Raw genomic sequence first — 56,913 nt, 5'->3', positions numbered from 1 at the left:
AAAGAAACATTGGTAAATACAGAGCAAGAGCTAAACCCATAATATCTAAAAATCAAAAAGATAGCTTGTGATATTTTACTAACTTAATGACATTGGGGCAGAGCCCCGAAGTATTTAGATGTCAAAAAGTGTAAGTTGAGCCTCATGCACTTTTTGATATTTTTTCTCTTTTCCTTGATTTTCTATATACTTTTTAATGACATCCTTATTTCCATATTGACCCACTGTATTTGCATAATAACCACTTGTCCAAAAATTTCCTCCCCAAAGTTTAGCTTTGACATCAGGAAAACGTTTAAAAATTTCTTTAGCCGTGATACTTTTTACTTTCATACAAATTTCACTAATGGATAAATTGGGGACACTTTGTATCAAAAAATGAACATGGTTCTCTTCATAACCAATTTCTAGAAAGTGAATTTCATATCGATGAGACAATTCAATACATATTTCTTTAAATCCAACGCCAACCTCTTCGCTAATAACCGAATTCCTATATTTCACAGGGAAAACAATGTGGTAAAGAAGTAAAGTTTTATTATGCCTTTTCAGAATATGATCGTCCATGAATCAAAGCTACAGCTTTTTTAGTCTTTTGAAAAACCATCCGTTTTTCAAACTTTTCCTCTTTAACCCCGAGGCAGAGCCTCGAGGAATTCTTTAGATTAAAATCAATGGCATTACATAAAAACAAAACTCGCAGAAAAATCTGCGAGTTTTTTGGTCAGTCATTTTAAGTGTCCAATTTTTACTTTACTTACTGTTTAATGAATTTATAACTTTGTGAAACTTCCCCTTTCACAAAAATTTGTAATATATAATTTCCTCGAGATAAGGATGCTACGTCAACCTGATCTTTTACGGAATTTAATGATATTACTTTTTGACCGACCATATTGTATATTTCTGCTTTCTCAATTTTATCAATCCCTTTGATGTAAAGAATATCTTTTACAGGATTAGGATAAATTGATCCATTCGTTTTATTTTTTGTTATATCATGAGTCGCAAGAATCTCCTCCGGCAATTGAAGATAGAACGCAACCACCTCATTATTGGCATTCATTCCTATTCCTGCTATCTTTCTTCCATCCTGAGATATGGCTAGCGGAAGAGACATCGTAACACCTAGTGTATTGACACCTACCGACGTAGCATAATCATTTAAATTAATACGTCCTCCTGCCTGAGTCCAGATAAATCCTTCTCCAGCCATTGGCGGTCCGGAGAAAGGTCTAAAAAAACCAATAACTGTTTGTCCGTTAGCCGATATACCGGTCGCGCTTCCACTGAAGAAGAAAGAGGAATTAGGATGTGTTATGTAAGTAAGTCCCGAAGTACTGTTCCAAACGTAAGGGTTCGGTACTTCTTCTCCAATAATTGTATTTCCATCTGCTGAAACAGCACCTGCTTCGCCTACATTATTGCCATTATTATCTGTGATATAACTTTCTATTCCATTTACCCATTTTGCTCCACTTCTGGTTCCGTCATCCTCGTCTTGCCAACCTACGACTACAGTTCCATCTGAATTCACCGCATTTGCTCTTGAGCTACTTCCTGAAACCATACTTCCAAGATCTACAACACCATTCTGAGCGTCCCATTTTACCGCATGTGCAGTGGCTCCATTCACCCAGCCCAGTCCGACAATTGTATTGGCATTAGGCGTCATTCCCCAAGTTGAGCTTACACTTCCGTCCCAACCTGTAGGAACAAGACCACCCTGATTTACCCAAGTTGAAGTTGCTACATCATAAGTTGAAATTTCGTTAAAACTTGTTGCCACATTTGTCGCTGAAGAACCAATCTTTGTTCCGTTATTGGAAATAACCGTTCTTCCTGACGAAGGATAACCATTTGTTAAGCTTCCGATCTGAACCAAACCATTCTGAGCATCCCATTTAAAAATATCTCCGTTACTGGTGTCCATACTTACGACCCCATTATCAGAAACACCACCTACGCTATAAAAACCTACTCCCATAACGGAAAGCTGAGCATTAGCTACCGAGAATCCCAACAAACAACAGGCACATAATGCCCTCACTGAAATTGTGTAAAACTTTTTCATATTCTTTGTATTAATATTTTGAATTGGTGGAAGCAATATTAATATTATATTTACTCATTGAAAAGAAATTGACTTACAGAATTCGTGAATTTCAAAAGAACTAAATATTTAATTCTCTAAAAAACAAACATATACAAAAAATCTATTTTGAGCACAGATTGTAAGGATACTGAGAAAATGTCCACAAAAAACAAATTATTTCTCAAAACGATATTAAAAAGGAACCTCCTATTATTAGCCCTACTCCTCTTTTCAATTTTTATACATGGCCAATCTAGTCCCGACTTTACTATTCTAGCAGATAAAGCTTTTCAAAAATTATATCAAAATCCGGATGATTGTATAAGTTACTCTCAAAGCCTTCTTATAAGCGATCAAAATATTGAACATAAGATTGTTTTACAAAACATTATTTCCCAAGCGTATGCAATGAAAGGAGATTACGTACAGTCTGTGAATATTTCAACTCAAAAAGAAAACGGCGAAAAGGAAGAGCTTTCTTATTTTATGCAGATGTTTGGAGATTATAATCTTGCTGATCAATATCAAAATCTGGATTTATACAATCAATCTCAAAGAATTATCACCACCCTGCTGTCTGACAATAAATTATTCAAAAAAAGCGAAAATCCTAAGGTAAAAATAACAATTGCCAAGCTCTATCAGCTTCAGGCACTTAATTTGGGAATCAACAAAAATTATGTTTCGGCATTAGAAAACTTCAACAAAAGTGATCAGTTTATTACTCATCAAAATGAAGAAAATAAAATTATAGGGATTGAAAATAAGATCTTCAGATCTTCTTATTTAATGAGGCAAAACAAACTTGAAGAAGCAAAAAAACTACTCGAAAACACTATTTATACTATTGATAAACAACATAACAGTTCTTTTCTTTATGCACTGGCTTATGAAAATATGTCACGCTATTTCTTCCTCAAACAAGATTACACTACATCAATCCAAAACTTAGAAAAAGGACTTTTACAGATTGATGATCTTCCTTACAACGGATTAAAAGTTAAAATCTATGAGTCTTTAGCCAAAAGCTATTTGGCCCTTCATAATGATGAAAAACATCATTATTACAATAAACTTTATATGGATCTGAGAACAAAATTAGATTCCAGTACAAAAGAAGGCATACGATATATTGTAAAGTTGGTTGAAACTCATCAAGCTCAAAACATTGAATTTCAGAAACAAAATGAATCAAAAAAATTATGGGTCTTACTTGTAAGTATCTCCTTAATCATTATGGGTTTACTCCTATATTTCTTCATTGAAACGAGACGGAATATAGACTTAAAAAAACAACTGGACTTCTTTGAAAAGCAAAAAAAATGGGAACAGCCCATTCACATAACAATTTCAGAATCAGAAAAACAAATCAATACTATTGATAAAGCCTTTGAAAAAGAAGCTAATAAAATCTCCAAAGAAAAAGAAGATGAAATTCTCAAGAAGCTGGAAGAATGGGAACATACAGATCGTTATTTAAATAAAAACATGTCGCTTTCTATGCTTTCTGCACAAATGGGTGTCAATACCAAGTATCTTTCAGAGGTGATTAATAATAACAAAGGAAAAAACTTCAACGGATATATTAATGAATTAAGAATCAATCATATTGCTCATTTATTAAAAACAGATTTTACATATCTGAACTATAAGGTAAGCTATCTCGCAGAATTTTCAGGATTCTCTTCTCACAGTGCATTTACCACCGTTTTCAAATCGGTTACAGGAATGTCTCCCAATATTTACATTCAGGAAATCAGTAAAAACAGACTGTCATGAAATTAGTATTAAAAATATTTACGCTCATTTTTTTAGTGTGTTTGATTTCAATCAATGGACAAAAAATTCCTGATGATTCTTTAATGAAAACAGCACGTCTTCAGCTTTATGACAATCCGGAAAAAGCAATAAGTATCGGAAGAAATTTGTTGAAAAAGGAAAAAGATATTAATAAATCTATTGCCATTTATCTTCTTCTTTCTACAGCTAATATTGCAAAAAGAAACTTCGACGAATCTTTGCAATATATTTTAAAAGCAAAAGAATTGGCCCAGAAAACAAATGATCTTAAAACCCAAACTAATGTTTTAATCTCTGCTGCCATACAATATCAACAAATGGAACTTTTCAGCAAAAGCCTTGAAGTATTAAATGAGGCAGATATTCTTCTTGGAAAACTTCCTGATAACGCTTCCGGAAAGATTTTTGAAACGGCAAGAAGTTATGCTATTCGCGGGATGATTTATAAAAGCCAATCAAATTCTGAAATTGCGCTTGAAAAATTTCTTATTTCTATTAAAAACTTTAATAAAATAGAGACTCAGAAAAATACGGCTGCCAATATGAGCATCGTTTATTACAATATCGGATATTGCTACATGAACCTTAACCAACTGGAAAAAGCACAACCCACTTTTTTAGAATCCATTCGTTATGCTCAAAAAGACAATGCTAAAAGTTTAGAAGCATTTGCCCTGAAAGGTCTTGCAGAAATGCAGAAGCAGAAACACGAAAATAAAGCAGCCTTAAGTCTTTTGATACAAGCCGAAAATCTTTCTAAAAACACAGGTGACCTTGTTCTTAATGAAGGAATCTACAAAGAAATGTCTGAAAATTATCTCGTGATGGGAAAGCCACAGCTTTATCAAACCTACAATAAAAAATATTTTGAGATGCGGTTTAAAAGAGAGCAAAACGAGCTAATCTCAATCAATCATTCTATTAATAATCATAATGAGGAAACATCAATAAAAATCGGAAAAATTAAAGATCACTATCATTATCTTATGATTTCATCTTGGTTACTTTTTTTTATTATTTCGGGCGGAATTTTATATTTAATTATCAAAGTAAAGAAGGAAAACAGAAGAATTCATAAAAAAAATAAAAACCTATTCTATTCTTAATTCAATAATTATTTTAGTATTTCATTAACTAAAACACACCCCTATCGCTTATTTCTTCTAAATACTTTTGGTTCATAAGGAAAATATTATTTACTTTTGCTGTCTAATTTCTGTTTAGAAATTAATAAAAACACTAAAATGAAAAAAAAATTTATTCCCAGCAAATGGCTGTTAATACTCATTTGTCTATGCATCCTACCTGCAAAATTCCATGCTCAGTACACCAGTAATTACAATAATATTACGTACACTTCTACACGGCCCTATAACTTAAATTTAATTTATTTTGTTCCGAATGATGTTCCTTTAGATCCTACTTATGCCACCAGGATAAGCGAATTAATGCTTTGGGGACAAGATTTCTACAAGCAAAATATGATAGCAAACGGGTATGGTCCTAAAACATTTGGCCTTTTTACGGAAGCTACCAATACCAATAAGGTAAAAATTATTTTGATTCACGGAGCTCTTCCTGCCTCTTCTTATCCTTATAATGATTCTAGTAAAATTCAACAGGAGGTTGACACTTATTTTAATAATAACCCAAGCCAGAAAACCGGCGCTCGTACATTAGTTATTACCGCATGTGCCAATGCCAATCTCGACGCTCCTTTTTACGGATTAGATAAAATTGCTTTTGCTGTAGATTTTATAGGGTTTAAGCTTGAATATTTAAACATTCCAGGTGCAATTGGTGATAAATTTAGAAGTTATTTTGGAGGAATGTTACATGAGTTGGGACATGGTTTAGGCCTCCCTCACTCCCATCAAACCAAAACAGAGAACAATGATCCCAATAAAGGGATGAACCTGATGTTTGCAGGAAATAGCACCATAGGTACCAGTACTCATACCTTTATGAATCGCGCAAGCTGTGCTTTATTAAATAATAATCAGTTATTTGCCGATACTCCAGGCGGAGTATATCGCAATGGGCATAACGCAAGTATTACCAATCTTAAAACATCCTTTGCTAATGGAAACTTTATCGTTTCCGGTACCTTTTCATCCAATAGACCTGTTATTGATATTAATATTTATCAGGATCCTTATGCAACTCCAAGTCCGGGCTACTATAAAGTGGCATGGTCTGTTAAACCTGTGGGTAATACATTTTCTGCAACGATGCCTGTAAGCGATTTGGAAACCATTACAGGGCCTTATAATCTGCAGGTAGAACTTGTTTTAAATAATGAGGAAAAAGAATTCCAATCTTTTCCATTTACGTATAATAATGGAGCTCCCGATATAGAAAATAATACTTTTGTAGGTGGTTCTCTTACATTAAATTCAAACACTTCAGGCGTAAGCTATCAATGGCAATATCAAACCTCAACAGGAGCCTGGAATAATTATACTGAAGGAAACGTTTCTGGATATGGAAATTTTGCTGGTACAAAAACAAACACTCTCTATATATCAAACGTCTCTAGTAATTATATTAACAGTCCTCTTGTTTCAAGAACAGCTGTTACCCTTCCCAATCATACTGTAGTTTATACAACTCCACAAACCTCCCATGTTTATGGTGGTATAACAGGACAACCAGCTGATACTTCAACAGCTTGTGTTGGTGGCACCTTACAATTATCTGCACAAGCTTCGGGAGCATCTTTCCAATGGCAATACCAAGGATCTGATAACAGTTGGAATGATTTCACTGAAGGAAATGTTCCGGGATATGCTACATTCTCAGGTACAAAAACGCCTACTTTAACCATTTCGAATATTTCAGGGATCTATGCAACACAAATTGAAAAGGCAAGGCTAATGGTATCAAGTGGAAAACTAAGTGAGTTCAGAGTTTCAAACACGGCCACTTGGAAAGCAGAAAATGTATCTTTCACTCAGCAGCCCCCTTCATCAATGACCGTTTGTGTAAATCAAAATTTAGTTATTTCCGCTGGTGCATCCGGTGCCTCAACCTACCAATGGCAATATCAGGATTCTAATGGAAACTGGAATAATTATGCAGAAGGAACTGTATCCGGATATGGTACATTTTCGGGAACAAAAACCCCTACTTTAACCATTTCAAATGTTGGTGGAAGTTATATCAATAACACTGAAAAAGCAAGACTATTAGCCACTGGAGCAGGAGGATGTACAGTAACATCTAATATTGTTTCATGGAAAGCAGAAAACGTATTCATCACTCAGCAACCCCCTTCATCAATGACTGTTTGTGTAAATCAAAATTTAGTTATTTCCGCTGGTGCATCCGGTGCCTCAACCTACCAATGGCAATATCAGGATTCTAATGGAAACTGGAATAATTACGCAGAAGGAACCATATCCGGATATGGTACATTTTCAGGAACAAAAACCCCTACTCTAACCATTTCAAATGTTGGTGGAAGTTATATCAATAACACTGAAAAAGCAAGACTACTGGCCATTGGAGCAGGAGGATGTACAGTAGCATCTAATATTGTTTCATGGAAAGCAGAAAACGTATTCATCACTCAGCAACCACCCACTTCTCTCACAGGTTGTGTTGACGGCAGCTTAAGTATGACCGTGGGAGCCTATGGTGCCACAAAGTATCAATGGCAATATCAGGATAGCAATGGAAACTGGAATAATTACAATGAGGGAACTGTATCTGGATATGGTACATTCACCGGTACACAATCTCCTACAATGACTATTTCAGGTCTTGGAAGTATTTACACAACCTATACTGAAAAAGCAAGAGTACTTATTACAGGAGCTGGAGGATGCCCAACAGTATCAAATACAGTGAATTGGACAGCCCAGAACTGTAGTTCAAAAATGATGAAAGCTTCACCGACAATGGAACCTAAAAAAGCCGGTGAAAAATTGACTGATGGTATTAACAATACTAAACAAAGCGTTTACCCCAACCCTGTACAAGATGAACTAACCGTAAATCTTGGATCTTCAGGAAAAAACTATCAAGTACAGGTTTTAAGTATTGACGGTAAAGTTATTTACCAAACTACCACATCCGACAACATTTTAAAAATACCTTTCGCTGATAAACCTTCTACACACTACCTTGTAGTTGTAAAAAATATCACAGACAATTCAGTACAATCATTTAAAGTAATTAAGGAATAGACCGTAAATTCAAAATCACAAAAAAACTCGCAGTAATTGCGAGTTTTTTTATTTTTATATTCAGAGCCTGTTTAAATTTCTAAATTTAATTTTTTGCATCACATTCAAATCTTTATCTAAATCATATTCTTTAAGGATTTTTTTTGATTTAAAAGACAATGTACTGATGACCTATTTTTCTAACGCAAAGCTTTAGCTTCATTATGTATGTTTTCAGGGAGCAAAGGATAGAATCAACTTCGTTGATTCGTCGAAGCGTATGGATAAGCATACAGCTTCATCAGCGACGAAGTCGCATGACTTTGCTCACTTAAAATAAAGCAAAATTATTCATCAACTTTGCGTTAATTTTTTTTAGTCAAAAATAATTTCAAACATCATCTATTGAGTATTGTTGATGGAAATAAACAACTGATAACTAGATGTGTAAAAATTATTGAGTAAAATCTAAACAGGCTCTCAGCTAAAATTATTTTCCAATAACTTCAGTAATAGGATTTCCAACGTTTCCACTTGGAAACTGAATTTTCAATAACGAAGAAACAGTAGGCGCAATATCCGTCATAAAATAAGGCTTATTGCTTTCTCCATGCTGAATGCCCCAACCCATAAAAATTAATGGAATGTGTGCATCATAAGAGTTCCAAACACTGTGTGTTGTTCCTGTTTTTGCATACGGAGGAAGCATAGAATCATGTGAAATCAATTGAATATCTCCACTTCTCTGTCTGTTAATTCCGTTGATAATTCTTTGTTTGATAGGCTCAGGAATAGTAGACTCCTGAACTTTTGTCACAGAAACAGCAAATAAAACGGTAGGATCTTTTTCTAATTCTTTCACCGTGAAATTTACTACATCATCTAATTCAAGTTTATTGTCTTTCAACAATTTTCTATCGAAATATACTTGATAATTATCTACTGCATTAATTAGTTTATCAACCCCAAATTTTGCTTTTAATTTATCATTGATATCTTTCTCCATTCCTTCTCCGAAGAAACCTGTTGGAAGTTTATGCTCTTTCAAGAATCCTACAGAATGTGCCCCACCATGGTCCGCAGAAAGGAAAACGGTATACTGCCCTTTTCCAACTTTTGAATCTAAATAGTTGAAAAACTGAGCCAGATCTTGGTCTAATCTTAAATAAACATCTTCAACCTCAATAGAGTTAGGTCCAAATTTATGACCAGCATAATCTGTTGATGCTAAATTGATTGCTAAAAAGTCGGTGATATCATCACTTCCTAATTTCTCTCCTTCTACAGAAGCTTCAGCCAATTTCAACGTCAATGTATTTCCGAAAGGTGTATAACGGATGTTATCTTTTTTATCCTGATAATCTTTGGCTAAATTACTATATGGAAAAGTGGGTGTTTTTGCACTTCCCAACAATCCTTCCCAAGAAGAATTATCTGGTGAACTTTCTGTATACTGATTGATCGGAAGTAAAGTATTCCAACCGTTCGCCACTAATTTTCCCGGCAAATCCTGAGAATTGAAAGATTTTACCCATTGTGGCAAATCATTCATATACCAAGTACTGGTGATGAAATTCCCTGTAGAATCATCAAACCAAAACGCTCCGTTCGGCGTATGTCCGGCAGGAAGAATAGAAGCACGATCCTTCAAAGAAACACCAATTACCTTTCCTTGGAAATTGGTTGCCAATCTTAATTCGTCTGTTACTGTTGTAGACCAAAGATTTTTCGGAGAATGACTTCCCACTTTTGCATTGGTTGTTCCCACAGGCTGCACGCTTTCATCTGTAGTACAGTATACATTTTTACCGGTTTCTTTATCATTCCAGTCATTTCCCGCAATCCCGTGAATCGCCGGAACCGATCCTGTATAAATACTTGTATGTCCTAAAGCTGTAACCGTAGGAACATAAGGAATATGTACGTTATTCAGAGAATATCCTGAATTCAATAATCTTTTGAAACCATCGTTTCCAAATTTATTGTAAAATCGGTACAAATAATCCCAACGCATTTGATCCACCACAAGCCCAACCATTAATTTGGGTCTTTCTAATTGAGAATTTTTATTCTTCTGAGCATTGATTGTAACCACGGACAGAAAAGTTGCTGCCGCAATTGAAATTTTCCTAAGCATCTAGTAAATTTTTATTGAGAACAAATTTACGTGTTTTGAAAGTTTTGGTGTGTGAAATTTTGATTAATTTTGAAAATTTGTATTTTCTAAATTACCACAATTGATGAAACAATTTTTATTCTCTATAATACTTTTATTTACATCTTTAAAATTATCCGCACAAATCAGTAAAGATTTTAGTTGTGATGATTTTACTTTTAATATTGAATCAAATACTAGAAATTCTGTAGAGTTTTTGAATAAGGAAAGATATTTTCAATTCATTAAAGATAGTATTCCAAAAAGTAAAAAACCTGTTATTGCAGAAAATAAAAAACTGAATGAAGAATTCCAGAAAAAATTTCCAAATACAATTACAGAGCATTGTATTCATGCTAAAAGTTTTAGTCAAGGAAAAATTGAAGATACCTCATTTTGCAACAATAAATATAATATCTCCCTCATTTCTAAAGAATACAATTTTTATATATTTAAAATCTTAGCATTTGAAATAGATAATTATTTAATTTTCAACACAAACAATAAGACAATTTATTCTTCAAATCATTATCCAATTATTTTAAATAATGGAAAATTTATTTTTGATATTGGATATTCATATGATGGATTAAACTCTTTTAATTATTTTAAGTTTAAAGATAATAATGTTGGCTATTTCGAACTTTCAATTCCCTTACATTATCAAATAAAAAATTATAATATCATTAACGCATTTAATGGTCTCAAACTAACTGCAGAACTTACAAAATACAATGTAAAGGAAACATCACCCAACAAATCTGAAGATGACAAGAGTGATTTTTGCACTAAATTCATAAATATTCCGGTCTCCAATGATAGAAATTAAAAAACTAGAAAAACTCACCTGTAACCCAACGTTAAATTGGGGATTAAATGGTTATAAAACAGATAAAATATACGCCGTTTCAAGTATCGAAATGGCGAATACTTTTGAATTTATTGTAAGAGAAAAAAATCAACCTTATACAAAAATATGGGAAACCAATTCTGAAGATATCGCTGAACTCAATACAATTATTGAACAAGGACATTCTTTCGGAGCTTTTCATGATGATGAATTATTAGGTTGGGTTATCTGTGAATTTAGAGAATGGAATAACAGTCTTTTTATCGAAAACCTATTGATCAGTGAAAAATTCCGAGGTCAAAGTATCGGCCGATTATTACTTAAAAATGTCAACAAAACAGCCAGAGAACTCAAGTGTAGAATTGTTGAACTTGAAACTCAAAACACTAATTATCTCGCTGTAAGATTCTATCAAAAAGCAGGTTTTACGATTACAGGAATCAATACTAAATTATACAATGATTCTTCAGAGACGGCTTTGTTTATGAGTTATGAACCTCTCCTCTAGCTTTATCGACAAAAACTATAAAAGATATTCAAAATTTTATTTTGTACTAATTAGTACAATTATATACCTTTGCTTCAGAAAATAATCCAAAATGGCAGGAAGACCAAAAATATTCAATGAAAAAGAAGCTGTAGACAGAGCCACTGAAGTCTTTAAAGACAAAGGCTACGACACGGCTTCTGCAGATGAACTTTTGGGTGCAATGGGAATTGGAAAAGGAAGTTTTTATTTGGCTTTCAAAGGAGGAAAACAGGAATTATATGCACGATCAATTAAGCAGTTTTCAGAGAATTTTCATCAGAAATTAGTTGATCAAATTGCAAAAACCGATAATCAAATAGACTTCATCAAACAACTTTTTTTAGGATTAGCCAATGGATCTGGATGCGATAAGGAAAGAGGATGTTACTTAGGAAATGCTTTGGTTCAATTGTCTGATAAAGATGAAGACATAAAAAAGATATCAGCTGAATTGCTAAGAAAATTGCAACAAGTTTTTGCAAAAGCGATACAAAAAGCACAGGAAATCGGACAGATAAAAAGCACGGAAGACTCAGAAATTTTAGCATGGCATCTTACGAATCTATGGAATGGAATTCATGTCACAAAGCGTATGGAAAGTTCACCTAAAATACTTACATCAATCATTGAGCTTAATCTTAAAGTCCTGGATTAAAAAAATTTAAACAATTTTGTACCAAATAGTACAATATAGAAATATAATACAAATTCAAAAAAACAAAACATTATGAACATTACAAACAACACCATCCTTATCACTGGCGGAGGTTCAGGAATCGGTTTAGAAATTGCAAAAGCATTAAGCCCTTCCAACAAAATTATTATTGTAGGAAGAAACAAAGAAAAACTAGATGCAGCCGCTAAAGATTTAGAAAATGTATTTACCATTCAGGCAGATATTACCAATGAAAGTGATGTCAACAGATTATTCGAAGAAGTAAAAACAACTTTCGGAGGTTTAAATATCTTGATCAATAATGCGGGAAATGCTTACGTGTACAATATTGCAAATGATGGAAATGCACATAATAAAGCATTGGCAGAATTTACAACCAATTACTTCGCACCCATCAGACTATCAGAAAAATTTCTTCCTCTATTGAAAGAACAAAATGAAGCAGCAATTGTTAATGTTTCATCCATCGTAGGTTTTGTTCCAGGATCTCATCTTCCAACGTATTCAGATTCAAAAGCAGCGCTACACTCTCACACTCAATTGTTGAGATACGAATTGGCTAAAGATACCAACGTAAAAGTTTTTGAATTGATGCCGCCTTTGGTTGCTACAGATTTCTCCGCAGAAATTGGAGGTAAAGAAAACGGAATTCCAGCTTCTGATGTTGCTAATGATCTGGTAAAGGGACTTCAGGAGAATATTTATGAGATCCGTGTTGGAAATACAGAGGTTGTCTACAATAACTTCTTTGCCGGTACGCAAGGAGCTTTTGCTACTTTTAATAATTAAAAATTTCATCGTTCCTGATTAGGAATTGATTCCATATATTTTTTCTCTCGCAAGATAAATCTATTACAATTTTAGAAACAGTCTCACGAGAGGAAAAATAGTATAAATACTTATAATGAAAAGTAACACACTTTTTTTAATTATCACCCTTTAGTTTAACTATCAATTTTTCGAAATCCTTAATAAATTTTTCGAAATATAAACAATTATCATGAACAGTTTCAAAAGATAAGTCTTTAAATATTCCAACATTCATAGATTCATCATATTGTCTACTAAAATTTTTTAAATATTCTTTAGGTTCTGAAATACTCATAACATTTTCACTGATAACAAGTTGAGAATTAAATGTAAGATTGAAAATTTCATGATTGGCTAAAATTAATGCTTCAATTTCATAAACATTCAAAAAAAATATACCTTTTTTATCTACTACGCTATTAAATTCATTAAAATAGGTCTTCCTTCGGGATAGCATAGATTTATTAGGAAGAATGGCATCTAAATCTCTTATGAAAATTACAATGTCAGGCTTTTCACTTTCATATTCAACCCTTAGAATACGTTTAACTTTTTGATTTTCTAAATTTGAACCATTGATTCTATTAAGCATAAAAAAAAAATTAAATTCTGTATATTTTTTTTCTAATAGAACCTGAATGCATTCAGTATCATTAGGTGCTTCACCAACTAATCCTATTTTCATATTACTTTTCTAAATCAGAGTATAACCAATAATCACTCAAAAAATTTTCTTTTACATATTCCTTTGCTTTCTTTAACTCTTTTTCATCTAAATGCCTAAGTTTCGTTAAAGAAGAATCAATATCAACATATGCCAAAATTATCCTATTAAACTCATTTGACTCCAAAAAATCTAATGCCTGAGGAGAATGGGTAGTAATAATAATTTGTTTAGTTTCAGATTGCAATTTCAAAAACTCCATCAATTTATGAAACTGATGAGGATGAACCCCTAATTCTGGTTCTTCTAATAATATTAATCTATTAACTTTATTCCTATCAAAAACTAAATATGTAGAATGAGTTATTCCAAATTTACTTAAATCCTCATTATCAACATCATAAATTTCTGATATAATATAGAATAGTCTTTTTGTCCCATCAGAAAGACTTGAAAAAGGTAACCATTGTTTACCTATTTTAAATTCCAAAAAAACATTACTAATTGTAATCTCTTTTGAATCATCTGCAATAAAGACATTAAAATTATCACTAATTCTAATCTCAGAAATAGGAGAATATTTACGTAGAATTTCATTAAATAAAGATAGTTTTTCAAATTTTTCTTTTAAAGAATTTTCTACAGCTAATTCAGTAATATCTCCAAAGTTAATATCAGCAAACAAGATTTGTAAAATTATATTCTTAACAAAATAAGTAGTAGAATCACTACGATAAATATTTGTCAAGTCATCACTGATCTTATCTTTAATAAATTTAAATGTAAGAGGGTTATTAATAATTGGTAAATCTTTAGGCACACCATGACAAATAAATGTTGAATTATAAAAAATTTCATACTCAGAAAGATCACTATATGGATTCTCTACTTTAACAACTTTTCTCCCTATTCTTAATTTTGACTCTGTAGATGCATTAAAATCATTTGCCTTAAAAAAATCTTTTATATCTGTACTTCTTTTAGAATCAATTGTTATTTTTTTATCACCTTCAAAAACTATCTGAGATTCAAAATTATTCAGACCTTTAAAATCAAATTTCAAACTTTTATTTAGAAAATTTAAAAAATTAGTTTTTCCTGCAGCATTTTTTCCAATAATTATATTCAATCCTTTTTTAAATTCTATAGATACATTTTCTATCGATTTATAACCAGAAAATCTTACCATCTTCAAACTTAATGTTTGTCCCATTTTGAAAAAAATTTTATACAAATATAGCAAAACGCTATTTAAGAATAGAATATATAATGATTATAACATTAACAATCTGTTTCACAATAAACAAAGTCTTAATCAAAAAATTAATACTAAAAATTTAAAATACATTTTGAATCAAACTAAAGTATATAATCATAACAAACTATTAAACAACAAACTAAAAATTAAATAAATATCATAAAAAGCAGTTCTTAATTCAACTACAACAATTCCACATACTTCTCATACCCGCTCCTATCCAATACATCTTTAGGAGCCAGTTTATAAATATCTTTCCAGGAATTGACCCCGTGTTTCTCTACATATTTTTCAACGATTCTAAACCCTAACCAATAATTTAAAGACTTTGGCGCATCAGGAAATAGCTTGAGTTTATCATTTCTTAAAAGAGGATTATCTCCGGATTCATCTGTGAAATACGTTTTAAGAGTTATGAAAATTTTCTTCTCATTTTTTACATACCATTCCCAATCTTGTCTTGACATGTTTTCAACAGCATTATGCTTTTCCATTTTACCATCAAAGAAAACCCAAGTGAAATAACAGGCAAATCCTTCATCAATTGTTTGGCTCAATGCTGAGTTTTTATTCGCATCTTTATTTCTGAATTTCTCATACACCAAATGATTAAGTTCATGAGGTAAACCTTTTTCTAAAGTAAATTCCGGATCCGTATTTTCGTTATTGAGTTCCAATGCAAATTGATCATCCTTACAGCCACCAAAACCAATACCCGTCAATGGCGTAAAAAGAATACTTATGGTAGCTTTAGGTTGGTAAGGAACCAGTTGATTGAACTTTTTTAAATTCGTAGCCAGAACATGATTAAGATTTATTTTTAAAAGACGCTTTACTTTTTCATCAAATGCAGCCTTATTTTTAGGATATAAGGTTTTATTCCATTCTATCATTCCTTCAGGATTATTGTATAAAGCAGCATTTTTTTCACCAAAGATCATGGCATAGCAACTGTCCCAAAGTTTTTTGTGGGGTTGATATACTTTTTCAGTAATCAATTCTGGATCAAAAGAACCATTGCAATGAGCCAGAATTTGATATTTAAAAAGATTTTTCACTACAATATCATTCACTTTAACGCTGTCTGCCACCTTTTCAAGATCTTTCTCAAAAGACGTTTCCGGACTTAGTTTTTGATTTGTCGAACAAAAACATACCGTTGCAATACTGAATATATATAAAATGGTTCTTTTCATGAACTGTTTGATTGTAATTATTTAATTGTAGACTATAGTATCATTATATCTTTCATCTGAATTTTAGATCATATAGACTTTTATCAAGAAATAGCAATGGGTTGTTCATTTCAATCATTTCTTTGACAGCAGACTTTTTATCAATAGCATTTTCATAATAAGATTCTGCCAGATTATATCCTATTCTATAGCCCAAATCTCCGGGACGGTCTTTACTGGAAGCCGCATTAAAAAGCCATTTACTAAAATCCTTTGAACATAGCTCACTTTTTAATTCAACCCAAAGTTTTTTCTCGTTTTCCTTTACATACAAAAAAGTTCTGCTGTTGTTTTCTTTTTGTTGCATCATTAGTTTTTCGGAAATATAAGAAGCAACTCCCTCTCTAATTATATTATCCAAAAGAGAGCATTCACAGGCATTTTTATTATTTTTCGACTGTTGGGTATGAATATATTCATGTGCTGCAGTCTCTTTAATAAAATCTTTAACAGATTCTAATGTTGGGCGCGACAAAATACTCGCTTTTAAATTTTCGTTGGTTATTTCAGATACATCGCAGTCTTTATTGCCTGCTAACATCTCAACCCCGATCAACAGATAATTATTAGAAATTGTTCCTCCTGTAGACATCGGTCCAATTGCAAAACAGATTTTTGCAGGACGAGCATCAGGATATATATTCTTGAAGCTCCCAATTAATGAAGGTAAATCTTTGATCTGTAATGGAAGCATGGTATTGTTTCTGACACTTTGATAGAATTTTTTATACTTCTTAATTCTTTCAACAAAAAACTCGGCACCAAAATATCTTACTTTTTGGAACTCTTTCAATCCATCTGTGCCTCTATCCAGATAAAGCTTTTGTATGGTATTGATACTATCTTGAGTGGTTTTAGAAAATTGTAACTGATCATAAGCTTCCCAAAAATGAGTGATATCTAAAGTGAAAATATCTTTAGTATTTTCTTCTTTCATATCATCAGCAATCTTTTTACGGATCTTAATTTCTTCTTTGCTAAACTTTTTAACACTTACCTCAACTGTTCCATTCGTTTTTTTTGACTTTTCAACAGAACGTATGACCAGTTTATAATGATCGTGTTTTTCAGGCGAAAATTCAATTTTATCATATCCATTATTTCCATCAGCCAAATCGGTGTAAGCAACCTGTTTTCCATTAGAATCAAATATAATAGCCTCAACATCAATCATATTCTGATAAATTGTAAATAGATAAATTTCATCTTTTTTAAGATCAATCGTAAAGTTTAATTCCGAAGAACCATCAAAAGATATTATTGAAGTACTTTTTCCAATTTCTAATTGTTGTCCGAATGAAAAGACATGGAAGAGTAAAAAGAAAAATAGCAGTTTTTGTTTCATGGTTTTGCTTATCTCTTTATAAGACAATTCAAAACTCTATTTTGTTACACCTCATACAGTTGAAAATACAATCAAGCAGTAAGCCTAAAATCCGGCTACGTAAAAAGTAGATTTGGATACATCATCTTTAATAGCATATCGGAACTTTGTTTCAATAAAAAACAAGTTAAAATGAAAATTATCGTAACAGGTTCTTTAGGAAATATCAGCAAGCCACTGACCAAAGAACTTATCAACAAAGGACATTCGGTTACTGTTATAAGCAGCAATACAGAAAGAAAATCAGAAATTGAAGCATTGGGTGCTAAAGCAGCCATTGGATCTATGGAAAATATAGATTTTCTAACCGAAACATTCAAAGGAGCAGATATCGTTTATGCTATGGAAGCGTTAAATGCAGGTGTTTTTTTTGATCATAACGTAGATTTTATGGAAGCAAATACTCAGATTGGAAGAAATTACAAAGAAGCTTTTGAAAGATCAGGCGTGAAAAACATTGTTCACCTCAGCAGTATTGGCGCTCACCTTCCAAGCGGAAACGGAATTCTTGCTTTTCATTACAATGTAGAAAAGATTTTAAATGAACTTCCGGAAGATGTTTCCATTAAATTTATGCGTCCGGTGGGGTTTTATTACAATATGTATTCTTTTATTCCCACCATCAAATCACAAGGTGCCATCATTCAGAATTATGGAGGAGATGAAAAAGAAGCTTGGGTTTCGCCGTTGGATATTGCCAATGTCATTGCGGAAGAGATTGAAAAACCATTTAACGGAAGAGAAATTCGCTACATTGCAAGTGAGGAAATTTCACCTAATGATATTGCAAAAACGTTGGGTGAAGCTATTGGAAATCAAGCACTGAAATGGCTGACTGTTTCAGATGAAGATTTACTTAATGGTATGATCAGCGCTGGAACGAATCCTAAAACCGCTAAAGGTTTTGTTGAAATGAATGCAGCCAGAGGAAATGGAGTTTTATATGAAGATTATTACCAAAACAGACCAGCTCTAGGAAATGTGAAAGTAAAGGATTTTGCTGAAGATTTTGCTAAAGCATATTTTAAGTAAAACGGTCTTTTGCCTTGAAATCATAGAGATCCTTCGACTTCGCTCAGGATGACACCGCTAATACGAACTTTTATCTTTACAATTTCATGCGTGTCAGTCTGAGCGGAGCCGAAGACTTTATAAAACAGCAAATATGTTTTACTAAAAAATCATAGAAAACGATTAACTTAGAGCCTGTGATAGATTTTAATAATTTCATGTTTCATTAACAATTTATTATATTCATCCTTGATTTTCAATAGTAAGATTACTTAAGGTTTTTAGAATATTAAGTTTGAGCTTTGCTTTAAGACGGCACGCTTAAGGAAATCTCTAGATTTTTTCTTCATCTCCTTAACAACTAAAATTATCCTTAATGGTTTAAAAAATTTCAAACATCAATTATTAACTAAAATTTAAACAACCACTTAGTCATAATGAAACAGCCCATCAGACTTAAAACCATCAGTGAATTTCATCAGTTTCGCGGACTGCCAAAACCTGAGCATCCGTTGATCAGTGTGATAGATTACAGTACGATTAGTCATGATCCTGATATAAAAGAACTGAGCTGGATTTTAGATTTTTATTCGATTTCCATTAAGAGAACTTCCAATGCGAAAATAAAATACGGTCAGCAAGAATATGATTTTGATGAAGGGGTAATGTTTTTTATGGCTCCGGGACAGGTTTTTGGCGTTACGCTAGATCCGGATACCAGTTTACAAACAAAACATACGGGATGGATTTTACTCATTCATCCCGATTTTTTCTGGAATACTTCTTTAGCCAAAAATATCAAACATTATGAGTATTTTGATTATTCTGTGAAAGAAGCTTTATTTCTCTCCGAAAAGGAAGAAGACGTTGTTAAAAATGTTGTTCAGAATATTCAAAATGAATATCATTCAAATATTGACCAATTCAGCCAAAATATTATTATTTCACAAATTGAAACATTGTTGAATTACGCCGAACGCTTTTATCAAAGGCAATTTATTACAAGAAAAATTTCCAATCATAAAATCCTAGATTCATTAGAAAAGTTATTAAATGATTATTTTAATCATGAAGATCTGATCACAAAAGGTCTTCCTTCTGTACAATTTGTGGCCGATCAATTAAATGTTTCGGCGAGTTATTTAACCGGATTATTGAAGGTCTTAACCGGACAAAGCACTCAGCAGCACATTCATGAAAAACTGATTGAAAAAGCAAAGGAAAAATTATCAACCACTCAATTGTCTGTGAGTGAAATTGCATATGAATTGGGTTTTGAACATCCTCAGTCTTTCAGCAAATTATTTAAAAACAAAACGAAGGTTTCACCGTTGGAGTTTAGACAGTCGTTTAATTAAAATCATATTTTTACGTTAATTTTTAATTCAGCTCATAAATTTTTTCTATTTTTGTATCAATCATTACATAAATAAAATGAGAGGCAGACCCAATATTTATGACAACTCGGAACTTATTCAGAAAGCACAAGAAATTTTCTGGAAAAAAGGCTATACTGCAACTTCTTTAAATGATTTATTAACCATCACCGGAGCAGGAAGTGGTAGTTTTTACAATACATTTAAAGGAGGAAAAAAGCAGATTTTCAAAGAAGCGATGAACCAAAGAAGGCAAGCATTTATAGACTTTAAAAGCGAATTGGAAAAAAGTGAATCCCCAATTCATTTAATTAAAGACTTTTTCAGAAGTATTGCTGAGGAAAATGAAGCATCACATTTAAAGGGCTGTATTATCGCAAACACAGTCGTAGAAATGACCTACGTGGATAAAGATTTGGAACATGAAGCTGTTAACATCTTAAAAGAAGTTGAAGAAATGTATACTGAAGCCATCCGAAAGGCACAGGAAAATGACAGTATGAAAAATAAAACCGATGCATCCATCTTAGGAAAATACCTCATCACATTTTGGTGTGGGCTGAATACCTTAAGACGAATGTATCCCGATAAAACGACTCTGTCTCAACAAATAGAAATACAATTGGCTGTTCTCAGCTAATTTTTTTATTCATTTTTGTATTGATCATTACAAAATAAAATTTACATAATATGAATTTAGAATTAACATCAAAAAAAGCATTCATCAGTGGTTCAACACAAGGAATTGGCTTTGCCATCGCTCAACAATTATTGGTGGAAGGCGCTGAAGTAATCATCAACGGAAGACAAAAACTGAAAACAGAAAAAGCTGTTTTTCAATTACAGCAGCAATTTCCAGATGCTACTATTTCAGGAATTGTAGCTGATTTTTCTAACCACGAAGAAGTTCATCATTTACTTGAACAATTGAATGATATTGATATTCTTATCAACAACATTGGAATTTTTGAACTGAAAGATTTTACAACCATTTCTGATGAAGACTGGTATCATATTTTTGAAATCAATGTTATGAGCTCTGTAAAATTATCCAGACATCTTATGCCAAAAATGTTGGAGAAAAACTGGGGAAGAATCATTTTCATCAGCAGTGAATCCGGCGTAAATATTCCTGGAAATATGATTCATTATGGCATGACAAAAGCTGCAATGATGGCAGTAAGTAATGGACTTTCAAAATTAACAAAAGGAACTGAAGTTACCGTTAATACCATTCTTGGTGGCCCAACGTATTCCGAAGGCGTTGCTGAAACCGTTGATTACTTTGCAAAAATTCAAAATATGAGTGCTGAACAAATGAAAGCTGCCATTATTCAGCAAACCAATCCTGATTCTTTATTACAAAGATTTATCGAGCCTAAAGAAATTGCCAATCTCGCGACCTTTCTTTCCAGTCCGTTATCAATTGCCACCAATGGAGCAAGCCTAAGAGCAGACGGCGGAGTTTTGAAAACAATGTAAGTATTAGTGGAAAGCTTTTATTACATTTGCCTTATTAAAAAGCAAAAACTAGTAATAAACTATGGAACACAATTTATTTATATCCAAATTTTGGGTAAGAATCTGGGCATTTTTAATTGATTCTCTAATTCTTGGAGTCTTCGGATATATATTAGGATTAATTTTCAGCAACTTCTTTATTTCACTCGGAGAAAGTGCAAAACTAATTGGATGGATTATTTCTCTGGCTTATTTTTCAATCTTAAATTCTAATATTCATCAGGGGCAGACTTTTGGAAAGAAATGGATGAACATTCAGGTGGTGGATATCACTGGAAATCCTGTCAGTTTAAAAACCTCTTTTATCAGAGCATTGGTCTATACTACCCCATTTTTTCTGAACGGATTTAAAATTCCGGGGCTCCATACATTTTCTATTGTTACCATCATCCAAGGAGTTATCATATTCACTGGTGGTATCGGAATTATTGTATTTTATATTTTCAATAAAGAAACAAGGCAGTCTCTACATGACATTATTGCAAAAACTTATGTGGTGCAAGAATATAGAAATAATGAATTTTCTTTTATGCCCGCTGTAAAAAAGCTACCCTATTACATTACAGGTGGAATATTTGCAATCGTTATAATGACTTCAATTTATGGCTTAAACAGCAATTCAGAAATCAAAAAATTAGTTCCTGTATACGAAGAAATCTTAGCCCAAGATCACATTTCAAATGCAAGTGTCAGTATGAATTATAGTTCGCTAGGCAATTCGGAAAATAACCGTTTGAGTTATACGGTATTTATTAAAGTAAATAAAAATTTAAAATCTGAAGATAATAACAATAGCCCTGAACTTAAAAAAGCTGTGGGAACATTCATCAACAGCAAAGTTTACGAGACAGATAATGATATTTTAAATGCAGTCGTAAGCTCTGGATTCAATATAGGTATTGCAAGTCAAAATTATTCGTATTCTTTTTCGAGACCGATTCATGAATGGAAAAGAATATATCAACAATAGAATCTAAATAAAACGCATCTTCTCTGATGCGTTTTTGCATTAAAAAAGAAAATAATATCTTAGTAACTATTCACTTATTCACTGAATAGTATACAGTATAAACACATCTTAAAATCACATTCTAGCTAGTTTTTTAATTTTTAAAAATGAGAGTTCTTATATTCATTTCTATTATATCTTATTGCCTTATTCTACTTATGGGAATGATGGTCCCTGTACCATTCATCCTTTGGCTTATTGGTAATATAATCCAATTTGGAAATATAGAGCAGTTATTTGCTATTATTGGAATAATTGGTATTGCTTTGAATTTCATGAGTTGGAAAAAGGATATTCTAAAATCAATCATTAGCTTTATAATGATGATCTTGCCCATTGCAAATCGACTATTACAACTTCCTTTAGAAAATTTTAATTATGGAGGATTTATAATCCCATTTATTATTTTCCTAACTTCATATTCATTACTTATCATATTAAAATTTATAAAATTAAAACCTATATGATTACTAAAGCCTATATTCATGAATATGGTAACAACAAAATAGAAACAGAACATCAAGATGTAAAAGATATTCTGGAATCTAGAGGTATAGAATGTCATTTATTCACAACAAAACGTTTGCATAGAAATCAATTGATTCTTGATAACAACACTTTAGTTGTTGGAGATCATCCAACAATGTTACAGGTCTTCAAAAAACTGGACATCAATTCATTAACACCATCTTATCCCGAAAGTTTAAAGAAATATTTAATGAGAAATATTTGGGAGACTACTGTCCGAAAATTACTGATGGAAAACAATGGAGATTCAATGAATATTTTTGTTAAGCCAAAGTCAAAAGCTAAGCTTTTTACAGGGTTTGTCATTTATTCTACTTATGACTTATTTAAGCTTGAAACATTACCAAAAGATACTATACTATATTGTTCATCTCTGGTTGAATGGGTTTCTGAATTTCGTGTATTTATTAACAAATCTAACATTGTTGGAATCAAAAACTATTCGGGAGATGAAAGTTTAAAGTTAAACATGAATTTTGTTGAAATTGCCATACAGTCTTTTGAAAACTCAGAAGAAAGTACGGATGGATATGGAATCGATTTTGGGATTTTAAAAAATGGAGAAACAAGCCTTGTAGAATGGAATGATGGTTTTGCATTAGGTTCATATGGATTAGACAAGAATATATATACTGATCTCCTTCTATCCCGATGGAAGCAAATTGTAGATAAATTATAATAAATAAAAAACGCATCTCATTGATGCATTTTTGCGTTAAAAAAGAAAATAATATATTAGACCCATGAAATATCTAGAAAAAATTCAAGGATTGCTACCTTTAGGCTATTTATATCTTATCATTCTTGGACTTTTAAAGGAAAGCATTCTTTTTTATCAATTAGGAATTAATATTTTAAAATACTCCTCCATAACAGATATTCTAATCAGTCCTATTGCGGATATGGCCTCAAGCCCAATTCTCATCATTGTTATCATTACTGTTGTTATTTTATTCTTTCTATTTCAAATTATTCTTTTCAAAAACAGTCATAAAAACTGGAGTAAAAAGTTATTAGGAAGCTATAAAATAGATACTGAAACTGATAAACAAGAACTCAAAAAGAAAATGGTTCCTGTGTTTGCTATAATGGTTGCCTTCGAGCTTCTCGCATTGTTTATTGGATTAGGAATAGGTGAAGGCATGAATATTAACAGAAGAATTGATACTCAAAATCTAAAATACAATTATAAAATTGTTTCCAGCTCTTGTGAACCTACAGAAATATACATGATCGACATCAATAGTAGTTATTATTTTTATGTAACCAAAGGAGATAAACATATCAAAATTGCCCCTGTTGGAACAATAAATACGCTGGAAGTCATCAACAAAAAATAAAACCATGAAAGAAACTAAACCAATAACCGAATACACTAACGAAGAACTCATCAGCAACGAAAAGAAAGCAAAGATTTTGACTATTATGCTCATGGTTGCTATTCTTCTTCTATTTTTTTCATCATTTTTCTTAACCATAAAAAAAGGCTTTAGTGCTTTGTCTGTAATTCCCATTGCTTTACTTCCTATTTTGATCATGAATATTAATAACTGGAATAAATTAAAGAAAGAAAAAGCGGATAGGAATTTATGATTCGAAAATAAAAATATCACATTAAAAAATTAAAACCATGAAAAAATTTATCCTGTGCTTATCAGTACTTACCATCATTTCCTGTTCAAATCCTATGAACAGAAAATACAGCGATGCAACAATGGAACAAGACCTAAAAGCCATCGGAAAAGAACAAAAATTAAGTGATGATGAAGCCAAACTAATGGCGGCTTATCTTATTTTAGGAAAAATTCAACACAAACCTTTGGAAGGAAAAACGTATGCTCAAATTTTAGAAGACGCTAAAAAATATAGAGAAGAGCAGAAAGCTAAGAATTAATTTTCTTAAAACATAAAAGAATCAATTCTGGTGAAAAAATAACAAAGTAGAACAGAATTTAACACATATCCTTATAAATTCATATTTTTAAAACCTAAAAAAATAAACATGGGATTCTTTGATCTATTCAAGAAAAAAAAGACAACAGACAATAAATCAGTTCAAAAAAATATTTCAGCGCAAGATAATATTGCTGTTCAAGAAACAAATCCAACTACTGAAAATATTCTAAAAACTCAACAACAAGCACCTGATAATAATATTTTTCTTCTTGAAGTTTTAAAAGATGCTCTTGAAACAAATGGCTACAAAGTAGATAAGCATACACAATACCAAGCTTTAGTAGTAAACTCTGAACTTGAAATTGCAACTGCAATTGTCGAAAATCCCAGCTATCATCCATTATTAATACATTTAATGGTTCTTACCATTCACCCAACTTATTTTCCCGAAGGAATAGAAGAGAATCTTGTAGGAATGGGAAATACGATAGAAGAAAAAGTTCAAGCTGTTCTGCACAATTATCTTACAACGACTTTTGAACCTATCATCGACAGTTTTACAGATTCTCACAATCCTGAGATTGATTTTGAAGTTAACAATACGGTTTGGCATCCAAAATTAGGAAATATGGCATTGCAGGGAGATTGGAATGGGATAACCATTCCTGAAAACGAATTTATATTTAATCTTTTAAAAGATAAAATCACGCAAAAATTGACTAATAACAAACTAAATTGGTTAAAAATTTATATTTCAAAATCTCATGATAGAATTGAAGGAGAATGTTTATTTAATAATGAATATTGGGAGGAAGGATTGCAGATTTTAGTTAATTACATTCAAAGTGTTGAAACAAAAAGTGAATTTATTGGATTAAAACAATTTAGCATGTTTAGAAAATGTGATGCAAGTGAGTAAAAAGAACTTAATTTCACTATAAAAACTTACAGAATCGATTGTTTCTTTTATAATTTATATGTATATCCGTAATTAGCAATATCGCAAATAGTTAATTGATAATCAACAAGTTGAGTTATTTGTTTTTTGAAAATATTACCCTGAAATTGACCGGAAATATCTTCAATTCTATCTAAATGAGTTCATTATACATACTAAATCAAAATATTTTGGTAATAAAACCATCAAAAGCCCTTTAATAACAGTTACTAAAGGAATATGAGCGAAAACGGATATACATAATAATTTATCATTGTAAATAATCTAAAAATAAAAAACCGCATCTCACGATGCGGTTTCAATATATAAAGTCTAATCAATTAAAACTTCAAATCACCATTCACTTCTCTTACTGCATTAGCAGCTTCAGCGAATTTCAATTGCTCTTCAGCAGTTAATGTGATGTTTACGATTTTTTCTACACCGTTTTTCCCTATGATAGCAGGAACCCCTAGGCAGATATCGTTTTGTCCGTATTCACCTTCAAGCATTAATGAACAAGGGATCATTTTCTTTTGGTCACATGCAATTGCCTGAACCATTACAGAAACAGCTGCACCTGGCGCATACCAAGCAGAAGTTCCTAATAATTTAGTAAGCGTTGCACCTCCTACTTTAGTTTCTTCAATTACATATTTTTGTTGCTCTTCGTCAAGGAATTCAGTTACTGGAACACCATTTCTTGTCGCTTTGCTCAATAATGGAAGCATACCAGTATCACTGTGAGCAGCGATTACCATTCCGTTTACGTCAGAAATTGGAGCTTCTAAAGCTTCTGCCAATCTGTACTGGAATCTTGCAGAATCTAAAGCACCACCCATTCCGATGATCTTGTGCTTAGGAAGACCTGAAGTTTTGTGTACCAAATAAGCCATAGTATCCATTGGGTTAGAAACCACAATGATGATTACTTCTGGAGAATGTTTTACCAAGTTAGCAGTAACGTCTTTTACGATTCCTGCGTTGATACCGATCAATTCTTCTCTTGTCATTCCAGGTTTTCTAGGAATCCCTGAAGTAATAACCGCTACATGAGAACCTGCAGTTTTGCTGTAATCTCCTGTTGTTCCGGTAATTTTGGTATCAAATCCGTTTAGAGATGCCGTTTGCATCAAATCCATTGCTTTACCTTCAGCAAATCCTTCTTTAATGTCTACTAAAACTACTTCTGCACAGAAGTCTTTCATTGCGATGTATTCTGCACAACTCGCGCCTACAGCGCCTGCACCTACTACAGTTACTTTCATAATGTATACTTATTTAAATTTATTTGTTGTTTAGTTTCAATTTTTTTGACTCCCAAATTTAACAATTCCTGAAAAATTGAGCAATCTTTCAGGAGTTTATATTGAACTTGGTTAAACTTTTTATTTTAACCACAAATCGAAGATTCGACGGAGTCAAAAGAAGCAAAAGCTATTATTAAACTGTTTCAAGTTTATCCATTCTGAAAATAGAAGTATACAAAAGAATAAAAAATCAAAGATTTTTAGAACTTATGTGTTCTTATCTACCTTTCATGATGAACTTAAATAACTTATGTGTTAATCTTTTGTGACTTTTGTGGTTAAATTTTCATTAGCTTAAACAAGCTTATTATCTACTACGTAAATATTTATATTTTTTGGAAGATCTTAGTTTACGTTCAATAAAAACGTATATAGTTTTTTAGCGCCTGATAACACTTCATTATAGTTGTCTTCAGTAACTTCGGTGTCTAAAACTTCTTTGAAATTCTTCCACATTGGTCCTGTATTCTCCTGATAACATCCGAAGAAATTAAACGTTACGTTATCAAAACCTTCTGTTTTAGAAAGCTGTTTTGCGATCACATTTCCACCCAACGTTGAACCTTCAATCACGTACATTGCTCCTAAAGCCTCATGCTCGTTGCTGAATTCAAGATCATGAGAAGTATTTTGATTATCTAATGACAAGCTTTGAAGATCTTTTTCGATAAGAGGAAGTTTTACTCTTTGATCCAACTGAAGTTTTTCAGAAAATTTATCAGAAAGGCTGGTGAAAATTTTATCTTCAGAATGAAGCAACATCAAATAATTGGTATTGATGATTTTTTTATAATCTTCTAAAGTGAAAGTCTTGTTAAAAATTTTTTCAGAATTAAAAAGTTTCTCAGCAGCATCGTGATATTCTGCTGTATTTTGTTTAAGATATTCAGATACCATAATAAGGTTTTAAAAGTTCCCCAAATTTAAGGTTTTTTGAACGTTAAAATGAAAGAAGTTCCATCTTTATTGCTTTTATAATCCACATTTCCTCCAATTCTATTCATAATTCTATGAACAATGGAAAGCCCTACTCCATTTCCTTTAAATTTTTTGGCATTATCCATCCTGTTGAAAATTTTAAACATTTTATGTTTATCTTCTTCAGGAATTCCGATTCCATTATCCGAAATTCTGTAAATAATAGTTTGTCCGTCCTCAGTTCCTTCAATTTCAACTCTTGGCTGATCTTGTTGAGAAGAATATTTCACCGCATTATTGATGATATTTAAAAACACCTGATGCAGCATTGTTTTATCTGCCAACACCTCAGGACATTCTTTAATAATAATCTCACTTGTTGGGCTGTCAAAAGTAATTTTGGCATTTTCAGAAATTTTATGAATCGTATGTTGGGTTGGTAAACTTTCAAGCTCAATATCACTGTGTTTTGCACGGCTTAATTGCAAAACGTCATGCATCATTTCAGCCATATTGTCGATTTCCTCAACAATGGAAGTCAGTTTATTTCTATTTTTCTCTGTTTTTTCAAAATTAGCAAGAAGCATTTGTGCATTCAGCTTCATCACCGTTAGCGGAGTACCCAAGTCATGAGAAATAGTATAAGAAAAACTGTCTAGTTCTTCATTCACTTTTCTCAGTTGATTATTCAGTTCTTTAATTGCATTGTATTGTTTATGGGAAGTTTCAAGAATTACATCGCGCACAGCCTGCACTGCACTGATATTTCGGGAACTCCATTTTTTTGAATTTCCTTTGATATTTTCTGTAAATATCTCAAAAGAAGTTCTTGGCGATACGATCTGTTTTTGTTCGCCATTTTGAGAGAACATTCCAATTTGCTTTTCCGGATTTCCGGCCCAGTTGATGTGTTCATCAAACTCCTTCCGGAACCAGATGAGCATTTCATTTTTACTTCTTTCGATAAAATAGATGATGATTCCTGCTGCATTTTCATCTAACCCCAATTCATCACCATATTCTTTAAGAAAACTTCGATTTACATATAGACTTTCCTCGGTATTTTTGTGTGCCCACTTCACGATCTTTTCAATTACAGAATGTTCAGGCGTTACGCCATCCATAACAAGATCTTCATCCGAAACAATCACTAAACCATCTGCTTCAGGCAATTCTCTTATTTCTCCTTTATTTTCAACTAAAGAATCAAACAGCGTATTATGTCTTAGAAAATCAGATTTTAGATAAGAAGATTTACCATTTAAACTAATCCTGTATTCCAATTCTCTTTTAGATTTAAATGAAGAATACGCATTAGAAGCTAAGGCCGTGAAAATTCCCGCCTGTACCCTATCTTCAAGATCAATATGTTTAGGTTCTGAATTTTGGCAGGTTACCAACCCCCAAAGCCTATCGTCTATGATTATAGACACACTGAAACTTGAAGCTGCTCCTGAGTTTTTTACATACTGCCCATGAATAGGCGACATACCGCGTGCCCCCGTAAAAGTAAGATCAATATTCTTATATGTTTTACTCAAAATAGGAACCGTCTCAGTATAAACATTACTGAAGATTCTTTTTCTCTTCTTCAGATATAGCTCTTTTGCCTGTCTGGGAATATCAGATTCGGGATAATGAAGTCCCAAATAGCTTTCCATATTTTTGTTGCTTCTTTCTGAAATTACTTTACCGGAACCATCTGCCATAAACTTGTAGACCATCATTCGGTCATAATTCACCACTTTTGAAAGTGTACTCAAAAGCTGATCCCAAATTTCCTGTGCATTGTCTATGATATAAAAATTATCGTACTTGTTGGAAATACGTTTATTTGGATTCTTTAGAACTTCTTCAAATTCTAAAAAAATATGATTTTTACTTTTGAAAACACAGAAGTGATATTCTTTTTCACCAATATAAATTTTATCGAAATACGTTTCGTTTTCTCTTCTGGTAAACTTTCTTAAAGAAGAGTAAATATCTGAATTAATAATGCTTTGAAAACTTTCAGGAAAGTCGGTTATTTTTTTATCAAAAAGAAATTCAACATTCTCAATATTGAAAATGTTGGAAATATTCTGGCTGAAAAAAGTAATGGAATGAGAGTCTACATCAATGCCAATCAGATATCCAAAACTTTGTATATACCCAGGGATATGTATGGGTTCTTCATGACAATCTACAAAATTCATACGATGCTTTAAACTATCAAATATAACGAAATTTTTGCAGCTATATCAGTTTGTGGTATCAAATAATTTAACCGCTTAACCTTCATTAATAAAGAGAATTACTTCTATATCCAAAGTGTGAATTATTATTTAAACCTGTTCTCTTTTTCATGATTACCACAAGGTTTCAGCTATAAGATACGAAAAAAACAGGCAATAATTGTTCTAAATATTGACTACCTGATTATTCACATAAATTTTATATTAATGTTTCTAAAATTTATGTTAATTAAACAAAATTTATTAAATTTATATCACCAAATAAAGAATACTTATAATCAAACAGTTAAATATTTCAAAAAATATTAATACCCATTTTTACTTACACCCAAAAAAATACTATGAAAAACTTCCCTCTCATTTCATTTCCCTCGATAAGCAAAACAGGTTATTAAGATCAAAATGCTTTCCGTTTTTAAGACTTATATGGTCTTAAATAAAAAAATAATTTCACTAATTAAACACAAACCATATGACCTTTTTTCAACCAAAAAAGAGAAATCTATTATTTTGTTTTATGCTATTTTGCTTTTCAGCTCATGCGCAAATACCAGATTCTATACAGACAAAACAAGAGGAAGAGAACGTAAAATATCCTCAACTTCAGATCAAAGGTCTTTTTCAGGCGCGTTATCTTGTCGGGATGAACCAAGATGTAGATGTAAATGGGCTTCATCATGAGGATGGCTCAGGAACCAATAACAATTTCATGGTAAAATACATGAGAATTCAGGTTCGTGCAAAGATCAGTAAACGTACCGAAGTGGTGGCATTGGCCAATTTAGCCGACTTTAAAAATGACCCCAAAAGCAGAGTTCTTGAAAATGCTTATTTGAAATATACTTTTAATCCTAAATTAGCCTTAACAGTAGGACAATTCAGGCCATGGTTTGGGATTGAAGAAACCTATCCTATTGATATTATTAAATCATTGGACTGGTCTAACCAATATACAGAATTCGGGAAGTTAGGCTGGACAAGCTTCCAAATCGGGCTTTCTGCTACAGGACAACTCGAATTAGGTAAAATACCTTTTCAATATGCCATTTCCGTAGTCAATGGAAACGGAAAAAATCAGGTGAATGACAACGACGACGGAAAACAATACTCTACCCGACTAGTCTTTGGATTATTAAAAAAATACAATCTTAATTTGGGCTTAAACGGAGGTATCGGCGAAGTTTTCGGCAAAAAAATATATGCTGTGGGCGTTGATCTAAGTTCATTGGTTAATTTTGATTCAAAATGGAGTTTAGACATGCAATTAGAAGGGAAGCAGGCCACCAATCATCCGCTATACTTTGCGGTTGCCCCGGAGTTAAGACCAACAAATCCTGACGAATATTTAATTCGTGGAGCCTATTTTCTTCCTAATTTAAGGTATGAAGTAAACCATAAAAATTTAAGCGCTTTCGAACTATCTTGTCGATACGAATACATTGACACCAACTTCAGATTAAATTCAAATCCGAGACAGACGATCACTCCAATGGTTGGGTTAGAATTCCTGAAAAATTACGGTGCCAGAATTCAGCTTGGCGTACAGTTCGACCGCTACAAACATCAGATAGCTAATACCAACCAATACAATAATAATTTATTCATTGTTCAGGTACAAAGTAGATTTTAATTCATTAACACATATAACGATTATGAAAGAAATTAATATCAGGAATATAGCGATAACCTTTGCTGTTGCGCTCATTATATGGTTTATTCCCGCTCCGGAAGGTGTTACAGAAAATGCGTGGCATTTATTTGCCATATTTGCAGCTACTATTTTAGGGATTATCCTTAAAGCTGCGCCAATGGGAACCATGTGTATGATGGCCATTGGGTTCACGGCTCTTACCGAGGTAGTGGCTCCGGGAGATGCAGGAAAATCAATTACCAAAGCACTTTCAGGATTTGGTGATAAAGTGATCTGGCTGATCGGGATTTCATTCTTCATTGCCAGAGGTTTTATTAAAACAGGCTTAGGAAACAGAATTGCCTTTCTATTTATCCGAATTTTCGGTAAAAGTTCTTTAGGGCTGGCTTACGGATTAGGATTGGCAGACGTTTGTCTGGCTCCCGCTATTCCGAGTAACACGGCAAGAGGTGGCGGAATTATTTATCCCATTATGAAATCTATGGCGATAAGTTTCGACTCAGTTCCTGAAAAACCAGAAACGCATAGAAAGCTCGGTTCGTTTTTAACGCTAAACAGTTATTATATGAACCTAATCGCTTCTTCCATGTTCTTAACAGGAACGGCAAGTAACCCGATGTGTCAGAAATTCGCTGCCAATTTAGGAATTAATATTACTTGGATGTCTTGGGCTGCCGCAGGTTTTTTACCCGGATTAGTTGCCTTTTTTGTCGTGCCTTTGGTATTGTATAAACTGTATCCACCTGAATTGAAAAAAACAGGCGATGCGCCAAAAATGGCTGCTCAAAAATTAAAAGAAATGGGCCCTATTTCCAGAAATGAATGGTTGATGTTATTGGCATTTTTCATTTTATTAACGCTTTGGATCTTTGGTGGAGCATTATCAATTGACGCTACAACCACTGCCTTTATTGGATTAACCATCTTATTATTAACATCCGTATTAACCTGGGAAGATGTAAAAGCCGAAAAAGGAGCTTGGGACACCATTGTCTGGTTTGCTGTTTTGGTGATGATGGCCAGTTCTCTTAATGAACTCGGATTTATTGGCTGGTTCAGTGATTTAATTAAAGCTAAAATCGGCGGATTAAGTTGGTATGTTGCCTTTCCGGTGATCATTGTTGTCTACTTCTTCAGTCATTATATTTTTGCGAGTGCAACAGCCCACGTAGCAGCGATGTACGCCGCATTATTAGGAGTTGGAGTTGCTGTAGGAATTCCTCCGATGTTATTGGCCATGATGCTAGGTTTCTTAGGATCTATTTATGGAGTATTAACGCATTATGGTCATGGTCCGGCTCCCGTTTTCTTTGGAAGTGGATATGTTGAATTGAAAGCCTGGTGGCTTCGTGGATTAGAAATCGGAATTGTATTGCTTATCATCTACATGGTCGTTGGAGGTCTTTGGATGAAAGTTCTAGGATATTATTAAAACTTGTTTACTTTAATAGTTGGTAATCGCAAAGGCGCAATGTATATCATAAACATTGTTTTAAGACGCAAGGATTTTATCTGCGATAAAATTTTAACCGTCTATTTTTGGTTTATTGCTAAAAATCTTTGATTTTCTTGCGCCTTAAAAGCAGAAATCAAACTGATAAAACTTTGCGCCTTTGCATTTTCCAACAAAAATAACTTCTCATTTTTTTTAAAAAGTTTAAATAAAAAAATATGCTGTCTACCTTATCAAGAAAAATGCTGATGTGCCTTACAGGATTATTCCTGAGCTTCTTTCTGTTGATTCACTTCTTGGGAAATCTTCAGCTGTTTTTACCGCAGGAGCAAGCCCATCTTCAGTTTAATGCTTATTCGCATTTTCTGTCAGGAAACATTGTCATCAAAATAGTTTCTTATGTGTTGTATGCAAGTATCATCCTTCACGCCATTGATGGACTGATTATTACCTTAAAAAACAAAAAATCAGGCGGAAGCTATCAATCCGATAAAAGAGGAAGAGCCAGCAAATGGGCTTCCCGAAATATGGGAATTCTGGGAACATTATTATTAATTTTCCTTGTGATTCATTTTCAGAATTTTTGGTATATCTACAAATTCGGAAATCCCCCTTTGGATGAAAATGGAAATAAAGATCTTTACATTCTTGTGGTAACTGTTTTTAAAGAATGGTGGTATGTCATCATTTATGTTTTATCAATGGTTGCGCTATGCTATCACCTCATCCATGGGATTTACAGCGCCGTAAGAACATTAGGGTTGTTTCATCCGAAGTTTGTAAAATGGTTCAAAACCATTGGAATTGCTTATTCAATCATCATCAGTGTTGGATTTGCTTTAATGCCAATTTATGTATTCTTCACTGCCAATTAAATTGAGAAACTATGATTTTAGATTCAAAAATACCGGAAGGCCCTTTAGAACAAAAATGGGACAACTATAAAAAGAAAGCCAAGCTTGTGAATCCTGCCAACCGTAAAAAATTAGATGTTATTGTTGTGGGAACCGGATTAGCAGGAAGTTCTCTCGCTGCCTCTTTGGGTGAAATGGGCTACAATGTGAAAGCATTTTGTTTTCAGGACAGTCCAAGGAGAGCGCATTCCGTAGCTGCCCAAGGGGGTGTAAATGCTGCCAAAAATTATAAAAATGATGGCGATAGCGTCTACAGAATGTTCGTTGATACCTTAAAGGGAGGCGACTTCAGAGCGCGTGAAGCCAATGTCTACAGAATGGCAGAATGCTCGTTGAATCTCATCGACCAAGCCGTTGCACAAGGCGTTCCGTTTGGAAGAGAATATGGTGGTTATTTGAACAACCGTTCTTTCGGTGGTGTTCAGGTAAGCAGAACTTTTTATGCAAGAGGACAAACCGGACAGCAATTGTTATTGGGATCTTATCAAGCTTTGATGCGACAGGTTGGAAAAGGCAGCGTTCAGTTATTTTCAAGACACGAAATGTTGGATTTGGTGATGATTGACGGAAAAGCCAGAGGAATTATCGTTAGAAATCTAGATACAGGAGAGATTGAAAGACACGCCGCTCACGCAGTTGTTTTGGCAACGGGAGGTTATGGTAAAATCTATTATTTATCAACGTTGGCGATGGGCTGCAATGGTTCTGCGATTTGGAGAGCTCATAAAAAAGGAGCGTTGATGGCGTCCCCAAGCTGGATTCAGGTACACCCTACTTCCCTGCCACAGTCTGGAGATTATCAGTCGAAACTAACGTTGATGTCAGAATCTTTACGAAATGACGGCAGAATTTGGGTTCCTCTAAAAGAAAATGAGACCAGAAAACCCAACGATATTCCCGAAAACGAAAGAGATTATTATTTGGAAAGAAGATATCCGGCTTTTGGAAATCTAGCGCCAAGAGATATTTCTTCAAGAGCAGCAAAAGAAAGAATTGATGCAGGCTTTGGAATCGGACCTTTGAAAAACGCAGTCTATCTTGATTTTTCTAAAGCAATTAACGAGCAGGGAAAAGAGAAAATTCAGGAGAAATATGGCAATCTATTCGATATGTATCTTAAAATCACAGGTTACAATGCTTACGAAGAACCAATGATGATCTCTCCTTCTGCCCACTTTTCGATGGGTGGACTTTGGGTTGATTATGAATTAATGACCACCATTCCCGGACTATTTGCATTGGGTGAAGCTAATTTTGCCGATCATGGAGCCAATCGATTGGGAGCGAATTCATTGCTTCAAGCTTCTGTAGATGGTTATTTTATTGCTCCTTACACGATTGCTAATTATTTATCAAATGAAATTCACACCGGAAAAATATCAACAGAAAATCCTGAGTTTGAGAAAGCCGAAAATGAGGTTAAAAATCAGATTCAAGATTTCATTGCGATAAAAGGAACAAAAACCGTTGACCATTTTCATAAAACATTAGGAAAACTCCTTTATGATTATTGTGGTTTAGCCCGAAATGAAGAAGGGTTGAAATATGCCATCGAAGAAATCAGAAAACTGAAACAGGAATTTTATAAAAACGTGAAAGTTTCCGGACAAGGTGACACGATGAATAGCGAACTGGAAAAAGCAGGTCGTGTAGCTGATTATTTTGAAATTGGCGAACTGATGTGTTACGATGCTCTAACCCGAAACGAATCTTGTGGCGCCCATTTCCGCGAAGAATACCAAACTCCGGATGGAGAGGCGTTAAGGAATGACTCAGAATTTCAATTCATCTCAGCGTGGGCTTGGAAAGGCGAAAATAACGAACCCGAATTGATTAAAGAACCTTTGATATTCGAAGAAATACAGCCAACTGTAAGAAGTTATAAATAAAATTCATCTCGTTTAACCACAAATCGAAGATTCGACGGAGTCAAAAGACACAAAAGATTTTATTACGTCTGATATTTTAAGTTTAATGTAAAACTTAAAAAAAGAGCACATTAGTTTTCTGAAAATCTCTGATTTTCTCCTTATGTGATCTTACTATTTTCAAAATAGTTAGCTTAAAAAAACTAAAGTGTTCAAAGTATTTAAGTAAAAAACTTTTGTGCCTTTTGTGGTTGAAAAATTATTAATTAAAAACAGAAATTATGGATTTACACCTTAAAATATGGAGACAGAAAGATAATCAGAGTGAAGGAAAACTTGTGAATTATGATTTAACCGCATTAAATCCTCACATGTCTTTCCTTGAAATGTTGGATACCTTAAATGAGAAACTAATTGTTCAAGGTGATGAACCTGTAGAATTTGATCATGATTGCCGCGAAGGAATATGTGGACAATGTGGAATGATGATCAATGGACTCGCTCACGGACCGTTAAAAAATACAACGACCTGCCAGCTTCACCTGCGCTCTTTTAAAGATGGGGAAACTGTTTTGATCGAACCTTTCCGAGCAGATGCATTTCCCATAAAAAAGGATTTAAAAGTAGACCGTTCTGCATTTGACAGAATTATTTCTTCCGGTGGTTTTGTTTCCATTAATACCGGCCAGGCTCCCGATGCAACGGCCATTCCGATCACTCATCAAATTGCGGAAGAAACCTTTGATTCTGCTGCATGTATTGGTTGTGGAGCTTGTGTAGCCACCTGTAAAAACGCAAGTGCTGCCCTATTTACATCTGCAAAAATTACGCATATGGCATTGCTTCCCCAAGGAAAAGAAGAAAGAAGCAACCGTGTCTTACATATGGTAAAACAAATGGATGCTGAACATTTCGGTCATTGCTCCAACACAGAAGCCTGTGAAGTAGAATGTCCACAAGGAATTTCTGTATTGAATATTGCCAGAATGAATTATGAATACAGCAGAGCGCTGTTTTTCAGGAAGAAATAATTGGGATAATTTGATTTTCAAACATCATTTTATCAAACCTTATAGGTTTTAGAAACCTATAAGGTTTAGTGGCAGTTCATTTTAATTCTATATCGTTTTTTTAAACTTCTTTATCGAAATACAGCATATAATACTTCCCTTTTTCATCTTCTCCTGTTGCCAATTTTTGACGGTCACCATGAATGTAGATGTGGAAGTTTTTATCTAATTTAATAATGCTCTTGAAATGTCTTTGTGTCTTCTTAACAGCCGCTTCACTGATTGGGAATTCTTCCGCAATATTGATTTGCATATCCTGTTCGTAATCTGTTTTAAAATTATTAAAACTTTCAATTACATGCTCATCACCTAAAACTTCAGCTGCAAATTCGTCTAATTTAAATTCTTCTTTTTCTTTGAAAAAATTAATTGATTTATTTAAGAAATCTGCCTGATCTGCTTTAGAAACCTCAAACTCTTGAGGTAATTGTTTCACGATAAAATCTTTATATACCATCAGCGCTTCCTGCGTGTGGAAATATTCATCATCACGTTGTTTCACTTTCAAGAAATCCTCGAACCAGTAATACATGTCACCATTCTTGTTGTTATCAACTACAGAAAGTACATATCCGGTTTCTTTATGATTATTGTAAATCAACGCCGCTTTATCAATTTTTGACAAACCAATTCCTAAGTCTTTTTCAATTTCAAAACTATCGCCTTGAGGAGCTATTTTTAAGAATGGTTCTCTTTTTTCTGTTTTAAAGATCCCGATCTTATCTACTTTTTCATCACCTTCTCTATCATCTTCAAAATAGACGATAAATAGTTCACCACCCATAACTCTTGGGTTTTCGGCAGCTTCAAAAAGGTGTTTCGCAATATTTTCAGCTTCCCAAAGAAACTTCGCTTTATCATCAAAAATTTCAGATACAGAACTGAACACAGGATTATTTACCAAATAGGTATCACTGTAAAAATTGAACGTTTCCTCAGACTTGAAAGAACCTAAAAAATAATCTTCAAGCGATTCTGCCATTCCTTCTTCTAACTGCAATTCTTCCTGAGACAGTGTTAAAGACTCTCCATTGATTTTATTTCCTACTCTGTGTACTACGATTTTTGAAAACATCTTTTGATTTTTATGGATTGCAAAGATATTAATAAAATCAAACAATGCCCAGCATTTCATTCTGATAAAAACCTTATCGTTTTGGGAGGCTTTTTATTGCTTGAAATTTCACTAAAATAAATCAAAATATTGATTCCCAATTAATTAAATAAATACAACAATCAAAGGAATACAATTGGTATCTATCTTTTCAAAACATATAAAATGGACTTAAAGACATTAAACAGGTTAGATACACTAAGAAGATTAAAAAGCAAAGGGCCAAAAACTCCAAAATGGTTAAAGCCATATCATCTTATATTAATCGCTTTTTTGGTCGTCTTTATTTCCGGTGCTTTCATTAAACTTTTAGAACAAAATCATTATTAAAATGAATTATTTACAAGCTGCTCAGGAAATTACAGATGTAGTTCCCGATATCCAAAATGAATTGCAAAAGAATACAACGCAAAATTCTTACAGTGTTATTCAGACTTTCACAGATCGTATTAAAAACATGATCCGCCAAAACGACAGGAACCTTTTATTTAAGAGCTTACAAAAGATGGATGAGATCTATAAAAACGGTGATACAAAGCTAAGAAATGCTGTAGAAAGTACTTTTATTTATTCTCTGGACAATTTTACCACATTTTGCAATGAAGAATACAGAAAGGCCATATTTACCCATATTTCTCTGGACTTGCAGAAAATTTATTCAAAACAAATTTATAAACATGGAATGTAAAATTTTCATTACATATTTTACCCATTTTATTACAAAAAAGTTAAAGTTATGAAGACAAAAATCAGAAAAGAATCCGACTGGAAACAATGGGAAAAGTCCAATTCTAGGCACAATATGGAAATATTGGCAACTCATATTGCTATCATAATAGGTGTATTTGTTTTTGCTGCCTTCTTATAAGTTTGGTACGGTTTTCGCGGCAATAGAAGTATTCGAAAAATATTAATTATGATGAATGCGCAAATGCAAACTATTAATCAAAAAATGGCTGTAGAGTATTTAAAATTTTTCTATCCAACAATCAGAAACGAGATTACTCAATTATCAAAACAAAATAATTTCGCAGGCGTTATGCAGGCGACTATCAACTACCTTAAAGACCTTTTATTAGATTCTAAGATTAACATCATTGGACACCACATTAAATTGATGGAATTCATTTACAAGAAAGGGAATTCTTATGTAAAAGACATGATTGAAAATCTTTTTATAAGATCTTTTGAAAGCTTTAAAAAGCACACCAAAATCCAATATTGGAATGATCTTTACAATTATATGCCTGTAAAATTTCAGGAAATATATGTAGAACAACAAAGGAAAGACGAAATATTCTTTGGTAAATAAAAATTAGATTAAGCTCCCTGAACGTTTTGTTTGGGGAGTTTTTTTTTGCTGTAAAAAACAAAAAAATTGAACAGGAAATTCTTATATTTGTTTATAAATATTATTGAATAATGAATATATCTGCTGAAAAAAATGAGATTATCAAGTGGATTAATTCTTTGGAAAACCCTGATATTATTGCCGAAATTAATACTATTCGCCTTAGAAAATCTTTTGATTTTTAAAAAGAATGGCAAAGACGAATTTCAGGTGATGAATTAAAAAAAAGAACCAAAGAATATATTAAATCTCTGCCTTGGAAGAAATAGAAATACAATATTTACCCGAGGTAGAAGAATATTTCGGATATATAGAAAGTGCTTTTAAATATATCGACAATATCACAGATTTTATTGAAAGAGCATTGATAGTTTTCCTGCCAAAAATATACCTTCAAATCTCATAGAGCTAGGGTCAAAGTATATTTTCTATAAAGCTAACCAAAATACAACTTGGTATATATTTTTTGAAAGGTCTCAAAACCGCTATCTTATAACTTTTATCACCAATAATTATTCTGAAATCATTCAGTTTTTATAAAAAATGCCTCTAAAAAGGATCTAACTTCTTTGAGGCATTTTAATTTATGTGGAGCTTTTTTTATTATTGCGCTTTTTTCACAAAAACACTTTCTATAGTTTTAAGCTCTTCTTTATTTAATTTGGAAGATTTTTCAAGCTTAGCTAAAAAAGTATTAACTTCTTCAGGTGTTGCCGGTGAACCTAAATTATCTCCTTTTTCATCAAAAGAATCTGCCAATATCTGCCCTTTCTTATCTAATACCAGCCAAAAAGGAAGTCCTGCATTTTGCCCTTTATATTTATTCATTATTTCCTGTCCGCCAGGATTTTCAAGACTTTTCTTTTCGCCTCTTTCCTGCACATCAAGATAAGCGGTTACAAAATTTTTCTCAAATAAAGGTTTTGTTTCAGGAAGGTTCATATTTTTCTCCATCATCTTGCACCATTTACACCACGAGGCATGAAAAATTAAAAGAACATTTTTGTCTTTAGCCTTAGCCTCTTTCAATGCTTTGTTGAGTACAACATCTGCTTTTTCCTGTGCAAAACTTAATTGAAATAACAATAACCCAACAATTAAAATTATTTTATTACCCTTCATGTGAACTTTATTTTTTTGATTAAAACTATACGAATGTAGCTATTTTTCCTTTAATTCTGAATACAAAAATTCCTAAAATACATTTAATTCCAGCTCTCCTCTTAAGCAAAAAATAATCTCCATTTTACTATAATCAATTTTTGAAAATATATCTTTCATTTAATTTTTCAGCGTTATTTTATCCTATAAATATTGTAATTATTCTCTTCAATTTCTAGAATATATTTCTGCTGATGATTCAAAGAATCGGCTATTATCAATTCCGAAATATTTTTAGTTCCGGTTTTGTAATTGGTCTGTAAAGTAATTTTTTCTGGCATATAGCCTTTTTTATAACTAAAAGCTACTGGAAAATTATCTTTCCACATCATATCCCCTTTTATATTTTTAATAGAAATAATTTTACCACTTTTACCTATATTTTCAAGAAAAAATTGCAGCGAAATGATATTTCGCTGCAATTTTTATTATTAGATACAAATAAAATTTTATTAATCATTTATTCAATTAGTCTAAATAGTAATCTGCTCTTGTAAAGAAATACTTTTGTCAATAGCTAAAAGCTTCATTTTACGGGTATCTGAAATAGTTTAGAAATAACTTTCCATTCTCCGTTCACTTTAATCAATGAATGATAATCAACACCATTTTTATCCGCTGCATTTCTTTCATATTCTATCCTGGCCAAAGCGATGTCCTCAGTTTTATGCAATATGTCAATATGTGCTGTAATATGAGGTGCTGCTCCGTACTTTGTCACAGAATTATATAGATTGATAATACTACCTTCAATGAGATGCTCTTCCCAATATCCATACATTACTGCCTCTCCATGAAAGGTTTTTTGTAATTGTTCTACATTTCCTTCTTTTAAACTTTTTACATAATTTTCAAGCACTGATAGTATATCTGTGTAACTCTGAACACCATTACTATTTTTTTCTGATAATGCCATATTTCTATTTTTTTTAGATTAGTAATTAAATACAAAAATACAGGGAATGAATATCTTCCAGTTTTCTATAGCGTTCAGTTAATTTTTCTATTTAGTCCTTTTTATAATAGCTACACTATTTGGTTGGTATTTTTGATAAACAGTAATTGGCTTATTTATTAGGTATTATAAAAACTTGTAAGCCTTATTTGGCTCGATAAAAATTAGGTGTGTTACCATGATATTCTTTGAATATTCTTGAAAAATGCGAAACATTTTCAAAACCTAGCGAGAAACATATTTCAGATATTGGTAATTGAGTTGTTTCCAGTATTTCTTTGGCTTTTTCCAGACGTTTCTTTCGTATCCAGGTAGCCGGAGGCATATTGTAAATATTTTGAAAGTCCCTTTTAAAGCTAGACAGACTTCTCCCTGATATATAAGCAAAATCTGTAAGTGTAATAGGTGAGAAGAAATTCTGTTCCATCACATCCTGAATTTCTGTCTTTACAGGTTCACGAAGCTGTGTCAACTCCTGGAACAGACTTTGATTCCCTATGCCCAAATGATATAACATCTCTTTCAGTTTCAACCGAAGCTGTCCCGAATACATTTCGGGTTTATCATTAAAATAAGGGTCAATAGATTCTGTAAATATAATGAGACATTCAGTCATTGAGTGTACTCCATTCCCAATTTCTCCATTTGTTTCCTTTGGGATTATCTTTTCTGTAGTAGTTAAAAATGATTTTATTAAATCATCTTTTAAGACAATGAGTAGTTCATGATAAATATTCTTATTATTAGAATTCCCTTTTTTTTCGTATTCATATACTCTTGCTTTCTTCAATAATGTTAGTTGATTTTTAGCAACGGTATAAGTCTGCTTCCCAAATGTCAGAGATGCACTTCCTTCCAATACTAGAAGTAATACTGACTCCTCCAGATACAGCATACCCTTCTCTTCTGTATTTTGGATACATTTTTCTATTACTGAATATCCGTCAAGTACTAGGCTATTTCTTTTTGTAGATTCGCTATCAGTCAATTGAAGGGGAAACTTAATTATTTTCTGCGTCATCAGGAAGCTTTTTAATTTTCTTAATTAGGATATTGAAATATCACTGTTGTATAATTTTTTTTAGAAATAGAAAGTCCATCTTCATAGATTTCGTAATTCAAAAATTTCTGATCGACCAATACAAATTTAGAATATTATTCATATATCTGAGAATGTTTAACTTTTCATATGTGAATATCTATAAAATAAAACTGCCGTAAAACAATATTTACGGCAGTGATATATCTAATGTAAGTATTACTTACAACTTATTTATTTTACTTCTTCGAAGTCTGCATCCTGTACATCTTCAGCACCTGCATTAGCATTACCTCCAGGGTTTTGAGCTCCTGCTCCGTCTGCCTGTTGTCCTGCTGCATACATTTCTTCTGAAGCTGCCATCCAAGCTGCATCTAAAACTTCAGTTTTAGCTTTTACTTCGTCTCCATTTTTAGCTTCGAAAGCTGTTTTCAATTCTGCATGAGCAGTTTCGATTGCCGCTTTTTTATCAGCTGATAATTTATCTCCGAATTCTTTCAATTGCTTTTCAGTTTGGAAGATCAATCCGTCAGCTTTGTTGAAAATTTCAACCTCTTCTTTTCTCTTTGCATCAGATGCAGAGTTTTCCTGAGCTTCTTTTTTCATTCTTTCAATCTCTTCTTCAGAAAGACCTGAAGATGCTTGAATCTTAATAGACTGCTCTTTACCAGTTCCTTTATCTTTAGCAGAAACGCTAAGGATACCATTTGCATCAATATCGAAAGTTACTTCAATTTGAGGCACTCCTCTTTGTGCTGGTGGAATGTCAGTAAGATCAAATCTACCAATCTCTTTATTATCGTTGAACATTGGTCTTTCACCTTGTCCTACTCTGATGCTTACAGCCGGCTGGTTGTCAGAAGCTGTAGAGAATGTCTCAGATTTTTTAGTTGGGATTGTAGTATTCGCTTCAATTAATTTAGTAAATACAGAACCCATTGTTTCAATACCTAAAGAAAGTGGAGTAACGTCAAGAAGTAATACATCTGTTACATCTCCTGTAAGAACTCCTCCTTGGATTGCAGCACCAATTGCTACTACCTCGTCAGGATTAACACCTTTAGATGGTTTTTTACCGAAGAATTTTTCAACTTCCTCTTGGATAATAGGGATTCTTGTAGAACCACCTACTAAGATTACCTCGTCAATATCAGAGATAGAAAGTCCTGCATCAGAAAGCGCTTTTTTACAAGGCTCCATAGATCTTCTTACTAAATCTGCAGCTAACTGCTCGAATTTAGCTTTCGTTAAAGTCTTCACTAAGTGTTTAGGACCTGTAGCTGTAGCTGTAATATATGGTAAGTTGATTTCAGTTTGTGGAGAAGAAGATAATTCAATCTTAGCTTTTTCAGCAGCTTCTTTCAATCTTTGTAATGCAATTGCATCAGATTTTAATTCAACTCCTTCTTCAGCCTTGAACTCATCAGCCATCCAGTTGATAATTACATCATCAAAGTCATCACCTCCTAAGTGTGTATCACCATTTGTAGACAATACTTCGAAAACTCCGTCTCCTAAATCTAGGATAGAAACGTCGAAAGTACCACCTCCAAGGTCATAAACAGCAATCTTCTGATCTTTGTGAGCCTTATCCATACCGTAAGCTAAAGCAGCAGCTGTAGGCTCGTTGATAATTCTTTCTACTGTAAGACCAGCGATTTCTCCTGCTTCTTTAGTAGCTTGTCTTTGTGCATCATTGAAGTAAGCCGGAACAGTAATTACCGCTCTTGTTACTTCTTGTCCAAGATAATCTTCAGCAGTTTTCTTCATTTTCTGAAGCGTCATTGCAGAAATTTCTTGTGGAGTATATTCTCTATCGTCAATTTTAACTTTTACAGTGTCATTCGGACCTTTTACAACATCGTAAGGTACTCTTGAAATTTCACTTGCATCATCTTTAAAATGAGTTCCAATAAATCTTTTGATAGAATATACTGTCTTTTTTGGATTCGTTACCGCCTGTCTTTTTGCAGGGTCTCCTACTTTTCTTTCACCATCTTCTGTAAACGCTACGATAGATGGGGTTGTTCTTTTTCCTTCAGCATTAGGGATTACAACAGCATCTTTACCTTCCATTACCGCAACACAAGAGTTGGTTGTTCCTAAGTCAATTCCAATTATTTTACTCATAATATTTATATTTTTTCTAATTTTTAAATTATTGATTACACTCTCTATTTCTCAATATCTATACCATATATATTTTTATGACAAATTGACACACTAAAAGACAAAACCCCGATATAATCGAGGTTTCAAAAATAAATAGGTGGAAATATTTTCAGTTATTTTCCTAAAACAGGTTTATATAAGAATTGTTTTGACAGGTAATTTATTCAGAAAATATTTGTTTTTTTTAGTTTGGTTATCAGAAATAACGTTAAAAATAGAGGATAGGTTAGTGGGCTTCCCTTACATATTTTATCAAATACAGAATTACTTGATATCTATTATCAGGATGAGAGATAAAAATTTTAATCACATACCCTGTACAGTTATAGTAGTTTGTTTTATTTTTTTATCCTCTTTTTCTTCTAGGATTGCTTTAGGCGTTTTTAAGCATTTTGCATTGAGAAAACTTGTCTCATTGAGTCTGTATTTCTTATTTGAAGGTATCGTTGGATTTAGCTTAACATATTTATAGATAATACCAGAATTTTTATCGTGATGCTTCAAATTTTTTCTAGTATACTGATGTGTAAGTTCGTTGTAAGAATATTGGTTAAAATCAATTTTATCACTTACAACCACTTCATAATCCTGATTAAGATATATAGTATCTCTATTAAAAATAGAATCTACCAAATCCATATTGGCGATCATTTCCTTAACTTCTTCTGAAATAGAGAGAGGCACTTTTAATACAAGATCAGTATCAAAATCTAATTTTCCATTTTTTATACTGAAAACTCTATTTAAGAAAGATACATCAGGATCTGCCCGAAAATACTCCAAAAATAAATCATTATATTTTCCTCCTGTATCAAAGTAGGTTAATAAATCTGTTTCATCTGCTTCTAAATTGAGCCAAAGGTGATTAATTCTATTATTTGGCAAAAATAACTTATGGGATCTACAATAACCATAATCATTTTTATCCCTCTGAATAAGATCTAATAGAGCTTCTTTTTCTTTTACATTAGAGTTATCCATAGATATCTTATATCTTAGCATATTCGCATCAAAGAATATTTTTTCATCTGCAGAACTTCTTCCGTACAATAAAAATTCATTATTGGGATGGTCTAGTTTAAATATTACTTCATTGTTTGCAATCTCTATTTTCCCTTTAATTATTGTAGCATATCCTAAAATTACAAACTGATTTTTATTAAAAATATAAAAATTCGCTTTATTTTCTTTTACATAATATTGTCCTTCCAAATTAGGAATTATTTGGCCAAAGCAGATCATATAACAGAATAATCCTAACATAATTAGTATCTTATTCAATGATTTTAGTTTTAAAAATAGAATAGTCATTTGTGATTTTATTTTGAATTATTTTAAAAATTTTATTAGTTACTTTTCAATTAGAACAAATCTCTACCTAATTTTTTTCAGTACATTAAATTTATACATAATACAACACCCAAGATGCTTTGCAACAGATATAGTTTATTATTCATTCTCATACAGTAATCAATTCTTTTACTTATAGCTTTCCTTATAATCGCCAGACCATTGATAGATACGAATACTATCTGTTTCTAAAGGTTTCCCATTCAATAAAATTTCGACAGAATTATTATCTTCCGCAATCTTCACCTGCATATCAATCTTATTACCTGCTTTTTTAAAAGCTTCATTGGTTTTTTCCCAATTGAAAAAGGCCCGGGCATTGAGTTGCTCCTGCTTTTCTTTTCCCGTTTCCCATGTAAATACCATTTCTTTGGGGAGAGCTCTTTCTTTGTAGGGCATATTTAAAACCCAAGGTCTTAGCGCCCCCTCTTGCTCTCCATTATAGGTGTAATTAAGAATTTCAAACAATCTAAATTTAGGATTGTTTGAGTTTACCACAGGGCGCCAATAATAACGTATTCTGTAATCATCCCATTCTTTAGGACTTGCATCGGGAATATATAATTGCTGAATAGCTTCCTTATAGCGTTCCGGGCTAATACGATACATCGCTAAGTATTTTTCTTTGGCCTTGGCTATTTCTGCAGGATCTGTAACAGGTTTTGCCTGATAACGCCCCAACTCAATACGGGTATTACCAAAATTTAGCCAGACGACCACCATACCTTTCGGAGCAAAACCAAACACTAATGTAGAAAAACTATCATAAGCTCTTCCTCCACCTGATTGAAAACCTCTCCCTAACCTTTTGTATTCCTTAGTTTCTCCCTCTGAATCATCTTTTCTGGAATATGCTCTCTCCATATAGTCTTTTATTGTATCTATAGGGAAATCTATATTCAGACGATAAAAAATTTCTGTACCTTCATATCTTGAATAATAAGTAATATCCGCACCAATAGGAGTTCCGTATTGCTCCGTCCATACAGATCCTGAATCTCCCCACCTCCCGGAGCTCCCTCCATAGGGTAATCCTGCATGAGTTCCTTCTAAGGTTTTTATGTTATCAAATACAGGCTCTATTCTGTATTTTGTAGCAGGAGAACTTATTTCAACTTGGAAAGCCATTTTTTTATTTTCCATTTTTTGACATTGTATAAGATTAATACATAATACAACACCCAAGATGCTTTGCAACAGATATAGTTTATTATTCATTCTCATACAATAATCAATACTTTTACTTATAGCTTTCCTTATAATCGCCAGACCATTGATAGATACGAATACTATCTGTTTCTAAAGGTTTCCCATTCAGTAAAATTTCGACAGAATTATTATCTTCCGCAATATTCACCTGCATATCAATCTTGTTACCTGCTTTTTTAAAAGCTTCATTGGTTTTTTCCCAATTGAAAAAGGCCCGGGCGTTCAACTGCTCCTGCTTTTCTTTTCCCGTTTCCCAAAAGAATACCATTTCTTTAGGAATAGCTCTTTCTTTGTAGGGCATATTTAAAACCCAAGGCCTTAGCGCCCCCTCTTGCTCTCCATTATAGGTGTAATTAAGAATTTCAAACAATCTAAATTTAGGATTAGTAGAACTTACCACTGGACGCCAATCATAACGTATCCTATAATCATCCCATTCTTTGGGACTTGCATCAGAGATAAAGTATTCTTTTTGAGATTCATCATATCGTTCCGGGCTTATACGGTAAGTTCTCATATATTTTTCTTTGGCTTTAGCTATTTCTGTAGGATCTGTAACGGGATTTGCCTGATAGCGTCCTAACTCAATACGGGTATTTCCAAAATTTAGCCAGACGACCACCATCCCTTTCGGAGCAAAACCAAACACCAGTGTAGAAAAGCTGTCATAAGAATTAGTTCCATAAGCAGCTCTATGTCCCCTACCTATTTTTTTGTATTCCTGAGTTTTATCTTTCAAATCATCCCAAATCGAATAAGCTCGTTCCATATAGTCTTTTATCGTATCTATAGGAAAATCTATATTCAAATGATAATACTTATTTTCATAATCTGCATAATACGTAATATCAGCACCAATAGGAGTTCCATATTGTTCTGTCCAGCCTTTACCCGAATTACCCCATTTCCCTGAAGAGCTCCCATAAGGTAATCCTGCATGAGTTCCTTCTAAGGTTTTTATATTGTCAAATACAGGAGTGACCTGATATTTATTATCAGGATGAGATATTTCTACCTGAAAAGCCATTTTTTTTTCTTCCATCTTTTGGCATTGTATGAGATTGATAAATAATACAACACCCAAGATGCTTTGCAACAGATATATTTTATTATTCATTCTCATACAATAATCAATACTTTTACTTATAACTTTCCTTATAATCGCCAGACCATTGATAGATACGAATACTATCTGTTTCTAAAGGTTTCCCATTCAGGAAAATTTCGACAGAATTATTATCTTCCGCAATCTTCACCTGCATATCAACCTTGTTACCTGCTTTTTTAAAAGCTTCATTGGTTTTTTCCCAATTGAAAAAGGCTCGGGCATTGAGTTGCTCCTGCTTTTCTTTTCCTGTTTCCCATGTAAATACCATTTCTTTGGGGAGAGCTCTTTCTTTGTAGGGCATATTTAAAACCCAAGGTCTTAGCGCTCCTTCCTGTTCTCCATTATAGGCGTAATTTAAGATTTCAAACAATCTAAATTTAGGATTAGTAGAACTTACTACAGGGCGCCAATGATAACGTATTCTGTAATCATCCCACTCTTTAGGACTTGCATCGGGAATATATAATTCCTGAATGGCTTCCTTATAGCGTTCCGGGCTAATTCGATACATTGCTAAGTACTTTTCTTTAGCCTTGGCTATTTCTGCAGGATCTGTAACAGGCTTTGCCTGATAACGCCCCAACTCAATACGGGTATTCCCAAAATTTAACCAAACGACAACCATACCTTTAGGAGCAAAACCAAACACTAGTGTGGAAAAACTGTTATAGGAATTCACACCGTTTGATGCACTATATCCTCTACCTAATCTCTTGTATTCCTGAGTTTCTCCCTTCAAATCATCCCAAATAGAATACGCCCGCTCCATATAGTCTTTTACCCTATCCAAAGGGAAATCGATATCTAAATGGTAGTAGGTATTTTCATATCTTGAATAATAGGTAATATCTGCACCAATAGGGGTTCCATATTGCTCCGTCCATACGGATCCTGAATCTCCCCAATTCCCCGAGCTACTTCCATATGGTAATCCTGCATGATTTCCTTCCAACGTTTTTATGTTATCGAATACGGGAGTAACTTCATATTTATTATCTGGCTGAGATATTTCCACATGGAACGCCATTTTTTTATTTTCCATTTTTTGACATTGTATAAAATTAATACCCAAAACAAAATATAGTATATAGTTTATGATGTTTTGTATTGTACGATTTATATTATCCATTTTATATATTTCTTGTACGTTGTTTTCCGCTAGTTACCTTACCAATCCTTGGCCCATATCCAATTTTAGTAGCACTGGCAGACCAATGAAGGTATTGATTTCTCAAAATTTTAAGCTTTTCCAAATCTACAAAACTTTCGTAATGCAAAGCCTTTAATTCGGTAAGATAATCTCCCAAGTAACGGCTTCGGTTATACTCTGAAACATAGGTGTTTCGCAACAAAGTACAGGCGTTCATATAATGAAGCAACTGGTCTCGGATTTCCAAAAGAAAAGGGTCATTTATTTTGTGATCTTGTATTCCACTTTTTTTATACTTAACATCATACCCTTGTGAGTAATGAAACATCGCGTTAAGGGAAATTTTATCATAAGTATTGTAAGGCTTTCGGATTCCTTTTAAAATATGTCTTGCATCTACCCCATTTCTATGAGGAGAAAGTCTTTCTATAAATATTTCTTCAGGGCGGTACCATCCTTCTTCGATGAGTATTCTTCTAAATTCTAAGCATTTTTCACCGCTGCCTTCTTCCTCGTATAAATCTACTTTCTCTTCATTTTTATTGACATAACAACCGCCGATATCAGAATGTACTCCAGGTAAAATAAATTGTAACCCTTTTACTTCCGCACTGTCAATATCTGTTAAATCAAAATTATCACGAAATTCGTCATCCGCTGCTATCTGTAAGGTAAAACGTGCCTCTTTAATAGCAGTAAGACCTAACTGCTCAGTATCTCCAGGAATCATTTGAATTCCTCCTATTGCTTTTGGACGGTGTACGGAACCGTAAGAAGCTACCGTATCATATAACCCTACAAAATTAAAAGTTATTTGCTTGGGAATCACCTTGTTTTTAAGTAAACAAACTCCGAAATATCCATGTTTCAAAACAAGCTCGTCATCTTGGCTCACTTCAATAGGCTCTCCTTCACCTCTGTCTGGTGGGACAGCCATTCCTTTATTTTTTATCCCTTTAAAAACTTTTGCAGGGTTAGTTGCTATGTGTAAAAAATGTCTTGCGGCCGTAGCTCCACGACTAAAACCAAATACATTGACTTTAAGATGGATATCTCTCTGTTTGTATTTTGCCAATTGCTTCCCTGCTTCTACGCAACCTTTTGTTACCTTGGCGATGACACCGCGTGAACCTGTTCCAAAGAGAATTCCTTGATTAGGCACATTACCAAATAGATGCATTTCACCTTTACCGTCTTCCGTTCCAATACCTTCTATATATACCCTGACTTGGTTTTCAGCAGCCGGATCTATAGCATCATATCCTCTGGCTATATTAGAATAATCATTGGTATAGCTGTCATCATCATGGTTAGATTTTTTATAATCTTTTCCCAAATCTGAATTGGTCTTATTGTTTTGAGTTCCATCAAAAAAAAGATTGAGACTTACCTCCAATAAGTTAACGGGCTTATCATTAGGATGAATGGTTTTTGCTTTGTTATAACTCACCCCTTTTTCTTTTCCGGACTGTTCTAAAGAAACTTTTGTATTATGGGTGATATCTTCTTTAGAAAACACCGAATAATCCCCTTTTACCTTGGTGATTACTTTTCCTTCTACGAAATATTCTATGCTCATGATAATGGGATTAAGAATTCTTCTTTCATAAAATCATATACTTTTGTCTGCCCGTAAACATAAAAACTGGATTCGAGTAACTCAAGCATGTAGGAGTATTTCAGGCAAACCGCAATGGATCCGTCTTCAATATTTACAGAATCTCCGGGATTGTCTAACTTATATGTTTTTCCACAGAAAGAAAAGTTGAATCCTCCCGTTCCGAAAACATTGCATTTTCCATCTACTACGTGTCGTAAATAAATTTTACTCGGAGACTCTTCATTGCTATAGGTATAGAAAAAAAATGCTTGGTTTCTCTTATTAAATAGAGTCATACTTTTCCCAATGATAACAACGATGGAGATATCATCTTTTTCCATATTCAGAATAGGAAACTGGCTAGTGATTTTTAGATTTTTCATTGCTGTTGTTTTTAATTTCTTTTTCTGCATGATGCTCTACATTACTGTCGCTACTTACCTCTATTCCTTTTATAGCAATTGTTTTATGTTCTTTCTCCCCAAAGGTTTCCATATCCCCTTTTACATAATGTGTCAATTTTCCTATAATATTGCTCACAAAATCTTTTCCTACCGTCAACATATTCATCATCCCGACACTTAAGGATTTATTAATTCCTACGGTTTCATTGGAATTCATTTCAACAGTCGTCGTCATATTCTGTCCCACATTGATTGCTAAATTCCCTCCAGCATTAAACGTTATATTATTGGGAGCTGTTATGGTGATATTTCCTTGCCCATCCATCAAATAGGTGTTTCCACTTGGATCAATAATATTTACACTCTTTTCATCATCATTCATCAAAAGTTTTATCCCACTTTTAGTCTGGAATGATCTCATGTGATTATTAATTCCACCCCCTAAGCCTGTTCCTCCATGAAACATTCCGCCCATTACAAAAGGCCTGTCGGGATGTCCATGCTGAAAATTCACCATCACCTGATCGCCAACTTCTGGAATAGCAACGTAGCCACGGTTCTGGTTAATTTGATCTGTTCCTCCCGCATCAGGACTCATGACTCTTATGAAATCGGTGGTATCATTAATTTGCCAATCGAATCGTACCGTTACTCTTCCTTGTCCCTCAGGATCTGTATTTGAAATAACCGTAGCAATCTGAGGTTCCGGTCTTGGAGTATGAAATTCCGGCTTGGGCATGTATCCTGTTCCTTCAGCAATGGCTTCAAAACTCCCTTTATAATATCCTCTTGCGTCTACTTCATGATTGGTTTCAGTAATCATAAGCGTGGTAAGATGACGTGTTTTATTGGAATCCTGCTCACGTATTTTAATATCTGCCACACATCCCGGATGAAGAAAAGGAATAGTTGTAAACCCCGAAACATGCATCACTTCCACCGCTTTACTGCCCGAAGTACTTTTCTGAGAATATTCTACATCAAGATGGGTAGCCGCTTTTATGGGAGCCACTCTTAAAGAAGGCGTTTTGTATATTTTATCATTATTTTCATACGCTGTTTTTGCTAAATCTCCCAGATGCTTTATCGGAGTATCTCCCGAAGTCAGTTTTTCATTCTTACTGCTGTTGTAACCGTAAAACTGAGGTTTTGTATGAACAGCATTCAGTTCTATTTTAAGATCGCTTACATTACTACCTTCAATTAATTGAATGCGTTGGCTACTGGGCTGAGGAAGCTTTCCAAAATGCAGAACATACCCATCATAGAAAAACTGTTCGCCATACGCTTCTGCCATTCTTGCTAAATAATTATAATGCGTTTCGTCATATTGGCTGCTGTATACAATCTGTGAACTATCGTTGGTATCAATATTAAAATCGAAATCGGAGCCATTGAGTCCTTGTTTAATCACTTCCTTGGCAATGATTCCCATATTAACGGATAAACCTCCCCCAAAACTTTGAGTATGAGGAGACCCATCTAGCAGAATCGTTGGGCTATATCCTCTAAAAACAATATCTCCTAAACTCGTCTTTTCCCGACTAAAACCTACCGAAGTAATAACTCCCACAAATGATTTATTGGGATTTTCTTCTGTATCAGCATCTTTATATTTGAAAGTGACAGTGAATCTCTTTCCTAATAATTTATTGGCATCTTCCAGATTTTGAGACTGACGATTTTCCAAACTGTCATGCGCCAGAATAATTTCAAATTGATGATGTTTGATGGCACTTTGTGTTAATTTGAAATGCTTAAAATGTTTAATTGGTTTTCCATCCGCATGAACTTCAATTCCTACCACACGGTTAATTCCTGCAATATGGTTTTCTGAAATAGCTTTAGCATTGTTATCGGGCGTAAAAGAAGGCTTTTTTAATTTTGAATAATCCTCGTTCGAAGGAAATTCATTTTCATTATTTCTGTTTTTCATATGTTGTGTTTGTTGATATTGGTGTAGTTTTATTATCCTTTTTTTGAAGAATACGAGATGAAGTTCAAAAAAATTATGGAGCGGAAAGTAAAGACCTTCAACTTTTTCCTTAGAAAGCTGGATTTTCCCCACTTATTATCAATATATAAAGCTTGAGTCTTAAGAATAATTATAGAAATAGCGAGAGAGAAAAAAGTATCTAAGGTTTTTGTCTATACTATAATCTTATATTTTGCCAAGGAGTGGCATCAATAAATTTCCTAGAAATGTGTTGTATTTTACGAATCATTTGTGTTGTATTTGTGTGTTTAGATTCAAATATAGTAAAAAACCTCAAACGAAACAATACAACATACTGAATAACAATCAATTAAAATTAAAACATTTTAATTAACAACTCTATTACTACAAAAATAAATCAATAAAAGATATTCAAATATGATTTAAAAATTAATATTTTTTCTCAATTATGAGAAATATTTTCACTTTTGTTAAAATTAATTAAAGTTTAACCTTAGAAATAGAGACCGAAACCTTATGAATTATTATTTTTGATAAATTTTACACAAATATGTCATTACATTTTAATCCGAGAGATATTACATGGCTAGCCTTTAACGAAAGGGTATTGCAGGAAGCGATGGACGAAAAAGTCCCTTTACATTTAAGAATCCGCTTTCTTGGGATCTTTTCAAACAATCTAGACGAATTTTTCAGAGTACGAGTAGCCGGATTAAAACGTGCAATGGATTTTAAAGAAAAATTAATTGCTGAATCTTTTTATCAACCTCCCTCAAAGATTCTACAAAATATTAACGAGATTGTTATTAAGCATCAACAGAATTTTGATAAAACCTGGAAAAAAATCTTGTCTGAAATGGCAGATCAAAAGGTTTTCATTAAAAACTCAAAGAACTTAACGGCTAAGCAAAAAGAGTTTGTGAGAACTTATTTTGATGAAGTGGTAGAAGCCAATGTGATTCCTATTCTTCTTCACGAAAATACGCCTATGCCTTATATGAGGGATAAGAGTCTTTATTTGGGCGTTGCGATGAGGAAAAAAGACTGGCAATATTCAAGCAATTATGCCATTATTGAAATTCCTTCTCGTTTTGTAGGAAGATTCGTCTTGCTCCCAACAGAAAATCCGGAGGAAAAAAATGTGATGCTACTAGAAGATGTGATCACTTTCAACTTACCGCATATTTTCTCTTATTTCGGATATGACGAATTTGCTGCCAATGCTTTCAAAGTAACAAAAGATGCCGAAATGGATTTGGATAATGATATCAAAACCAATTTCGCCGAAAAAATAGAAAAAGGAATTAAGAACAGAAGAAAAGGAAAACCTACAAGATTTGTTTTTGATAAAGATATTGATAAAGCTTTGCTGGAACTGCTGATCCGTAAATTGAATTTAACCAAGAAAGACAGCATCATCCCGGGAGGTAAAATTCATAATTTTAAACATTTTATGGATTTTCCTGATGTTTTTGAATCGTATGAAAAGCCTGTGGAAAGAACCTCTTTTTCACATCCCGCTTTTGAACATGGCGAAAGAGTAACAGATGTTATTCTGGCAAAGGATATCCTGCTTACTTTCCCTTATCATAAATACAATCCGGTTATTGATCTTCTGCGTGAGGCAGCAATGGATCCTGATGTAAAATCAATTCAAATTACAGCATATCGCTTGGCAAGCAGTTCAAAGATTATTAATGCTTTGATTTATGCTGCAAGAAATGGTAAAGATGTTACCGTAATGCTTGAGCTTCAGGCAAGATTCGATGAAGAATCTAATTTGAAATGGAAAGAAATGCTGGAACCAGAAGGCATCACTGTCTTAGTTGGGATTCCTGATAAAAAAGTACATGCCAAGCTTTGTATCATTAAGAAAAGAGCTCAGAATAAAACCCTTCAATATGGCTTTGTAAGCACCGGAAACTTTAACGAAAAAACAGCCAGAATTTATGGTGACCATTTATTAATGACTGCGGACCGTCATATCATGGCTGATATTAATAAAGTTTTTAATGTTCTTAAAAAACCTAAAGAAGATTATTTGCCTATTTTAAAAACCTGTAAAAATTTACTTGTTTGTCCACAGTTTATGCGTGAAAAAATAGTTCACCATATTGATAAAGAAATTGAAGAAGCAAAAGCAGGAAGAAAAACAGCAATCATTATTAAAGCCAACTCGGTGAGTGACCGTGCTTTGATTCTAAAACTATATGATGCTGCACAAGCCGGAGTCGTTATCAAAATGATTGTAAGAGGTATTTATTGCCCTGTTAATCAGAAAGAGTTTCAGGAAAAGATAAAAGCAATCAGTATTGTTGATGAATATCTGGAACATGCCAGAGTAATGTATTTTTATAATAGAGGTGCAGAAGATATGTATATTTCTTCCGCCGACTGGATGACCAGAAACCTGGACTATAGAATTGAAGCTTCAGCAAAAATCACTGACAAAAATTTAAAGAAAGAATTGAAAGATATTCTAGACATACAGTTGAGAGATAACGTAAAAGCTCGTATTTTAGACAAAAAATTGAGCAACGAATATATCAGCAATGATAAAGAAGATTGTCGCTCACAGATAGAAACTTACAAATATTTAAAAGCTAAAACAAGCACAAAATGAAGATCGCAGCTATAGACATAGGAAGTAATGCAGCCCGACTTTTGATTAATGAAGTAAAAATAAATAATAAAAAACCTGAATTTATTAAGCTTAATCTTTTGAGAATTCCTCTAAGATTAGGAATGGACGTTTTTACATTAGGAAAAATCGGTGAGGAAAGAGAAAAAATGGTGATTGATTCCATGAAAATTTTCAGTGATTTAATGAAAATTTACAAGGTTGAGCATTACAGAGCTTGCGCCACAAGCGCCATGCGTGATGCAGCCAACGGACAAGAGATCATCAAACAGGTAAGAGATGCTTCCGGAATCAATATTGAAATTATTTCAGGAGATGAAGAAGCTACCCTAATCTATGAAAACCATGTTGCAGAAGGTTTAGACAAAGAATTTGCGTATT

General features: G+C 33.1%; 51 protein-coding genes (1 of these 51 cut by a window edge). 28 read left to right on the top strand and 23 right to left on the bottom strand.

The features are described from left to right. Positions 1–114: 114 nt before the first annotated feature. Positions 115–567, bottom strand: coding sequence for an IS200/IS605 family transposase (gene tnpA / locus BUB80_RS10630; protein ID WP_073292905.1), 453 nt, complete (start codon positions 565–567; stop codon positions 115–117). Positions 568–757: 190 nt separating this feature from the next. Then, positions 758–2,074, bottom strand: coding sequence for a T9SS type A sorting domain-containing protein (locus BUB80_RS10625; RefSeq protein WP_073292912.1), 1,317 nt, complete (start codon positions 2,072–2,074; stop codon positions 758–760). A gap of 429 nt (positions 2,075–2,503) precedes the next feature. Between BUB80_RS10625 and BUB80_RS10620 the strand changes: the two genes are divergently transcribed. From BUB80_RS10620 to BUB80_RS10610, 3 genes are all read left to right on the top strand, one after another. Then, positions 2,504–3,874, top strand: coding sequence for a helix-turn-helix domain-containing protein (locus BUB80_RS10620; RefSeq protein WP_228433767.1), 1,371 nt, complete (start codon positions 2,504–2,506; stop codon positions 3,872–3,874). Further along, positions 3,871–5,001, top strand: coding sequence for a tetratricopeptide repeat protein (locus BUB80_RS10615; RefSeq protein ID WP_073292903.1), 1,131 nt, complete (start codon positions 3,871–3,873; stop codon positions 4,999–5,001). Before BUB80_RS10620 ends, BUB80_RS10615 begins: the two co-directional genes overlap by 4 nt. 138 nt (positions 5,002–5,139) lie before the next feature. Next, positions 5,140–8,085, top strand: coding sequence for a T9SS type A sorting domain-containing protein (locus BUB80_RS10610; protein WP_073292902.1), 2,946 nt, complete (start codon positions 5,140–5,142; stop codon positions 8,083–8,085). Positions 8,086–8,554: 469 nt separating this feature from the next. Here BUB80_RS10610 and pafA read toward each other — a convergent pair whose 3' ends face one another. Beyond that, positions 8,555–10,201, bottom strand: coding sequence for an alkaline phosphatase PafA (gene pafA, locus BUB80_RS10605; RefSeq protein WP_073292901.1), 1,647 nt, complete (start codon positions 10,199–10,201; stop codon positions 8,555–8,557). 103 nt (positions 10,202–10,304) lie between these two features. Here pafA and BUB80_RS10600 point away from each other — a divergent pair, with 103 nt between their 5' ends. The 4 genes from BUB80_RS10600 to BUB80_RS10585 all read left to right on the top strand — a co-directional run bounded on the left by BUB80_RS10600 (position 10,305) and on the right by BUB80_RS10585 (position 13,063). Then, positions 10,305–11,048 carry a hypothetical protein gene (locus BUB80_RS10600; RefSeq protein WP_073292900.1) on the top strand — a complete coding sequence of 248 codons (744 nt, stop codon included), beginning with the start codon at positions 10,305–10,307 and terminating at the stop codon, positions 11,046–11,048. Beyond that, the gene (locus BUB80_RS10595) at positions 11,035–11,577 is read left to right on the top strand and encodes a GNAT family N-acetyltransferase (RefSeq protein ID WP_073292899.1); all 543 of its coding nucleotides are present in this window, start codon (positions 11,035–11,037) and stop codon (positions 11,575–11,577) included. The genes BUB80_RS10600 and BUB80_RS10595 overlap by 14 nt, the downstream gene beginning before the upstream one ends. Before the next feature lie 91 nt (positions 11,578–11,668). Beyond that, the gene (locus BUB80_RS10590) at positions 11,669–12,253 is read left to right on the top strand and encodes a TetR/AcrR family transcriptional regulator (protein WP_073292898.1); all 585 of its coding nucleotides are present in this window, start codon (positions 11,669–11,671) and stop codon (positions 12,251–12,253) included. A 72-nt stretch (positions 12,254–12,325) separates the two neighbouring features. Further along, positions 12,326–13,063, top strand: a complete 738-nt coding sequence (locus tag BUB80_RS10585) for an SDR family oxidoreductase (protein WP_073292897.1) — start codon at positions 12,326–12,328, stop codon at positions 13,061–13,063. A gap of 136 nt (positions 13,064–13,199) precedes the next feature. Here BUB80_RS10585 and BUB80_RS10580 read toward each other — a convergent pair whose 3' ends face one another. The 4 genes from BUB80_RS10580 to BUB80_RS10565 all read right to left on the bottom strand — a co-directional run bounded on the left by BUB80_RS10580 (position 13,200) and on the right by BUB80_RS10565 (position 17,586). Then, positions 13,200–13,769, bottom strand: a complete 570-nt coding sequence (locus BUB80_RS10580) for a hypothetical protein (protein ID WP_073292896.1) — start codon at positions 13,767–13,769, stop codon at positions 13,200–13,202. Between the two features lies 1 nt (position 13,770). Beyond that, positions 13,771–14,961: an ATP-dependent nuclease gene (locus BUB80_RS10575; RefSeq protein WP_073292895.1), complete on the bottom strand. Its 1,191-nt coding sequence runs from the start codon at positions 14,959–14,961 to the stop codon at positions 13,771–13,773. Positions 14,962–15,188: 227 nt separating this feature from the next. Next, a complete protein-coding gene (locus tag BUB80_RS10570; protein ID WP_083547140.1) occupies positions 15,189–16,202 on the bottom strand; it encodes a gliding motility protein GldB-related protein in 1,014 nt (337 codons plus the stop codon). Between the two features lie 52 nt (positions 16,203–16,254). Then, a complete protein-coding gene (locus BUB80_RS10565; RefSeq protein WP_073292894.1) occupies positions 16,255–17,586 on the bottom strand; it encodes a DUF2268 domain-containing putative Zn-dependent protease in 1,332 nt (443 codons plus the stop codon). A gap of 171 nt (positions 17,587–17,757) precedes the next feature. Here BUB80_RS10565 and BUB80_RS10560 point away from each other — a divergent pair, with 171 nt between their 5' ends. From BUB80_RS10560 to BUB80_RS10510, 10 genes are all read left to right on the top strand, one after another. Next, positions 17,758–18,657, top strand: coding sequence for an NmrA family NAD(P)-binding protein (locus tag BUB80_RS10560; protein WP_073292893.1), 900 nt, complete (start codon positions 17,758–17,760; stop codon positions 18,655–18,657). Positions 18,658–19,073: 416 nt separating this feature from the next. Further along, the gene (locus tag BUB80_RS10555; RefSeq protein ID WP_073292892.1) at positions 19,074–19,994 is read left to right on the top strand and encodes a helix-turn-helix domain-containing protein; all 921 of its coding nucleotides are present in this window, start codon (positions 19,074–19,076) and stop codon (positions 19,992–19,994) included. Between the two features lie 76 nt (positions 19,995–20,070). Further along, on the top strand, positions 20,071–20,652 hold the full coding sequence (locus BUB80_RS10550) for a TetR/AcrR family transcriptional regulator (RefSeq protein WP_073292891.1): 582 nt from the start codon (positions 20,071–20,073) through the stop codon (positions 20,650–20,652). 50 nt (positions 20,653–20,702) lie between these two features. Next, positions 20,703–21,494 (top strand): SDR family NAD(P)-dependent oxidoreductase, encoded by a 792-nt coding sequence (locus BUB80_RS10545; protein WP_073292890.1) that lies wholly within the window; start codon positions 20,703–20,705, stop codon positions 21,492–21,494. A gap of 61 nt (positions 21,495–21,555) precedes the next feature. Beyond that, positions 21,556–22,503: an RDD family protein gene (locus BUB80_RS10540; RefSeq protein WP_073292889.1), complete on the top strand. Its 948-nt coding sequence runs from the start codon at positions 21,556–21,558 to the stop codon at positions 22,501–22,503. 502 nt (positions 22,504–23,005) lie between these two features. Beyond that, positions 23,006–23,749 carry an ATP-grasp domain-containing protein gene (locus BUB80_RS10530; RefSeq protein ID WP_073292888.1) on the top strand — a complete coding sequence of 248 codons (744 nt, stop codon included), beginning with the start codon at positions 23,006–23,008 and terminating at the stop codon, positions 23,747–23,749. 64 nt (positions 23,750–23,813) lie between these two features. Continuing rightward, positions 23,814–24,410 carry a hypothetical protein gene (locus BUB80_RS10525; RefSeq protein ID WP_073292887.1) on the top strand — a complete coding sequence of 199 codons (597 nt, stop codon included), beginning with the start codon at positions 23,814–23,816 and terminating at the stop codon, positions 24,408–24,410. A gap of 4 nt (positions 24,411–24,414) precedes the next feature. After that, the gene (locus tag BUB80_RS10520; protein ID WP_073292886.1) at positions 24,415–24,663 is read left to right on the top strand and encodes a hypothetical protein; all 249 of its coding nucleotides are present in this window, start codon (positions 24,415–24,417) and stop codon (positions 24,661–24,663) included. A gap of 37 nt (positions 24,664–24,700) precedes the next feature. Beyond that, entirely contained in the window at positions 24,701–24,964 is a 264-nt protein-coding gene (locus BUB80_RS10515; RefSeq protein WP_073292885.1) for a hypothetical protein, read from the top strand. A 108-nt stretch (positions 24,965–25,072) separates the two neighbouring features. After that, positions 25,073–25,885 carry a DUF6348 family protein gene (locus BUB80_RS10510; RefSeq protein WP_073292884.1) on the top strand — a complete coding sequence of 271 codons (813 nt, stop codon included), beginning with the start codon at positions 25,073–25,075 and terminating at the stop codon, positions 25,883–25,885. A 359-nt stretch (positions 25,886–26,244) separates the two neighbouring features. On the opposite strand, the gene BUB80_RS10505 is transcribed toward BUB80_RS10510, so the two are convergent. From BUB80_RS10505 to BUB80_RS10495, 3 genes are all read right to left on the bottom strand, one after another. Beyond that, entirely contained in the window at positions 26,245–27,171 is a 927-nt protein-coding gene (locus tag BUB80_RS10505) for a malate dehydrogenase (RefSeq protein WP_073292883.1), read from the bottom strand. A 387-nt stretch (positions 27,172–27,558) separates the two neighbouring features. Beyond that, on the bottom strand, positions 27,559–28,110 hold the full coding sequence (locus BUB80_RS10500; protein WP_073292882.1) for a biliverdin-producing heme oxygenase: 552 nt from the start codon (positions 28,108–28,110) through the stop codon (positions 27,559–27,561). A gap of 26 nt (positions 28,111–28,136) precedes the next feature. Further along, the gene (locus BUB80_RS10495) at positions 28,137–30,326 is read right to left on the bottom strand and encodes an ATP-binding protein (protein ID WP_073292881.1); all 2,190 of its coding nucleotides are present in this window, start codon (positions 30,324–30,326) and stop codon (positions 28,137–28,139) included. Positions 30,327–30,882: 556 nt separating this feature from the next. On the opposite strand from BUB80_RS10495, the gene BUB80_RS10490 reads away from it, so the two are divergent. From BUB80_RS10490 to BUB80_RS10470, 5 genes are all read left to right on the top strand, one after another. Next, positions 30,883–31,995, top strand: a complete 1,113-nt coding sequence (locus tag BUB80_RS10490; RefSeq protein ID WP_228433765.1) for a porin — start codon at positions 30,883–30,885, stop codon at positions 31,993–31,995. 22 nt (positions 31,996–32,017) lie between these two features. Beyond that, positions 32,018–33,448 carry an anion permease gene (locus tag BUB80_RS10485; RefSeq protein WP_073292879.1) on the top strand — a complete coding sequence of 477 codons (1,431 nt, stop codon included), beginning with the start codon at positions 32,018–32,020 and terminating at the stop codon, positions 33,446–33,448. A 239-nt stretch (positions 33,449–33,687) separates the two neighbouring features. Next, positions 33,688–34,344, top strand: coding sequence for a succinate dehydrogenase cytochrome b subunit (locus BUB80_RS10480; RefSeq protein ID WP_073292878.1), 657 nt, complete (start codon positions 33,688–33,690; stop codon positions 34,342–34,344). A gap of 11 nt (positions 34,345–34,355) precedes the next feature. After that, the gene (locus BUB80_RS10475; protein ID WP_073292877.1) at positions 34,356–36,272 is read left to right on the top strand and encodes a fumarate reductase/succinate dehydrogenase flavoprotein subunit; all 1,917 of its coding nucleotides are present in this window, start codon (positions 34,356–34,358) and stop codon (positions 36,270–36,272) included. Between the two features lie 260 nt (positions 36,273–36,532). Further along, a complete protein-coding gene (locus BUB80_RS10470; protein WP_073292876.1) occupies positions 36,533–37,282 on the top strand; it encodes a succinate dehydrogenase/fumarate reductase iron-sulfur subunit in 750 nt (249 codons plus the stop codon). 100 nt (positions 37,283–37,382) lie between these two features. Here BUB80_RS10470 and BUB80_RS10465 read toward each other — a convergent pair whose 3' ends face one another. Continuing rightward, positions 37,383–38,396 carry a nucleoid-associated protein gene (locus BUB80_RS10465; protein ID WP_073292909.1) on the bottom strand — a complete coding sequence of 338 codons (1,014 nt, stop codon included), beginning with the start codon at positions 38,394–38,396 and terminating at the stop codon, positions 37,383–37,385. Positions 38,397–38,766: 370 nt separating this feature from the next. Between BUB80_RS10465 and BUB80_RS10460 the strand changes: the two genes are divergently transcribed. The 4 genes from BUB80_RS10460 (at position 38,767) to BUB80_RS23625 (ending at position 40,192) form a co-directional block, all read left to right on the top strand. Then, on the top strand, positions 38,767–39,123 hold the full coding sequence (locus tag BUB80_RS10460; RefSeq protein WP_073292875.1) for a DUF7674 family protein: 357 nt from the start codon (positions 38,767–38,769) through the stop codon (positions 39,121–39,123). A gap of 48 nt (positions 39,124–39,171) precedes the next feature. Continuing rightward, a complete protein-coding gene (locus tag BUB80_RS24000; protein WP_262484438.1) occupies positions 39,172–39,303 on the top strand; it encodes a hypothetical protein in 132 nt (43 codons plus the stop codon). A gap of 48 nt (positions 39,304–39,351) precedes the next feature. Continuing rightward, complete coding sequence (locus tag BUB80_RS10455; RefSeq protein WP_073292874.1) at positions 39,352–39,747, top strand: DUF7674 family protein; 396 nt, start codon at positions 39,352–39,354, stop codon at positions 39,745–39,747. Positions 39,748–40,042: 295 nt separating this feature from the next. Beyond that, entirely contained in the window at positions 40,043–40,192 is a 150-nt protein-coding gene (locus BUB80_RS23625; RefSeq protein ID WP_175549598.1) for a hypothetical protein, read from the top strand. A gap of 197 nt (positions 40,193–40,389) precedes the next feature. Here BUB80_RS23625 and BUB80_RS10450 read toward each other — a convergent pair whose 3' ends face one another. The 12 genes from BUB80_RS10450 to BUB80_RS10395 form a co-directional block, all read right to left on the bottom strand. After that, the gene (locus tag BUB80_RS10450) at positions 40,390–40,908 is read right to left on the bottom strand and encodes a thioredoxin family protein (RefSeq protein WP_073292873.1); all 519 of its coding nucleotides are present in this window, start codon (positions 40,906–40,908) and stop codon (positions 40,390–40,392) included. Positions 40,909–41,081: 173 nt separating this feature from the next. Beyond that, positions 41,082–41,369 carry a hypothetical protein gene (locus BUB80_RS10445; protein ID WP_073292872.1) on the bottom strand — a complete coding sequence of 96 codons (288 nt, stop codon included), beginning with the start codon at positions 41,367–41,369 and terminating at the stop codon, positions 41,082–41,084. A 104-nt stretch (positions 41,370–41,473) separates the two neighbouring features. Beyond that, positions 41,474–41,863, bottom strand: a complete 390-nt coding sequence (locus tag BUB80_RS10440; protein WP_073292871.1) for an AtzH-like domain-containing protein — start codon at positions 41,861–41,863, stop codon at positions 41,474–41,476. Positions 41,864–42,047: 184 nt separating this feature from the next. Next, the gene (locus tag BUB80_RS10435) at positions 42,048–42,923 is read right to left on the bottom strand and encodes a helix-turn-helix domain-containing protein (protein ID WP_073292870.1); all 876 of its coding nucleotides are present in this window, start codon (positions 42,921–42,923) and stop codon (positions 42,048–42,050) included. 252 nt (positions 42,924–43,175) lie between these two features. After that, positions 43,176–45,071, bottom strand: a complete 1,896-nt coding sequence (dnaK, locus tag BUB80_RS10430) for a molecular chaperone DnaK (protein ID WP_073292869.1) — start codon at positions 45,069–45,071, stop codon at positions 43,176–43,178. A 348-nt stretch (positions 45,072–45,419) separates the two neighbouring features. Beyond that, positions 45,420–46,394, bottom strand: coding sequence for a hypothetical protein (locus tag BUB80_RS10425; protein ID WP_139262652.1), 975 nt, complete (start codon positions 46,392–46,394; stop codon positions 45,420–45,422). A gap of 198 nt (positions 46,395–46,592) precedes the next feature. Beyond that, on the bottom strand, positions 46,593–47,606 hold the full coding sequence (locus tag BUB80_RS10420; RefSeq protein WP_228433763.1) for a DUF2931 family protein: 1,014 nt from the start codon (positions 47,604–47,606) through the stop codon (positions 46,593–46,595). Positions 47,607–47,703: 97 nt separating this feature from the next. Beyond that, the gene (locus tag BUB80_RS10415; protein WP_228433761.1) at positions 47,704–48,714 is read right to left on the bottom strand and encodes a DUF2931 family protein; all 1,011 of its coding nucleotides are present in this window, start codon (positions 48,712–48,714) and stop codon (positions 47,704–47,706) included. Positions 48,715–48,811: 97 nt separating this feature from the next. Beyond that, positions 48,812–49,822: a DUF2931 family protein gene (locus tag BUB80_RS10410; protein ID WP_073292865.1), complete on the bottom strand. Its 1,011-nt coding sequence runs from the start codon at positions 49,820–49,822 to the stop codon at positions 48,812–48,814. An 88-nt stretch (positions 49,823–49,910) separates the two neighbouring features. Next, positions 49,911–51,509 (bottom strand): phospholipase effector Tle1 domain-containing protein, encoded by a 1,599-nt coding sequence (locus BUB80_RS10405; RefSeq protein ID WP_073292864.1) that lies wholly within the window; start codon positions 51,507–51,509, stop codon positions 49,911–49,913. Continuing rightward, positions 51,506–51,913 carry a hypothetical protein gene (locus BUB80_RS10400; RefSeq protein WP_139262650.1) on the bottom strand — a complete coding sequence of 136 codons (408 nt, stop codon included), beginning with the start codon at positions 51,911–51,913 and terminating at the stop codon, positions 51,506–51,508. The genes BUB80_RS10405 and BUB80_RS10400 overlap by 4 nt, the downstream gene beginning before the upstream one ends. Further along, entirely contained in the window at positions 51,891–53,870 is a 1,980-nt protein-coding gene (locus BUB80_RS10395) for a type VI secretion system Vgr family protein (protein WP_073292908.1), read from the bottom strand. Before BUB80_RS10395 ends, BUB80_RS10400 begins: the two co-directional genes overlap by 23 nt. Before the next feature lie 571 nt (positions 53,871–54,441). Between BUB80_RS10395 and ppk1 the strand changes: the two genes are divergently transcribed. Then, on the top strand, positions 54,442–56,514 hold the full coding sequence (ppk1, locus tag BUB80_RS10390) for a polyphosphate kinase 1 (protein ID WP_073292862.1): 2,073 nt from the start codon (positions 54,442–54,444) through the stop codon (positions 56,512–56,514). Beyond that, positions 56,511–56,913, top strand: partial view of a Ppx/GppA phosphatase family protein gene (locus BUB80_RS10385; protein WP_073292861.1) — the start only. The gene runs 485 nt beyond the window's last position; the window shows 403 of its 888 coding nt (coding positions 1–403); the start codon lies at positions 56,511–56,513; its stop codon lies beyond the right edge, outside the window. The genes ppk1 and BUB80_RS10385 overlap by 4 nt, the downstream gene beginning before the upstream one ends.

The sequence above is a fragment of the Chryseobacterium polytrichastri genome (genome assembly GCF_900142445.1).
GTDB classification, from domain to species: domain Bacteria; phylum Bacteroidota; class Bacteroidia; order Flavobacteriales; family Weeksellaceae; genus Chryseobacterium; species Chryseobacterium polytrichastri.
Note: the sequence above shows the minus strand (reverse complement) of the source record. Positions and strands in the feature narration are given on the sequence as shown.

What these genes read in the sequence shown, in the direction of transcription:
- BUB80_RS10545 (WP_073292890.1), top strand. Translation starts at nt 20,703, where the DNA reads ATGAATTTAGAATTAACATCAAAAAAAGCATTCATCAGTGGTTCAACA.
- BUB80_RS10575 (WP_073292895.1), bottom strand. Translation starts at nt 14,961, where the DNA reads ATGGGACAAACATTAAGTTTGAAGATGGTAAGATTTTCTGGTTATAAA.
- BUB80_RS10555 (WP_073292892.1), top strand. Translation starts at nt 19,074, where the DNA reads ATGAAACAGCCCATCAGACTTAAAACCATCAGTGAATTTCATCAGTTT.
- BUB80_RS10530 (WP_073292888.1), top strand. Translation starts at nt 23,006, where the DNA reads ATGATTACTAAAGCCTATATTCATGAATATGGTAACAACAAAATAGAA.
- BUB80_RS10405 (WP_073292864.1), bottom strand. Translation starts at nt 51,509, where the DNA reads ATGAGCATAGAATATTTCGTAGAAGGAAAAGTAATCACCAAGGTAAAA.
- BUB80_RS24000 (WP_262484438.1), top strand. Translation starts at nt 39,172, where the DNA reads ATGAAGACAAAAATCAGAAAAGAATCCGACTGGAAACAATGGGAAAAG.
- BUB80_RS10490 (WP_228433765.1), top strand. Translation starts at nt 30,883, where the DNA reads ATGCTATTTTGCTTTTCAGCTCATGCGCAAATACCAGATTCTATACAG.
- BUB80_RS10505 (WP_073292883.1), bottom strand. Translation starts at nt 27,171, where the DNA reads ATGAAAGTAACTGTAGTAGGTGCAGGCGCTGTAGGCGCGAGTTGTGCA.
- BUB80_RS10510 (WP_073292884.1), top strand. Translation starts at nt 25,073, where the DNA reads ATGGGATTCTTTGATCTATTCAAGAAAAAAAAGACAACAGACAATAAA.
- BUB80_RS10585 (WP_073292897.1), top strand. Translation starts at nt 12,326, where the DNA reads ATGAACATTACAAACAACACCATCCTTATCACTGGCGGAGGTTCAGGA.
- BUB80_RS10395 (WP_073292908.1), bottom strand. Translation starts at nt 53,870, where the DNA reads ATGAAAAACAGAAATAATGAAAATGAATTTCCTTCGAACGAGGATTAT.
- BUB80_RS10565 (WP_073292894.1), bottom strand. Translation starts at nt 17,586, where the DNA reads ATGAAACAAAAACTGCTATTTTTCTTTTTACTCTTCCATGTCTTTTCA.
- BUB80_RS10610 (WP_073292902.1), top strand. Translation starts at nt 5,140, where the DNA reads ATGAAAAAAAAATTTATTCCCAGCAAATGGCTGTTAATACTCATTTGT.
- BUB80_RS10570 (WP_083547140.1), bottom strand. Translation starts at nt 16,202, where the DNA reads ATGAAAAGAACCATTTTATATATATTCAGTATTGCAACGGTATGTTTT.
- BUB80_RS10415 (WP_228433761.1), bottom strand. Translation starts at nt 48,714, where the DNA reads ATGGAAGAAAAAAAAATGGCTTTTCAGGTAGAAATATCTCATCCTGAT.
- BUB80_RS10600 (WP_073292900.1), top strand. Translation starts at nt 10,305, where the DNA reads ATGAAACAATTTTTATTCTCTATAATACTTTTATTTACATCTTTAAAA.
- BUB80_RS10450 (WP_073292873.1), bottom strand. Translation starts at nt 40,908, where the DNA reads ATGAAGGGTAATAAAATAATTTTAATTGTTGGGTTATTGTTATTTCAA.
- BUB80_RS10620 (WP_228433767.1), top strand. Translation starts at nt 2,504, where the DNA reads ATGAAAGGAGATTACGTACAGTCTGTGAATATTTCAACTCAAAAAGAA.
- BUB80_RS10435 (WP_073292870.1), bottom strand. Translation starts at nt 42,923, where the DNA reads ATGACGCAGAAAATAATTAAGTTTCCCCTTCAATTGACTGATAGCGAA.
- BUB80_RS10625 (WP_073292912.1), bottom strand. Translation starts at nt 2,074, where the DNA reads ATGAAAAAGTTTTACACAATTTCAGTGAGGGCATTATGTGCCTGTTGT.
- BUB80_RS10590 (WP_073292898.1), top strand. Translation starts at nt 11,669, where the DNA reads ATGGCAGGAAGACCAAAAATATTCAATGAAAAAGAAGCTGTAGACAGA.
- ppk1 (WP_073292862.1), top strand. Translation starts at nt 54,442, where the DNA reads ATGTCATTACATTTTAATCCGAGAGATATTACATGGCTAGCCTTTAAC.
- pafA (WP_073292901.1), bottom strand. Translation starts at nt 10,201, where the DNA reads ATGCTTAGGAAAATTTCAATTGCGGCAGCAACTTTTCTGTCCGTGGTT.
- BUB80_RS10470 (WP_073292876.1), top strand. Translation starts at nt 36,533, where the DNA reads ATGGATTTACACCTTAAAATATGGAGACAGAAAGATAATCAGAGTGAA.
- BUB80_RS10485 (WP_073292879.1), top strand. Translation starts at nt 32,018, where the DNA reads ATGAAAGAAATTAATATCAGGAATATAGCGATAACCTTTGCTGTTGCG.
- BUB80_RS10420 (WP_228433763.1), bottom strand. Translation starts at nt 47,606, where the DNA reads ATGGAAAATAAAAAAATGGCTTTCCAAGTTGAAATAAGTTCTCCTGCT.
- BUB80_RS10400 (WP_139262650.1), bottom strand. Translation starts at nt 51,913, where the DNA reads ATGAAAAATCTAAAAATCACTAGCCAGTTTCCTATTCTGAATATGGAA.
- BUB80_RS10580 (WP_073292896.1), bottom strand. Translation starts at nt 13,769, where the DNA reads ATGAAAATAGGATTAGTTGGTGAAGCACCTAATGATACTGAATGCATT.
- BUB80_RS10615 (WP_073292903.1), top strand. Translation starts at nt 3,871, where the DNA reads ATGAAATTAGTATTAAAAATATTTACGCTCATTTTTTTAGTGTGTTTG.
- BUB80_RS10465 (WP_073292909.1), bottom strand. Translation starts at nt 38,396, where the DNA reads ATGTTTTCAAAAATCGTAGTACACAGAGTAGGAAATAAAATCAATGGA.
- BUB80_RS10520 (WP_073292886.1), top strand. Translation starts at nt 24,415, where the DNA reads ATGAAAGAAACTAAACCAATAACCGAATACACTAACGAAGAACTCATC.
- tnpA (WP_073292905.1), bottom strand. Translation starts at nt 567, where the DNA reads ATGGACGATCATATTCTGAAAAGGCATAATAAAACTTTACTTCTTTAC.
- BUB80_RS10440 (WP_073292871.1), bottom strand. Translation starts at nt 41,863, where the DNA reads ATGGCATTATCAGAAAAAAATAGTAATGGTGTTCAGAGTTACACAGAT.
- BUB80_RS10495 (WP_073292881.1), bottom strand. Translation starts at nt 30,326, where the DNA reads ATGAATTTTGTAGATTGTCATGAAGAACCCATACATATCCCTGGGTAT.
- BUB80_RS10455 (WP_073292874.1), top strand. Translation starts at nt 39,352, where the DNA reads ATGATGAATGCGCAAATGCAAACTATTAATCAAAAAATGGCTGTAGAG.
- BUB80_RS10525 (WP_073292887.1), top strand. Translation starts at nt 23,814, where the DNA reads ATGAAATATCTAGAAAAAATTCAAGGATTGCTACCTTTAGGCTATTTA.
- dnaK (WP_073292869.1), bottom strand. Translation starts at nt 45,071, where the DNA reads ATGAGTAAAATAATTGGAATTGACTTAGGAACAACCAACTCTTGTGTT.
- BUB80_RS10410 (WP_073292865.1), bottom strand. Translation starts at nt 49,822, where the DNA reads ATGGAAAATAAAAAAATGGCGTTCCATGTGGAAATATCTCAGCCAGAT.
- BUB80_RS10515 (WP_073292885.1), top strand. Translation starts at nt 24,701, where the DNA reads ATGAAAAAATTTATCCTGTGCTTATCAGTACTTACCATCATTTCCTGT.
- BUB80_RS10500 (WP_073292882.1), bottom strand. Translation starts at nt 28,110, where the DNA reads ATGGTATCTGAATATCTTAAACAAAATACAGCAGAATATCACGATGCT.
- BUB80_RS10480 (WP_073292878.1), top strand. Translation starts at nt 33,688, where the DNA reads ATGCTGTCTACCTTATCAAGAAAAATGCTGATGTGCCTTACAGGATTA.
- BUB80_RS10550 (WP_073292891.1), top strand. Translation starts at nt 20,071, where the DNA reads ATGAGAGGCAGACCCAATATTTATGACAACTCGGAACTTATTCAGAAA.
- BUB80_RS10540 (WP_073292889.1), top strand. Translation starts at nt 21,556, where the DNA reads ATGGAACACAATTTATTTATATCCAAATTTTGGGTAAGAATCTGGGCA.
- BUB80_RS10560 (WP_073292893.1), top strand. Translation starts at nt 17,758, where the DNA reads ATGAAAATTATCGTAACAGGTTCTTTAGGAAATATCAGCAAGCCACTG.
- BUB80_RS10460 (WP_073292875.1), top strand. Translation starts at nt 38,767, where the DNA reads ATGAATTATTTACAAGCTGCTCAGGAAATTACAGATGTAGTTCCCGAT.
- BUB80_RS10595 (WP_073292899.1), top strand. Translation starts at nt 11,035, where the DNA reads ATGATAGAAATTAAAAAACTAGAAAAACTCACCTGTAACCCAACGTTA.
- BUB80_RS10475 (WP_073292877.1), top strand. Translation starts at nt 34,356, where the DNA reads ATGATTTTAGATTCAAAAATACCGGAAGGCCCTTTAGAACAAAAATGG.